A 55,823-nucleotide genomic window follows, 5' to 3' on the forward strand; every position below is an offset into this window, starting at 1 on the left:
CCGCCCCGCCGCGGCCCCGCCGCGCCCCGCCCCCGCCGCCGCCCCCCCCCCCCGGCGGCGGCCCCGGCCCCCCCCCCCCCCCCCCCCCCCCCCCCCCCCCCCCCCGCCGCCTGGTCAGTTCCTGCCGCAGGGGGCGGAGACGGGATCGGCCAGGCGGTGGTCCTGACCGGCCGCCCGCAGTCCGGCCCGATCGGCGGGACCGGCGAGGATGCCGTACGTCGTCGCGTGCAACCGGACGGCGAACGATCTCCTCGGGTCGGTCTCGCCGAAGCTGACCACCGCGATCACGTGCCACGGGTTGTGGCGCGGCGGCGCCGCCATGCGGCAGTCCCCCGCCCGCCCCGGGAAGCCCTTCTCCTCGACCCACCACACCGGCTCGGGCCGCGGCGGCGGCGGGCCCTTCGGGAACCGGGTGATCCACGGACCTCCGTCGTTGCCCCTGGCCACACCGCAGTTGCGGGTGGTCAGCAGGCTGTTGGAGTCGCGGTTGTTGTCGTCGAAGACGAGGGCGTCGCAGCGGTACAGAAGACCGCCGGTGTACGGCCCGCCGGCCGGGTAGCCCAGGTTGGTGACGGGCGGGAACCTCTCACCGGTACGGCTGAGGAACGGCGTGAACGCGCCCACGACGTCCTGGATCCGGTGCCCGTGCGAGTCGGGGGCGAGCGCGACCAGGCCGATGTCCTGGTTGAAGCCCGCGCCCGGCTCCAGGAAGCGGCGCGGCACGAACGCCTGCGTCGCCGCCCAGCGGCCCAGCGGCCGCTCGACCCGGCCGCCGGACTCGCGGAAGGCCGGAATGAACAGGATCCGGCTGTTCCACGTGCCCTGCCGGCTCACCAGGCAGTGCGCGGAGGTGAGGATCACGCTGCGGCTGTGCGAGCGCACCACGCTGGCGCTGCAGAACGCGTCGGCGTCGGTGGTCTCGTCGTGGAAGAACAGCTTGCCGGTGATTCGCGACCGCACCTCGGCCGAGTACGGCGTGGGCCAGCGGGCGTAGCCCCGGCTGTCGCCGCCCTTGGTGAGGACGCGGGTCTTGACCGGGTTCGGCGCGTGGGTCTCCCCGGCGACGAAGGCCCTGGGACGTGTTCCCCGAGTGGCCAGGACCTCTCTGGTCTTGCGCTCCTTCAGGCCTTGCACCCTGTCGAGCGCGCGGCGCACCTGCTGTGTCTCCCGCGGGTTGGCGCGGACCTGGCGCACGCCGTCCGGCCGGCCGTCCTCTCGTGCCTCGCGGCCCCGCTCGTCGGCCTGCTGCCGGTCCTCGTGCGTCCGGTTCGGCTCGTGCCTGACCGGCTCGTGCCGGACGGGCGCGTGCGGGCGCGGCACGCTGGTCCCGACCGCCGGGACCGGGTCGTTGTCGGCGGCCAGGCGCGCGTCGGTCCAGTAGGCCAGCGTCGCGGCCGGATCCTGTACCGGCGACGCGGCCACCTTGTGGCCGTCGGAGACCCGCGGGTCACGAGCCGCGCCCTCCGCCTGCACCGCTCCAACGACCACCATCGCGCCCGCAAGCGCGGTCGCGGCGATCGCTCGTATTTGTCCCATGGGCTGCTCCAGCGACTCGCTCAGTTAGCTCGTACTGGGACAGCCCACCACTCGTGGGGCACGCTGGACGTGACACCAGGCCCGCGCCATATCCGGCCCTTACCTAGTTTTTCGGCGGACATGGCAGACCAGGGTCATACCGCCCTGCGGGGTCAGCGGTGACGGAAGTAGACGAACAGCCTGCCGTGGTTCTTGGCGTCCTTGTCGATGCGGTGGTAGAGGGCCTTGATCTCCTTCTGGTCGAGGAAACGCAGGACCTTCTTCTTGAGCTGACCCGAGCCCTTGCCCGGGATGATCTCGACCTCGGTGGCCTTCTTCCGGATCGCCTCGTCGATGATCCCGCGCAGCGCCTTGTCGATCTCGCCGCCACGGTTGTAGATGGGATGCAGGTCCAGCTTCAGCTTCACGAGCAAGAGTCTACGGGGCAGCTTATTGCGAGCTATTTGCAACTACAAGAGATTCTCGTTAGGGTCCGGTCTGACCAGACCTCGGAGGGTTTCTGTAATGAAGCGGCTGATCGCACTGTCTGTCGCATTTGGCGTGCTAGCCACGGCTGCCTGCTCTGCGCCCCAGGGCCCCGCCGCGACGGCGGGCGGCACGGGCGGCGCCGACGACACGTTCGTCGTCGGGCTCAGCTCGGAGTTCGACAACCTCAGCCCGGTACTGGGCTTCTCCCCCGACGGCGGGTCGATGATATTCGACGGGCTGATGACCCGCTCCCCCGACCTCACGCTCAAGCCGTCGCTGGCCACCGCCGCCCCCGAGGTCTCCAAGGACGGCCGGACGGTCACCTTCACCCTCCGCCAGGACGTGAGGTTCCACGACGGAAAGCCGCTCACCAGCGAGGACGTCGAGTACACCTACGAGGCGCTGCTCGACCCCAAGAACAACTCCCCGATCCGCGGCGACTACAGCGCCATCGAGTCGGTCGAGGCCCCCGACCCCGCGAAGGTCGTCTTCCGGCTGAAGCACCCCTACGCGCCGCTCGCCCAGCGGGCCACGCTCGGCATCGTGCCCAAGGGAACGCTGGAGAAGACCAAGCCCGTGGGCAGCGGGCCGTACCGGTTCACGTCCTGGACGCCCGGCGACAAGATCGTGCTGGAGGCGAACAAGGACTACTGGGGCGGCCCCCCCGCGCTCACCCGGGTGGTCCTGGCCTTCGCCCCCGACGACAACGTGCGCGCCACGCGTCTGCGCGCCGGGGAGTTCGACGCGACCGTGCTGCCCCCCAGGGCCGCCGCCGGGTTCCGCGGGCAGGCGGGACTGTCGGTCTTCGACGTGCACAGCGCCGACTACCGGGGCATCTCCTGGCCGATGAACGAGCCGGTGACCGGCGACCGGGCGATCCGCCAGGCGATGAGCCTGGCCATCGACCGGCAGGCGATGGTGGACTCGATCCTGGTGGGCGCGGGCACCCCGGCGTACGGGCCGGTCTCCCCGGACACCACCTGGCACAACCCGGAAGTGACCGGCCGTACCGACGCGGAAGCCGCCAAGCGGCTGCTGGACTCCGCCGGGTGGAAGACCGGCAAGGACGGCATCAGGGAGAAGGGCGGCACCCGCGCCGCCTTCACCCTCATGTACCCGGCGGGCGACTCCCTGCGCAAGGAACTGGCGCTGGCCGTCGCCTCCGACGCCAAGCGGGTCGGCCTGGCCGTCGAACTGGCCGGGCTGGACTGGGACGCCATCGAGCCGAGGATGTCCAAGGACGCCCTGATGATGGGGTACGGCACCCCGTACGACCCGGACTACATCAACTACGAGATGTTCCACTCCGCCTTCGCGGGCAAGGGCTTCTTCAACCCGGGCCGCTACGACAACCCCGACGTGGACCGGCTGCTCGACGAGGGCAGGGAGTCGGCGGACCCGGCCGTGCGCGAGCGCGCCTACCGCGGCGTCCAGAAGATCCTGCACGACGACCAGCCCTGGACCTACCTCGTCTTCCTCAAGCACGTCTACGTGATCCGCGGCGATTACAGCGGGATCGTCCCCGGCGTGGACGCCCACGAGCACGCCACCGGCGGCCTGTTCGCCACGATCCACACCTGGAAGCCCACCGCGTGAGAGCCGTCCTGCGGATGGTGGCGTGGCGGATCGCGTTCGCCGTGCCGCTGCTGGTGATCGTCACCATCGTCATGTTCGCACTGGCCCAGGCGTCCCCGTTCGACCCGGTGCGCCAGTACCTGGGCGAGCGCGCGCTGGTCACCTCCCCCGAGATCGCCGAGCGGATCCGGGCCAACTGGGGTCTGGACCGCCCGGTGCTCGAACAGTTCGCCGCCTGGTTCGGCAACCTGGTCGGCGGCGACCTGGGCGAGTCGCGCTCCTTCCAGCGGCCGGTCGCCGAGATCATCGGCGAGCGGCTGGGCTGGACCCTGCTGGCCACCGGCTCCGCCCTGGTGCTCATGTTCGCCGGGAGCCTGGTGGTCGGCACCATCGCGGCCTGGCGGCGCGGCTCCTGGCTGGACCGGGTGATCGTCGGCGGCGCGTTCGCCAACGAGGCCGCACCGGTGTTCTGGCTCGGGCTGCTGGCCATCTCGGTGTTCGCGGTCACCCTGGGCTGGCTGCCCGCGGGCGGCCTCACCGACGCCGCCTCCACCACGGTCGCCTTCGGCGACGTTGCGGCGCACATGGTCCTGCCGGTGGCGGTGCTGGCCGTCTCCCAGTCCTCCTGGCTGGTCCTCTACGTGCGCGAGTCGGTGATCGGCACGCTGCGCGAGGACTTCGTGATCGGCGCGCGGGCCCGCGGGCTGCGCGAGCGGACCGTCCTGATCCGGCACGCGCTGCGCTCCGCGCTGCTGCCGTTCCTGACCCTGCTCGGCGCGCGCATGCCCGAGCTGGTGACCGGGGCCATCCTGGTGGAGACCGTGTTCTCCTGGCCGGGCGTGGCCGGGACGTCGGTGCAGGCCGCGCTGGCGGTGGACTTCCCGCTGCTGGCCGCGCTGACCCTGCTCGGCACCGTGGCGGTGCTGGCGGGCAACCTGCTGGCCGACATCGCCTACACCGTCGCGGACCCGCGCGTGCGCACCCTGGGGGTGGCGTAGATGGGGACGCGTCTGGCGGTCGCGGCGCTGGTCGTGCTCGGGCTGGCCGTCCTGCTCGTCCCGCCGATCGCGCAGCTCGACCAGAGCCTGGTGGACCTGCGCGCGGCCGGGCAGGCGCCCTCCCTGGCCCACCCGCTCGGCACCGACGAGGTCGGCAGGGATCTGCTGCTCAGGTCGATCTACGGGCTGCGCGTGTCCTTCCTGGTCGGCCTGGTCGCCGCGCTGGTCAGCCTGATCATCGGCGGCCTGGTGGGACTGGCCGCGGGCAGCCTGGGCGGGCTGGCCGACCGGCTGCTGATGCGCGTGGTGGACGGCTTCAACGCGCTGCCGCACCTGCTGTTCGGCATCTTCATCGTGGCGCTCTTCGCGCCGAGCCCCACGGCCGTGGTGGTCTCGGTGGGCGTGACGCACTGGACGACGGCGGCGCGCATCGTGCGCTCGGAGGTGCTGTCGCTGCGGTCGCGGCCGTTCGTGGAGGCCGCGGTGTCGGGCGGGGCGAGCCGTACGCGGGTGGTGCGCCGCCACCTGCTGCCACACCTGCTGCCCCACCTGCTGCTGGCCACGGTGCTGATGGTCCCGCACGCCATCTGGCACGAGACCGCGCTGAGCTTCCTCGGCCTGGGCCTGCCGCCGCACCTGGCGTCGCTGGGCAACATGATCAACGACGGCCAGCGGTCGCTGCTCACCGGCGCGTGGTGGCCGAGCCTGGTGCCCGGCCTGTTCATCCTGGTGCCGACCCTCGCCGTCGCGGTACTCGCGCAGCGGCTGCGGGACCGGCTCAACCCCCGCCGCCGATCGGAGCTGGAACTGTGAGCGGGCGACTGCTGCGGGCCGAGGACCTGACGGTGACCTTCCGGATCCCCGGCGGGACGGTGCGGGCCGTCAGCGACGCGAGCTTCGAGGTACGGCCAGGCCGCTGCCTCGCCCTGGTCGGCGAGTCCGGATGCGGCAAGTCGGTGCTCGCCCACGCGCTGCTCGGCCTGCTGCCGGGCAACGCGACCGTCTCCGGCCAGGTGTGGCTGGAGGACGACGGCGGGAGCCTCGAACTGCTCTCCGCCGCCCCGGACGTGCTGGCGCGGCGCGTCAGGGGCCGGGAGATCGGGCTGATCCCGCAGAGCCCGGCCACCCACCTCACCCCCGTCCGCACCGCCCGCGCCCAGCTCACCGAGGCGCTGCGCGAACTGGGCTCGGCGCGCGACGCCGACGACCTGGTCAGCGGGCACGGCCTGCGGCCCGCCGACCTGGACCGCTACCCGCACGAGCTGTCCGGCGGGATGGCCCAGCGGGTGGCCAACGCGATGGCCCTGGCCGGCGACCCGTGGCTGGTGCTGGCCGACGAGCCGACCAGCGGGCTGGACCGGCCGCTGGTCGAACGGGCGATGGCCACCCTGCGGGAGCTGTGCGACGAGGGCCGCGCGGTGCTGCTGATCACCCACGACCTGCGCGCCGCCGAGCGGGTCGCCGACGACATCGCGGTGATGTACGCGAGCCGCCTGGTGGAGATCGGCCCGGCGGCGCGGGTGCTGGCACGGCCCCGCCACCCGTACACCGCAGGCCTCGTCGCCGCACAGCCGGATCGGGAGTTCACGCCGGTGCCCGGCCTGCCGCCGGAGCTGACCGCGCTGCCGGACGGCTGCGCCTTCCGCCCCCGCTGCACCCGCGCCGACGACGCCTGCGCCGTGCGCCCGGCGCTTCCCGTGCTTCCGGCGCCTCCCGCGCTCATGGACGGCGCGGCCTGCCACCACCCGATGGAGACCGCCGATGCTTGAGGCCCGCGACGTCAGCGTCGCCTACCAGCGCAGGACCGCCCTGGCGGGCGCGTCCCTGGCCATCGAGCCGGGCACGGTGACGGGCCTGGGCGGGCCGAGCGGATGTGGCAAGTCCACCCTGGCCAGGGTGCTGTCGCTGATGCTGCGGCCGGACTCCGGAGAGGTCCTGATGGACGGCGCGCCCGTGCGCCGCTGGCGGCAGCGGGCCGACCGGCGGCTGCGCATCCGGGTGGCGCTGATCTACCAGTCGCCGCGCCAGGCCGTCGATCCGCGCCTGACGCTCACCGAGGTGATCGCCGAGCCGCTGGCCGCCAACGGCCGCCCGGACCCCGCGCGGGTGCGCGAGCTGGCCCGCGAGACCGGCCTGACCGCCGACCTGCTGACCCGCCGCCCGCACGAGGTCTCCGAGGGACAGCTTCAGCGGGCCTGCCTGGCCAGAGCGCTGACGCTGGAGCCGCGCTACCTGATCTGCGATGAGATGACCACGATGCTCGACGCCTCCACGCAGGCGCATCTGGTCGGCGTGGTGAACGACTACCGCCGCCGCGCCGGGGCGGGGGTGCTGGCGATCAGCCACGACGCGGTGCTGCTCGACCGGTGGGCCGACCGCAGGGTGGAAATGGGGGGTGCGCGGGACGCGGCGGACCGCTCTCCGGTGGGGGCTCAGCGCGGCGAGCCGTAGGCCGTCCACATGGTGGTGATGCGGTCCAGCGTGGCCCGGTAGGCGGCCTCCTCGGCGGGGGTCAGCACGACATCGGCGCCGGGACCGGCGGCCCCCAGCCGCTCACGCAGCAGCACCGACTCGGCGGTGTCGGCCAGGTCGAGCATCCCGCTGAACCGCGCGGCCACCGACGCAGGCCCGGACTCCTCCATTCCGCTTCGTTCATGACCGGCGCGGACGCTTTCCAGCGCCTCGCGCACGACGACCTCGCTCCTCCCGAGGACGGCGGCGGCCGCGGACAGGGTCACCACGTCCAGCGGGTCGATGTCCACCAGGCGCAGCGGCACGTGCTCGGCGGCGCGGCCGGGGGCGAACAGCCGTCCGGCAAGACGGGCGGCGTTCGCGCGGCGGCCCTGCGTGGGAGCGACGGACCGCCACAGGCGCCGCAGGGCTCCGAGGGCCACGCCGTCCGCCAGCGGGCCGGGCAGCCCGGCGCCCGCGCGCTCGGCGGCGCGCAGCGCGAGCAGTGACACCTCCAGCCCCCGCACCGCCGAGGCCAGTTCCTCGCCCAGGTCGGGAACCAGGACGACGTGGGGACCCAGGCCGCTCGGCGAATGCGTCACAACGCGACAGTACGCCGTTCGCCGACGCCAGGAGGGGTAAAACGCGTCCACTATGTCGGGATTATGACCATTTTGGGATGTGGACAGGTGATCAGGCCGCTCTTACCGTCCAGTCCACGACAGCGGGTGTTCCAGCCGGGAGGAGCAACGTGAGGTCAACAAGAAGACGGGCGGGCGCGGCGACGATCGCCGTGAGCGCCGCCATGAGCGTCGCGGTCACCGCCGTGCCGTCCGCGGCATGGGCCGGCGCGACCGCCGACGGGCCGGTGCGGATCACCGCCAGGGGATACCACAACGGCCAGGTCCAGATCGACATCTCCGAGTCCAACGGCAGCTACCGGATGGTGGACCCCACCCGCCCCGGTCTCCAGTGCGGCGGGGTCAACGGCCAGCCGCTGATCTTCGCCAAGCAGCCGTCGCCCTGGCCGGGCAACCCGTCCGCGGAGATGTTCGCCGCGTGCGTCGACATCATGTACGGCGCCCAGCGCAACTGGGACATGCAGCGCGACTGGATGAGCCGCTATGGTCACAACGGCAGCGGCAGGGCGATCCCCGCCCGCTACGACCCCAACCTGACGGGTCCCGGCGGCTACCTCGGCGGTTACATCGTCTTCGGACGCATACGCCAGGGCAGGCCGGCCACTCCGCTGGACCTGGTCGGGCGCGAGTACGGCCACGTCGTCTTCCAGAACTCGCCGGGCGGCGCCGGTTCCGGCAACGAGAACGGCGGGCTCAACGAGGGGACCGCCGACATCATCGGCACGCTCACCGAGCACTTCGCCGCCAATCCGAAGGACATCCCCGACTACACGATCGGCGAGAAGGTCGGCGACCTGGTCGGCGGCCCCTACCTGCGCTCCATGTACAACCCGTCCCTGCGCGGCGACCCCAACTGCTATTCCGCGTCGATTCCCAGCACCGAGGTGCACGCGGCCGCCGGCCCCCTCAACCACTGGTTCTACCTGCTCGCCGAGGGCAGCAACCCGGGCGGGGGCAAGCCGGACAGCCCGATCTGCATCGGCGACGTGCCACCGGTCCCCGGCATCGGCATCCGCAAGGCCGCGCTCGTCTACATGGGCGCCCTGATGCGCAAGACCCGCGGCTGGCGTTACACGGACGCCCGCAGCAGCGCCGCGCAATCCGTCCTCGCCCTCTACGGCGGTGGCGGCTCTGAGTGCCCGGCCGCCTCGGCCGCCTGGAACGCCGTCACGGTCCCGCGCGGCCCGGGCGACCCGGGTTGCATCACGCCTCCGACCCCTCCGCCGAGCCCGATCAGCGCCCCCTGACCCCGATCGAACAAGACGCGGGGCCCGGCCTGAGCCGGGCCCCGCGTCACTGTTCTGGGTGGCGGTGACGCTCAGAACAGCCAGTCGAGCAGGCCACCGCGCCGGTCAGGCTCCTGGGGAGGAGCCTGGGTCGGCGGCGCCTGCGACTTGCTCGGCGGCGGCAGCGGAACCGAGGTGGTCGTCTTCGGCTTGGGCCGCAGGCTCTCCCTCGGAGCCGGCTGCTCGTCCGGTCCCTGCTGGTCCTGCGGCTCCCGCGTGGGCTGCCTGCTCCTGGTCGGCGAGGGATGCGCCGCCGTGCGGGTGGGCGCGGAGGTGGGGTGCGTGGTCACCTGCTCCTGCGGCTCCATTTCCCGGGACGTCGCCGAGGAACCGGGCGTGGGCGTGCCGTCCGGCTCCAGCGCCGTCTCGCTCTCCTCCTCCGTCGGCGCGGTGGCCGGGGCGGTGGTGGGCGTGTCGGCACGCCCCACGGACGCGCAGGTGGCGGCCGTGGAGCACGGGTCGGAGGAGTCACCCAGCGAGGCGAACAGCATCCAGCCGCCTGCGGTGGCGGCCACGACGGTCACCGCCGCGACCATCAGCAGGCCCTTGCCTTTGCGCGGACGGTCCTCCTCGTCGTCCTCGACGTCGAGCACCGGCTCGGCGTTCCGGCTGTCGCGCCACCCGGCGCCGAGGAATCCCCGCCGTTCCTCGGTGCCCTGACCTTCCTCGGACTCGTCCCAACCGTCGGCGTGGTGGGTCTTGTCCCACTCGCCGCCGCGCTGCGACCGCTCCCACTCCTGGGACTCCTCGGAGCCTTCGTCCCAGCGTTCGCCCTCGGTCCACTCCCTGTCGTCGGACAGGAGCCTCGGATCGAGGGCCATGTGGACGCCGGTCTTGATGTGCAGGGAGTCGTCGGACCCCTCGGGAGGAGGCTGAGGCTCCTCGCCCTCCGGGTCCCAACCATCCGACAGCACGTCGCCGTCGCCGTGCTCCGTGGAGCCCGCGGCGTCGGCCGACCACTCGGGGTCGAGAGCCCCGGTCTGCTCCCAGATCTCCTCATGGTCAGGCTCGCGGTGACCGTCGTAGGACGGATCAGGCGATCCGCGGCTCATGATGACCCTCTCTGTCAGAAATCTTGGCCGCGTATCTTCATAGCAGTTTCCACACCGACATGTCGGGAAAATCGACAACCTTAACCACATAGATCACTACAGACCGGAAAACCCCGCAGTACAGGGGGATAGGGGACACGGCCCGCTTGCGTCGAGCGGGCCGAACCCCGCACCGGATCATCGCCCACCGGGGTAGAGACCATCCGAAAAGGCCCATCCGGGTGCAACGCAAACCATCAAGGCAGACTCGAAGGATCGGACATACCCGGAGGTATGGGCGGACCAAATCCGGCAAATGGGACAGAATCAGCGGTGGATGTACTCGACCAGGTGAGCCTTTTCGGTCTGCAGCTCCTCGATCGCGCTCTTCACGACATCGCCGATGCTCACCAGCCCGGCCAGCCGCCCGTCGCTCACGACGGGCACGTGGCGGATGCGGTGCGTGGTCATCGTCTGACGCAGCTCGTCCACGTTCGCGTCCGGCGCACAGGTGCGCACCTCGGTGGTCATGATCGACGAGACGGGGGCGCCGAGGATCTCCGCGCCGCGTTCGTTGAGGCGCCTGACCACATCGCGCTCTGACACGATCCCGACGATGGTCGAACCGTCCTCTGACACGACCACCGCACCGATGTTCCGCTCGGCCAGAACCTCCAGCAGATCGCGCACGGTCGCACCGGGTGGCACCGTGGCGACCTCGGTGCCCTTGCCTCGCAGGATCGAACCGATCAGCATCGACATCACCTCCGCAGGTAACGGACTCAATCCCCCGCGCCGGCTCTCCGCATGCGTCCCTCGCCACACGCGTCGCAGCCCACCGGTCGGCACTTTCAGGCAACAGGCCGTGACCGCATCACGTCAAGGGTTCCATCGCCGGGGATGCCGGGTTCACAGCAACCGTTGAGGCCCGCCAAGCTCTAGACTGATCGCACTGCAACGTGAAATACCACTTACCACGTGACATGCCACGCCATCGCGCTGCGAGGAGCCGATGACCGAGAACGCCGCCCTCAACACCGGCAGCCACGACCTGCCCGTGTCCGACGCGCTCGCCGCCTTCATGGCCGAAGAATGGGACGCCACGGCCATGGCCCCCGCCGCCCCGTCGGCCGCGCCCGCCGCCGCCTGGACGGCCAAGCGCCGCACGGCCCTGGCCGAACGCTTCCCCGGCGAGCGGCTGGTGATCCCGTCCGGGAACCTGAAGACCCGCAGCAACGACTGCGACTACCGGTTCCGCCCGCACAGCGCCTTCACCTACCTCACCGGCGACCAGGAGCCCGACGACGTCCTCGTGATCGACCGCGACGGCGCCTCGACGCTGTTCCTCCGCCCCCGCTCACCCCGTTCCGCCCCCGGCGCGGCCGGGCAGGAGTTCTACCGCGACCGGCGCTACGGGGAGTTCTGGGTGGGCCGCCGGCCCGACCTGGCCGAGGCCGAGGCCCGGTTCCAGGTCGAGTGCGCCCCGCTCGCCGAGCTGCCGCGCGCGCTGGCGGGCGACGGCGTGCCGTACCGGGTGCTGCGCGGCGTGGACACGTCGGTGGACGCCGCCACCTGGGCCCGCGACGAGGCCGACGCGGAGTTCGCCACCCACCTCGCCGAGATGCGCCTGGTCAAGGACGACTGGGAGATCGCCGAACTGCAGTTCGCCGTGGACGCCACGAGCAGAGGCTTCGAAGACGTCGTCCGCGCGCTGCCCGCCGCCCTCCGCCACGCGCGCGGCGAGCGCTACGTCGAAGGCGTCTTCGGCCTCCGCGCCCGCCTGGAAGGCAACGCCACCGGCTACGAGACCATCGCCGCCTCCGGGGCCCACGCGTGCGTCCTGCACTGGATCCGCAACGACGGCCGAATGTCGCCCGACGACCTGCTGCTCCTGGACGCCGGGGTGGAGACCGACCGCCTCTACACCGCCGACATCACCCGCACCCTCCCGCTCTCCGGCCGTTTCAGCCCGATCCAGCGGCAGGTGTACGAGCTCGTCTACGAGGCGCAGAACACGGCGATCGAGACGCTCCGCCCAGGAGCCCGGTTCCGCGACTTCCACCAGGCGGCCATGCGCGTCATCGCCGAGGGCCTGCGCGAGTGGGGCGTGCTGCGGATCGGCGCCGACGAGGCGATGGACCCGGAGAGCGGCGTCTACCGCCGCTACACCCTCTGCAGCAGCGGCCACATGCTCGGCCTCGACGTGCACGACTGCGCCAAGGCCCGCGCGAACACGTACCTCGACGGCGTTCTCGCCGAGGGCAACGTCCTCACCGTCGAGCCGGGCCTCTACCTCCAGCCCGACGACCTGACCCTCCCGCCCGAGTTCCGCGGCATCGGGGTGCGCATCGAGGACGACCTCGTCATCACCGCCTCCGGCGCGCGCCTGATGTCCGCCGCGCTCCCCCGCCACCCCGACGAACTGGAAGGCTGGATGTCCACCCTCCTCCACTCCTGAGATCGGGGAGCGCGCCGCCCTACGCGCCCCGCAGGGCGCTCCCGGCGAACCGGTGGGCCGGGTCGGCCAGCCGCTCGTGGAGCTCGAAGAAGATGTCGGCGGCGCGCACGCCGTTCCAGTCCGATGGGCCTGCTCGCTCCGGAACCACTTCCCGACAGGTAACACTTATGTATCTCTGAGGCTAGTATGCGCGCCTCCCCGTGGATCTCGATCATGAGTGCGATCACGGTCGATCCCACTCAAGGAGGCACAAACCATGAGAAAAGCTGCCATCGCCTTAGCCGCGGGCGCTTTCGTCACCGGCGCCCTGCTCACCGCCCCCGCGGCCTCGGCCACTACCGCCGCCTTGGGCTGCCAGTACAACTACGGCACCCCCAACCCCTCCGGCGGCACGAACGGCTTCGCCGCCAAGTGCGACACAGACGGCCCGGCCTACGAATTCCGTGCCTGGGTCCAGTGCGAGAACGGCCGCCGCGACGGAGGCTGGGTCCGCACCAACACCGGCCTGTGGTCCGCCGCCAACTGCGGTCCGTGGTACATCAGCCGCATCAGCTACGGCTTGGACAAGCGCCCCGTCAGCTAATCCCAGGCCCGCGGCCAGGTGGCCCGCCCCCACCTGGCCGACATCCTCCCCACCACCCGGGAGAACCACCCCGGCCTCATGCACCCGCCTACGCGCGCGGACGACTACTGCGATGTCCACGCCATCGTGCCCGGCCTTCAGAGCGCGGGCACGATCCGACCGCGCCGGATCGGCCACGCGCCTACTCGGAGTGGCCAACGAGATGAACCCGTCACCACCGGGTGGCGTCAGCGCGCCGACTGGACACACTCGGACACCTTGGGAGCAGAGGGGCCTACCCGTCAGGGCCTCCAGATCTGCAACTCGACCCAGCCTGAAAGCAGCAGAATGCACCTGTACCGGCCGCCCCACAGCTTGCCGTCGGCATGGCAGTCATCCCAGCCTTCGGGCGTGTTCGGATACTGCGCAATGTCATCCCAGTCCAGGATGGTCACTCCGCCCGAGGCGGGAGCGCGGGTCGGTGACACGCCCGCGGACGCCCCAGCCCCAAGGGGCAGTAGCGTGGCGAGGACGATCAGACCGACCACGGCGGCTCGTCTTGCCGTACGCATCATGGAACGCTCACCTCTCAGTGATTGGTAAGGACCGCTACTAAGATCCTGGTGAACGCCGACCGCTCGTCACAGACTCCGGGCTGCCAACAATCAACGGAAATCCGCCCCGGCATGGACCAGTCGGCATCAGCGCCACCGAACCCGGGCTGATACCCGCCCACGTCCTTCCGCGCAGCCGTGTTCCCGCTCCCGCCGGAGCGCGTGCCCGACCGCGCGCGTTTCCCGCCGAGACCCCGCGCCACGAAGCCCCCACGGTGGGCGTCATTCCGATACCCGCATCGATCCCCCGTAGACGCTCGCGACTACCGTCCAGCCCGTTTTATCGCCGCAGGTCAGGCAAAACCATTGGAAATTCCCCGGGACTACAGCGAGGCCGGTCGTCTCCGGCGACGCCGAGACGTACGGTCGGTCGATTGCCGGTCGATCATGGGCATCGGGGCGGCGACTCCCGCTCGCCACGAACGCGGTCCTCTTGGGGATGACCCCGATCGCGACCTCCGGAGGATCTCGTCGAGACCTGACGACGACGTCCAGCGCACCCCCGCGATGACAGATTGGCGGAACCGTAGAACGCAATACACCGAGGGAGCCGTAACGTGACCGATACGAAAGCGCCGTGGGGACGACGTGGAATCGCCGGAATGGCCGCCACGCTCGCGTTGATCACCGCAGCGGCGACGGCGTCCTTCGCCGAAACCGCGCCTTCCGCCGCTGGGCCACGGCTGTCCGGATCCGCGGGCGGCAAACTGACCAAGTCGTTCGGATCTTGGGCCGGGGACCCGGTGAAGTTCCAGATCGAGGCCCGTGGCGGACCCGGCACCACAAAGGGGACTTTCAAGGTGTTCCACGGGAAGGGCAGGACCGGTGGCGTCGTCGCCGAGTTCGAGGGGAAGATCACCTGTCTGCTGGTGGGCGGTGAGGTCGCCGTCGCCACCGGCGTTATCACCCGTGGCTACGCGAACCTTACGGGTGAGAAGAACGCGGACGTCACCGGCCAGAAGGTCTCGTTCACCGTGCACGACAACGGCCGTTCCGACAGGCTCTACTGGATGTGGGGGTTCATGAACGCGCCGATCAACGATTGCCAGGGCACGGCGCCGATTCTCAAGACGAGCCACGGGGACTTCAAGGTCCATGACTGACGGGGCAGGCGATCTGGCGCACGTCGGGCGAGCCGGCCCCTGCGCCGGCCGTTCCGGCGGCTCAACTACCACACCGCCTACCGGATGGCGCGCGACCCCGATGTGCCGCTCACCGACGGGCAGTGCGTTCCCGGCCACGCCCACCTCAGCACCACAGAGATCTATTTGACGCCGGTCCTCCAGGAGGTGATCGCAGATGTCCTCGCGCACTTCACCCGCCGACCGCTGGAGACGGCATCGCCGCGCTTACTCGACCCCGGCCCCTACCGGCCCGAAACACTGAACATCCTGTTCGGCGAAGGCACCGTGTGAACTCCGCTCCCTCCACCGCAGCCCGATCCCGCCGCGAGCGCCGTCCCCGCCCTGCGGTGGCATTCCTGCAACAGTTCTCGCCCCGACCGGCCGCGATCACCTGGCCGCTGGACAATTGCTTGTCATGATGGGGATCTCCGGCTACGAGCCGACTTTCTCGTCGGACTCGAAGCCATCCGCAAGGAACATGAACCGCGCCTGCCGACCTGAGTGGGCGGCGTCTGACCGGCTTCGCGATCGTGCGTTTCATCGAGGACGGGGACTGGTATGCCGACTGCCCCGTCGTCTTGGACTTCGACGGCGTCCAGATAGAGATCAGCCACTCGAAGCTGGACGAGCTGTCGATCGGCTGGAACACCATCGACACGGGCCGCTTCAACATCGCCAACGGCCTCGATGAGAACAATATCGAGGTCGGCGACGCCCATCCAGAATGGGTGCGGTACTCACTGGGCTGTGGCACGCAGCCCGATTAGGTCGACCTCCGGCTACCGGAAATCGCGGAATCCCCGTGACCAAGGCGATCTCGCGGACGACTTCGACCAGGACCACAACGTCAGAGGCTGAACATGGTCGCGGCGAGACTCCGCGCCCGGCTGGTCGGCGAACGTTGCCGCCCACCGGGGAGGACGGCGCCGCCGCAGACCGCGCTCAGCGTGCCGCGATTCGGCGGTTGCCATTGGCCGGGCGATCAAGGCGATCGAGTCGGTGGCGCGAGCGTGGGGCGAAGCCCGACATCGGGAAGAGCCTGCGGTGGTGGGGGTGAGGTTTGTCGCTTGGACGCGGGTCAGTGGGCGCGGCGGGTGGAGGGAGGTGGTGGGGTTGGGGTGCCGCGGCAGCGGCCTCGGGTGGAGGCGCCTCGGGCGCCCTGGGGGTCTTGGGGGTCTTGGGGGTCTTGGGGATCGTCCCAGCCGTTCATGACGGGCTTGCGGGACAGCCACAGAGCTCCAGCGAGGAAGGCCCCGGTGCCTGCCAGGGCGAGCATCACCAGGACCGGGGACAGGTCGGTGCCGTCGGTCTTGTCGCTGCTCGCGGTGTCGAAGCGGGGGTCGCCCGCGGCGCCGGGCGGGGAGGCGGGGGCGCCGTGAGGAAGGGGTGCTCCGCCCGAGCCCGCGCCATCGGGCTCTGGGCCTTGAGGCCCTGCAGGATCAGGCGCTGGGCCGTGGGGCCCCGTCCCGTCAGATGGCGGCCCTTGGAGCCCCGTCGCGTCGGACGGCGGGCCTTGAGGCCCTTTGCCGTCGGACGGCGGGCCGTGTGGGTCTCTGGTGTCGGCTTCCGGGCCGCCGGGGCCGGGGGTTCGTTCTGCCGAGGGGGACTTCGGGCGGCGGCTCGGGGTGCGGGTGCCGGGCTTCCTCTTCGTCCGGGACGTGCCGGCCTTACGACGGGATGTGCCGCTCGCCGTACGGGATGACGTGCCGCGCCGTGCCCGGGGGCGGTCGTCGTCATCGTCGTCGCCGTCGTCGTCGAGGGCGGCGGAGCCGGACGCCGCGACCTGCGGCACGGCCTGTGCCGAGGCGGGGGACGCGCGGACGGTGAGCCAGGGCGCGGCGGCCAGAACCAGCGCGAGCGTGACGGCCGGCAGGAGCCGCGGGGATGTCAGACGCATGCGTGCCTCCTGATCGTCCGAGTGCCGCGCGTCCGCGCCGACCGGTGCTCAGCCTCCGTGCCCGGCATTGGGCGATCGTGAGGATTCCATGAGAGAACCCTCACCATCGGCATGCCGTCGCATGGAACTTTACAAGAACACTCGACTCGAAAGACGAGATGTCAGTAAGGTTTGCTAGCCAACGACCGCTCACCGACCGCGAGGTGGTGATGACGCTGCGCAGCGTGCGGCACCTCAGGGATGCGCTCGGCGAGGTCGGCGACATGTCCGTGGTCGCGCTTGAGGGATTGCGCCGTTCCTGGGATGTCCGGGGCTGGTTCTGGGAGTTCGTCCGGCAGTGCTGGTTCCTGACGCGGGTGACGAGCCTGCCGGTGCTGCTGGTGGCGTTGCCGCTGGGCGCGACCGTGGCGCTCCAGGTGGGCGACCTCGCCCGGCAGCTCGGCGCCGCCGCCGTGACGGGCAGCGCCGTCTCGGTGAGCCTGGTCCGCGAGGTGGCCCCGCTGGCCTCGGCGCTGCTGATCGCGGGGGCCGGGGGGTCGGCGATGACCTCCGACATCGGGGCCCGCAACATCCGCGACGAGCTGGACGCGATGCGGGTCATGGCGGTGAATCCGATCCACCGCCTGGTCACTCCCCGGCTCTGGGCGGCGGCGACGGTGGCCGTGCTGCTGGTGCCGCTGGTCATCCTAGCCGGGGCGGCGGGCGGCTACTACTTCAACGTCGTCGTGCAGGGGGTGACCCCGGGCGCGTACTTCGACGGCGCGTTCTCGCTGCTGGTGCCCGCCGACCTGGCGGTGACGCTGCTGAAGGCCGCGGTCTTCGGGTTCGTCGCGGCGGTGGTGGCGTGCCATTTCGGGATGACGTGCCACAGCGGCCCGGCCGGGGTGGGCAGGGCGGTGACCCGTTCGACCGTCGTGACCTTCATGGTGGTGTTCACCGCCAACTACGTGATCTCCACGGTCTATTTCCTCGCCTATCCCCCGAGGGCGCTGTGATGGCGGCGGTCGAGGACGCGGGCCCGTTCCGCGTGCTCTCGGAGTGGCCGGTGTTCGCGGGGCGGGTGCTCTTCTGCTCGTTCCGCGACATCGTGCTGCGGATGCGCCACACCAGGGTCGTGTTGCGCCAGGTCAGCGATGTGGCCGTGGGGGTGGGGGCCACGGTGATCGGCGGCGGGCTGGTGTTCGTGGTGTTCACCATGGCGTTCTTCGTCGGCGCGACCGTCGGGCTGCAGGGCTACCAGGGGCTGTCGGCGATCGGCGCGCAGTCGTACGTGGGGCTGGTGGGCAGCTTCGCCAACGTCAGGGAGATCACCCCGATCATCGCCGCGACCGCGCTGGCCGCGCAGGTGGGCTCGGCGTTCACGGCGGAGCTGGGCGCGATGCGGGTGTCCGACGAGATCGACGCGCTGGAGGTGATGGGCGTGAACGCCTTCACCTACCTGGTGTGCACGCGGGTGGTCGCCGCGCTGGTGGCGCTGGTGCCGATCTACCTGATCGCGTTGTTCTCCAGTTTCTTCGCGACCCGCCTGATGTGCACGGAACTGTTCGGCATGGCCCCGGGCGACTACGACCACTATTTCTCCCTCTACCTCCCGGTGACCGATGTGATCTACAGCGTGACCAAGGTGGCCGTGTTCGCGTTCACCGTCGTCACCATCCACTGCTACTACGGGTTCAACGCCACGGGCGGGCCGGTGGGGGTCGGGGTGGCCGCCGGGCGGGCGATCCGGCTGTCGATCGTCGCCGTGGTGCTCCTCAATCTGCTGCTCTCGTACCTGTTCTGGGGGCAGGGCGGCACGATCAGGTTCACCGGGTGAGGCCGCGATGACGGGCCGTGAAGAACGCCGGAGGCCACGCCGGGTGCCGCGCCGGGCGTGGGCCGTCCCGATCGTGCTGGCCGCGCTGACCTCGGCGGTCGCCGTGGCGCTGCTCGTGCGCGAGACGTTCGTCCCGCGGGGCGTGCTGGTGACCGCCGCGTTCCCCCGCGCGGGCCAGGGCCTCGACACCTCCTCCCCCGTGAAGATCCGCGGGGTCACCGTGGGCAGGGTCGGCTCGATCGCCCTCGGCGGCGACGGCCGCGCCGTGATCGGCATGCGCCTGGCCCCGGGCGTGCGGGTGCCCCGGACGGCGTCCGCCGCCGTCGAACCGGCGTCGGTGTTCGGCCCGAAGTACATCGCCCTCACCCCGGGGCCGGGCGAGCGCGGCGGGCCGTACCTGGCCTCGGGCGAGCGGATCGCGCGGACGCTGGGGCCCAGGGATCTCTCGGAGACGCTGGCCGACGCCTACCGGGTGCTCGGCGCGGCCGACCCGCGCGAGGTCTCGGTCATCGTCCACACGCTCGGCAGGGGCCTGGACGGCCGGGGCGCCGAGCTCGGCGCGATCATCGACGACACCTCCGCGCTGGTCCGGGTGGCCCACCGCCGCAGGGCCGAGGCGCGGCGGTTCCTGGCCGACGCGGCCGCGCTGGCCGGCACCCTGTCGGACAAGGGCGACGAGGTGGTGGGCATCGCCGCCGACACCGGCGCGGTGCTGCCCGGCCTGGTCGCCCGCGCCGACGGCGTCCGCTCGATCCTCGCCTCGTGGGAGTCCACCGCGCGGCTCGCCGCGCACGGCCTGCGCGCCCGCCGCGCCGACCTCAAGGCGGCGGTGTCCTCGGGCGAGCGCGCCGTGGCGCTGGTCCGCTCGCTGCTCGGCGTGGCCGGCGACGGCGTGCGCACCACCAACCGGATCATCCCCGTGATCGGCGACCTGACCACCGGCGACGGCCCGGACGGCGCCGACCAGCTCAAGATCGCCTGGATCCTGGACACCGACCTGTGCGCGACCTTCCTGGGCCTGTGCGCCGGTCCCAGCCGGGCGGCGAGGTGACATGGCGAGGTCGTGGGCACGCATCGCGCGCGGGGGCCCGCTGGCCGGGTTCGCGCTGTTCCTCACGGTCACGGCCGGTCTCATCGCGGTCATCGGCGGACAGATCGCCCACGTCCCCATGGGCGGCCACTACACGGTGCGGGCCGCCTTCGACGACGTGTCGGGGCTGCGAGCGGGCGACCAGGTGAAGATCGCGGGCGTGCCGGTGGGGCAGGTCGAGGACATCGCGGTGGTGTCCGGCCGGGCGGAGGTCACCATGGCGGTCGGCGAGGACGTGCGGCTGCCCGCCGACAGCGCGGCGGCGATCCGCTGGCGCGACACCATCGGCCGGCGGGTGGTCTATCTGCTGCCCGGCAGGTCCGGTGACCACCTGCGCGACGGATCGCGGATCGGCTCGACCACCTCCGCAGTGGACATCGGCGAGCTGATCGGCGACCTCGGCCCGCTCACCCGCGGCCTGGACCCCGAGCAGATCAACCGGCTGCTGACCGCCGCCGCCGAGGCGCTCGACGGCAACCAGGCGAACATCCCGGCGCTGGTCGGTCACCTCGACGACCTGACCGGCACGGTGGCCTCCCGCCGGGAGCTGATCCGGGGGATGCTCAAGGACTACGCCTCGGTCGCCGGCGTGATCGCGGGCCGCGACCGGCAGATCGCCGGGCTGATCGACGACCTGGTGGTGCTGACCGGCGCGTTCGCCGACAACCGCGAGCTGGTGGACGACGCCCTGGTGGAGCTGTCGGCCACGGTCGGCGTCACCGGCCGGGTCGTCGGCGGCAACGCGCGCGAACTGGGCGCGGTGGTGGACCGCCTGGCGGGGCTGACCGGCGGCGTCCGGCGCGAGATCGGCCGGATCGAGAGAGTGGTGGCCGCGCTCCCGCCACCGCTGCGGCGCTCCTACGAGGTGACCGGCCGGGGCCGGTTCACGACCGCCGCCGTGCCGTGCCTGTCGCCGACTCCCGTGCCGTGCCCCTTTCCGATGCGGACCCCGCCGAGGCCGCGCCCGACCGCCCGGCTCGACGACGCGGCGGGGTTGCGCCGAGTGCTCGTGGGAGGTGGCTGAGTGGCGCTGAAGTCGTTCAGGGACCGCAACCGGGTCGCGGTCGGGGTGATCACCCTCGTCGTGCTCGCCGCCGTGGTGGCGGGCACCTTCCTGGCCGGGGCGCTCGGCCTGTTCGAGCGCGGCTACGCGGTGACGGCGGTCCTCGCCGACGCGGGCGGGCTGCGTGGCGGGGAGGACGTCCGGGTGGCGGGGGTGCGCTCGGGCGAGGTGACCGGGGTCCGGGCCGACTACGCGCGGGGCCGGGTGGTGATCTCCATGCGGGTGGACGAACAGGTCAGGCTCGGCCGTGGGGCCAGGGCCGAGGTCACGTTGTCCAACCTGCTGAGCGGGCGATACGTCCGGCTGAGCGGCCCGGCGGCGCCGCCGTACCTGGACGAGCTGCCCGAGGCGAGCCGGTCGATCCCCATCGCGCGCACCTCCACTCCGGTGCTGGTCAACGACGCCCTCGACGACACCACCCGGTTCGTCCGGGGGCTCGACGCGGGCGCCGTGGACCGTCTGCTCGGCGAGCTGGCGCGGGTCGAGCCGGTGGCGCGGGGCCGGATCGAGAGTCTGCTCGGCAATGTCGGGGAGCTGTCGGAGCTGATCGACGAGAGCGCCCCCGACCTGCGCGCGCTGCTCGCGGGCGGGGAGCGGATCGTGGACGTGCTGGACGCCAAGGACCGCGAGATCGGTCGTCTGGCCGCCGCCGTCCGGGCGGTGCTCGGCGAGCTGCGGCTGCGCCGCGACGAGTTGCGCGCGCTGCTCGGCGACGGCAGCGACCTGGTGGATCGCACGTCGGAGCTGATCAGGCGGCACGAGCGCGGCCTGGCCGCGGTCGTGGACGACGTGTCGGCCGTGGCCGGACGCCTGGAGAGTCAGCGGGAGCCGCTCAATTCGCTGCTCGCCTGGGCCGGGCCGACCTTCTCCGGCCTGGCCGCGACCGGCGGGCGGGGTGAGTGGCTCGACGCGATCGCCACCGGACTCGGGCCGCTGGACCCCGAACTGCTCGGGCTGCTGCGACCGCGAGGCGCTCGATGAGGGCGCGCGGAGCGGTGGTGGTCGCGGCGGTCCTGGCGCTCGGCGGATGTGCCCTGCCACCGGGCGGGAGCGGGCCTCCGGCGTACCGGCTGACCGCCTACTTCGCGGCCACCCCGGCGCTGTACGAGCAGGCGAAGGTCAAGGTCCTCGGGCTCGACGCCGGGAGCGTCGAGCGGATCAGGGCCGAGGGCGACCGCGTGCGCGTGGACATGACCATCCGCGGCGAGGTGCCGCTGCCCGCCGACGTCAGGGCCGTCGTCACGCCGAGGAGCATCCTCGGTGAGCGCGAGGTGGCGCTGCACCCGCCGTGGCGTCCCGGCCGTGCGGCGGTCGCGCCGGGGGCGGTCATCCCGCTGGAGCGAACCGCGCTGCCGGTGGAGATCGACGAGGCGCTGGAGGCGTTCACCCGGCTGGCCGAGGCGCTGGACGCCCGGCGGGTGAGCGGCGCGGGCGACGCCGTGGCCGAGGCCGTCGCGGGCCGTGGCGAGGCGCTCAACCGGGCGCTGGGCGGGGCGGCGCGGCTGGCGCGCACCCTGGCCGGGCAGGACGAGCGGCTCGTCGAGCTGGCCGGGAGCCTGCACCGGATCGCGTCCCGGGTGAACCGGCGCGAGCGGGAGGTGACCGAGGTCATCGACGCCGTGGCCGAGACCGCGGCCACGCTGGCCGACGAGCGAGCGCGCCTGCGCCGGTTCGTCTCCGGGCTCTCCCGCCTGGTGCGTTCCGGCGACGTGCTGATCGAGTCGTACCGGGAGCGGCTGCCCCGTGGCGTCACCGCGCTGGCCGAGCTGGTGCTCACGCTGCGGGCCAACAGCGCCTCGGCCGCCGCGGCCGTCGAAGGGGCCGGGAGATTCGCGGGCAACGTGATCGACTCGTGGGACAGAGACGATCACCTGATCAGGGTCCGGATCCCGCTGGGCCCGCTGACCCGGGCCTGGCTGACGCCGCTGTTCGAGACGCTGGGGCTGGGCGAGGTGCCGTGCCTGCCCGGCGGGCCGGGCGGCTGCCGGTGGGAGCGGAGCCGATGACCACGCCCAGAGGCGCCGCCGCGCTGGCCGTCGCCGTGGTCGTGTCGCTCGCCGCCTGCTCCGCCGACGCGCTCCGCACCTTGGGTGCGCCCACCGGCTCGCTCACCCTGCACGCCACCTTCGACGACGCGCAGAGCCTGGTCCCCGGTCACGGCGTGCAGATCGCCGACGTGCGGGTGGGCAGCGTCACGCGGATCGGCCTGAGCGGCCACCGGGCGCGGGTGACCATGTCCGTGCGGAACGGCCACCGCGTGCCGCTCGGCACCACCGCGAGCGTGGCGAAGACCTCGGTGCTCGGTGAGAACTACGTCAGGCTGATCCCGCCGCGCGGCGCGGACCTGGTGCGCGGCCCGTTCCTGGCGAACGGCGCGACCATCGGCAAGACCTCCGTCGAGCCCGGCATCGAGCAGGTCACCGAGCGGGCCGGGCCGCTGATCGACGCGCTCGGCGCGCAGGACGTCAACGCGATCCTCGACGCCACGGCGACCGGGCTCGGCGGCAGGGGCGGCGAGCTCAACCGGCTGATCGAGCGCACGGCCTCGGTGGGGGCCGCCTACGCGGCGGCGCGGGGCGACATCGCCCGCGCCGTGGACGGCCTGGCGGCGCTCGGTCACGACCTGGCCGGGGGCCGCGCGGAGCTGGACGGCCTGCCCGGCAGGCTGCGGCGGGCGACCCACCGGCTCGTCCACGGGCGGCGGCACGTGAAGACCTCGCTGGCGGCCCTGACCGCGCTGGCCCGCGAGGTGAACGCCACGATCCACCCCCGCCACGCCGAACGGCTGCGGCGGCTGCTGACCGACCTCGATGCCGTCGCGACCGCCGCGCTGCGCGGCAAGGAGGACCTCAAGGAGCTGGCCGCCCGCGTGCAGGTTTTCCTGGACCAGCCGCCGATCGTGGCCAACGGCCAGTTGCTGATCTACGTGTGGCTGCGCGGCCTGATCCTGCCCCTCGGCGGTGGCCGGCGCGGGGAGAAGCGCCGGGAGTCCTTCGCCGACGACTACCGGCTGATCGTGGAGCCGCCCGGATGAGGGCGCGGATCTGGGTCAACCTCGGGGTGTTCGCCGCGCTCGGCGTGGTGATGACGGTGTGGCTGTTCACCAGCGTCGTCACGCTGGGCTTCGTGGAACGCCCCTACCGGGTGTCGGCCGAGTTCGACTCCTCCCCCGGGCTGGTCACCGGGTTCGACGTGACCTACCTGGGCGTGCGGGTGGGCGCGATCGGCGACGTCCGGCTCGCTCCGGGGCTGGTCGTGGTGGGCATGGACCTCGACCGGGACGTGCGCCTGCCGGGGGCGGTGTCGGCAGGGATCCGGCGGCGGTCGGCGATCGGTGAGCCGTACATCGAGCTGTCGCCGCCGGGCGGGCCCGACGCGGGGCCGCCGCTGGCGGCGGGCGACGTGATCCCGCGCGCACGAACCTCGGCGCCGCTCGACTACCGCCGGTTGTTCGACGGCGTGGGCAGGCTGCTCGACGCCGTGCGCCCCGCCGACGCCCGCACGATCGTGCACGAGCTGGCCACGGGGCTCTCGGGCCGGTCCGCGACGCTGCGCGGCCTGGTCGGCGACGCCCATGACCTGACCGCGACGCTGGCGCGGGAGTCCGGGCTGCTGGACGACCTGGCGGTGGAGCTGACCAGGATGACCGCCACGCTGGCGGGCAGGCGGGAGCGGGCCGCCTCGGCGATCGGCGACCTCTCCGCCGTGGCCCGCACACTGCGCGAGTCCCGGGCCGACCTGATGTCGTTCATCGACCACGGGGCCGGGTTCTTCGGACGCCTGGACGCCCTGCTGGCCGAGGCGCGGCCGGGCCTGTCGTGCCTGCTGACGGCGGCCGGACGGCCGGGCGGCGCGCACCTGTTCGCCACGGCCACCCGCCGCGCGGCCGAGGAACTGATCACCGCCCTGCCGACGATCGAGGCGCTGCTGGCCGACACCGGCGAGCGCGATCCCCGGGGCGGCCTCTACACCAGGGCCACGTTCTCCTTCGGGCTGCCGGGCGGGCCGGGGGCCACCGGGGAGTATCGCCGTCCGCTGCCGCCGCCCCCGGTGCCCCGGCCGCGTTCGTGCCCTCCCCCTCCGGCCGAGACGCCCTCCACCACCCGGCCGCTGGACGGCAAGGCCGCGCAGGTGAGGGCCGCCCGCCCGGAATCCGACCCCGTCACCGTCCCGGTGGCGTTCTTCGCGGTCGCCGGGGCGGCCGGCGCCCTGCTGGGCCTGCTGACCGCGGGCCGTACGATCCGCCGACGCGAACAGGAGCGATCACCATGACCGGCACCGAAGCCGACGAACCCGAGCCGACTCAGGAGCCCGGGGCCCCGCCGAGCCGCCGGGCGCGGTGGCGCGGATACGCCTCCTGGACCGTCGCAGGAGCGTTGCTGACCGTGGGGGCCACGGCCGGGGTGATCCAGTGGACGCGGGCCGGACGGCTGGCCGAGGAGAAGGCCGACCGCGCGGCCGTGGCCACCGGCGCGGGCGAGTTCGCCGTGGCGTTGCTCAGCTACGACTACCGGAACCTGCAGGCGGCCAGGAACGGCGTGCTGAGCCGCGCGGCCGACGGCTTCGCCAGGACCTACGACGAGGCGTTCACCGGCGGCCTGGAGAGCGTGATCACCAAGTTGCGGGCCTCGGCCACCGCGACCGTCAGAGACGTCTACGTGGCCGACGTCGCCGAGGGCGGGGCGCGCGCCATCGCGGTGGCCGACGCCCAGATCAACGGCACCATGGGCACCCGCAGGGTGCTCGGCTCGCACCTGGAGATGCGACTGGTCCGGCTCGGCGGGAAGTGGCGGATAGACGAGGTGACCGCGATCGGCGCGGCCGACGAGAGCGTCACCCGTCCCGGTGGCGGTTCCGAGGAATCCGCGCGACCCGATACCCAAGAAAAGAGCGAAAAGTCCGGAAAGTAGTGATGGGCGGTGGATCGTCCGCTGATCGGCCCTAGGCTGGGGCGGTGACCGATCCGGTGGTGCTGGCCGGGGCGACCTCATCGCTCGGGTCCCTCGGCGACGAACGGCTGCTCACCGAGACCGAAAGGGGCCGAGCGGCGCGCATGAGACGTCCGGCCGACCGCGCCGACTACATCGCCGCCCATCTGCTGGCCCGGCACTGCGCCGCCGAGCTGCTCGGCCGTCCGCCCGGCACGCTGACGCTGGCGCAGCGCTGCGGCGACTGCGACGCCACCGGCCACGGCAGGCCGTACTTCGCCGAGGCCCCCGAGGTCGGCGTCAGCCTCACGCACACCCGGGGTTACGTGTGCGCGGCGGCCGGGCCCGGGAAGGTCGGCGTGGACGCGGAACGGGTGCCGGACGGCCCCTTCGACGACGCCGTGGCCGGGCAGTCGCTCGCCCCCGGCGAGGTCGCGGTGGTCACCGGGAACCGCGCCCTGATCCGCCAGTGGGTGCGCAAGGAGTCGCTGGTCAAGCGGGGTGAGCTGACGCTGGCGGGGTTGCGGTCGCTCGACCTGTCGGCGCTGCCGCTGGACGAGCCGGGAGTGGCCCGCGCGCTGCGCTGGCAGGGCAGGCATCTGCTCGAATGGGCGGAGGGCGACGTGCTGGTGACGGCGATCACCGATTCTCCCGCTCGGCGCTCCTTCGTGTTCACTCCGTGAACCCCCGCCGCACGGCCGTCCCCGCTGGCCCAGGAAGGTCATCAAGGCGGCCCTCCCCGGTGGTCACCTGCGTATAGATTGCATGTCATGAGCACCGACGAACCCCGCTGGCTTACCTCCATCGAGCAGCGGGCGTGGCGGTCCCATCTCAGCGCGCACAAGCTCCTGTCCCATCGTCTCGATCGCGAGCTGCACGAGTTCGGGCTGTCACTCAACGACTACGAGATCCTCGTCAACCTCTCCGAGAGCCCGAGACGGCGAATGCGCATGAGCGATCTCGCCGACGCGACGGTGCAGTCCCGCAGCCGCCTGTCGCACCAGATCTCGCGCATGGAGGCCGCGGGCCTGGTCACGCGGGAGAGTTGCGACGACGACCGGCGCGGCACGTTCGCGGTGCTCACCGACCACGGCTGGGAGACCATCCTGCGGGTGGCCCCGCACCACGTGGCGGGCGTGCGCCAGCACTTCATCGACCGGCTCACCGACGACCAGCTCCACGATCTGCAACGGGCCCTCGACCCGGTGATCGACCACCTCAAGAGCCTGCGGTGACGACCGGGAGCCCCCATCTGATTCCGCGAGCCGGTCGCGCCCCCACCGCCCGGGTGACTACGATCCCGGCCATGTGGCTTCGCCGTTCCGGGGGGATTCCGATGCGGGCCTTCGCGCTCTGCCTCGCGTTCATGTCGTCGCTGGCCGTACTCGCCGGCTGCACCGGCGGCGGGGCCGCCGGGTCCTCGGCCGCGCTGCCCTCGGGCGACGAGGTGCTGAAGAAGTCCTCGGCGGCGATGCGCACGGTCAAGAGCGCGGCGTTCGCCATCGAGACCGAGGGCAGGCCGCCGGTGCCGGTGCGCAAGGCCGACGGCAGGCTCACCGCCACCGGTGACGGCGACGGCACCGTCCAGGTCGAGGTACTCGGCAGCCTGCAGGAGCTGGCGTTCGTGCTGCTCGGCGACACCGTGCACTTCAAAGGCCCGACCGGCGGCTACCAGAAGATGACCAGGCAGCAGCTCGCCGCGTTCTACGACCCCTCGGCCATCCTCGATCCGGCCAAGGGCGTCCCGGCGCTGCTGGCCTCCTCCACCAAGGCCAGCACCCAGGCCGAGGAGACCGTGGGAGACGTCGCCGCCTACCGGGTCGCCGCGTCGCTGTCCAAGCAGGCGCTGTCGGCGTTCGTGCCGGGCATCGACCAGGGCTCCGACGCCACCCTGTGGGTCGACAAGGCCAGTGGCCGCCTGGTGAAGGCGAGCCTGCCGCTGGGCCAGGGCGAGAACGCGGGCAAGGTGATCGTGACCCTGCGCGACTACGACGTGCCCGTCCAGGTGACCCCGCCGAAGTGACCGTCCCTTCCGGCCCGCCCGGCTCCGAGACCATCCCGGCCGCCACGGGCGGTCCTCCGGTGCGTTCCCGCCGCGGCCTGGCGCTCGGCATGGGCGGCCTGGCCGTGCTGCTCGCCGCGCTCGACGCCTACGTGGTGGTCACCGTCCTGGTCGACATCGCCGCCGACGTCGGGGTGCCGCTGAACCGGCTGGAGCGGGCCACCCCGGTGGTCACCGGGTTCCTGCTCGGCTACGTGGCCGCGATGCCGCTGCTCGGCAGGCTCTCCGACCGCTACGGCAGGCGTCCGCTCATCCTGCTGTGCCTGGCCGGGTTCGCCGCCGGGTCGGCGCTGACGGCGCTGGCCACCTCGGTGCCGCCGCTGGTCGCGGGCCGCACGCTGCAGGGCGTCGCGGGCGGCGCGCTGCTGCCCATCACCATGGCCCTGGTCGCCGACCTGTGGGACGAGCACGCGCGGCCGGTGGCGCTCGGCGCGGTCGGCGCCGCCCAGGAGCTGGGCAGCGTCCTCGGGCCGCTGTACGGCGCGGGGCTGGCGTCGCTGATCGGCTGGCGGGGCATCTTCTGGGTGAACGTGCCGCTGTCGGCGGTCGCGGCGGTGGCCGTGTGGCTGGCCGTGCCGTCCGGTTCCGGCCGGCCCAAGCCAGGCCACGACGAGGCCCCGCCGCCGCGCACCGACGTCGTGGGCGGGCTGCTGCTGGCGCTGGCGCTGGGCCTGCTGGTCGCCGGGCTGTACAACCCCGAGCCCGAGCGGGCGGTGCTGCCGCCGTGGGGGCCGCCGCTGGTCATCGCGGGCGTGGCCGCCGGGGTGGCGTTCGTGGTGTGGGAGATCCGCGCCAGGACCCGCCTGATCGACCTCTCGCGGACGACCCGGCGGCCGTTCCTGATCTGGCTCGCGGTGAGCTTCCTGACCGGCGCGGCACTGCTGGTCACCCTGGTCGACGTGCAGCTCACCGCGCAGACGCTGCTGCGCCTCGACGCCGTCGGCGGCGCGCTGGTGCTGTCCAGGTTCCTGGTGGCGCTGGCGGTCACCGCGCTGCTCGGCGGGCTCCTGGCCAGGTGGCTGGGCGAACGGCTGGTCGCGGCGGGCGGGCTGGCCCTGGCCGCCGCCGGATATCTCCGGATCGGGCAGTGGCCGCTCGACCTGGCCGCCGCCGCGACCCGGATGGACCTCGACCTGATCCTGGCCGGGGCCGGGCTGGGGCTGGTGATCGCCCCCGCCTCCTCGGCCATCCTGCGGGCGTGCCCGGCGGCCGAGCACGGCGTCGCCTCGGCGGCGGTGGTCGTCGCCCGGATGATGGGCATGCTGCTCGGCATCGCCGGGCTCTCCGCGTGGGGTTTCTACCGCTTCAGGTCGCTTACCGCGACGCTGGACACGCCGCTGCCGTTCGGCGTCGACCCGGACGAGTACAAGCGCCTGGTGCTGGAGTACGAGGCGCAGGTGCGGGCGGCGCTGCACACCGAGTACACCGAGATCTTCATGCTCACCGCCGTGCTGTGCGCCGTGGCCGCGGTGCTGGCGCTGCTGGCGCCGCGCGGCGATCGGCGTCCGCACCAGTCGTAGACAAGAGAGTTCCAAGTCGCGGACGTCATCGTGAACGAGCACATTTCGAGAACCGTGCTCGTTAGGAGCCCGTCCATGCGCAAGGCCTTCCTGGCTCTGGCCACCCTTCAGCTCGTCGCGGTCATCGCGCAGTTCTACTTCGCCACCTTCGGCGCGTTCCAGCGTCCCATTCCCGCCGGGGGCTCGATGGGCGCGCTGGAGCCGCACGTGATCAACGGCACGATGATCATCCCTCTGCTCGGCCTGGTCGTCACCGTCGTCGCGGCGATCGCCAGGGCGGGCGGGCGGATGATCTGGTGGAGCGTCACCCCCGTCCTGGTCGTGATCGCGCAGCTCTTCGTGGTCTTCCCGGTGGCCGAGCTGTTCGGCTTCACCGCCGAGCAGACCACCACCGGCGCCCACGTCGCGATGGGCTTCCACGCCATCCTCGGGCTGGTGCTGCTGCTGGCGTCCGTGCGGGCGTTCCAGGGCGCCAGGGCGCTGGCCTCGGGCGCCGCCCAGGCCCCGGCGGCGACCGCCCCGCAGGCCCACGCCGAGACGCACTGACCGGCCGATGAGCACAGGCAGCCTGCTCGCCCTGGACCATCTGGCGCTCGCGCTGGCCGCCCTGCTGTGGCCGGCGGCGGCCACGTTCACCGTGTCGGCGGCGCGGGCCACCGGAGCGGAGACGCGCGGGCACGCGAGGGCGGCGGCCGGGCTGCTGATCGGCGCACTGCTGGCCACGGCGCTGCGCGGGGCGCTGATCGCCGCGCTCGCCGGGTCGGGCTGGTGGTTCGTGGCCGAGAAGGCGACGCTCGCCCTCCCGCTCGTGGCGGGGCCGGCGCTGTTCGCCGCCGTCCTGACCCTCCCCCGCCTGATCGGCCCGGCCCTGGGCCGGGAGGCCGGTCCGCGCCGCCCTGCGCCGCTGCCCGTGGTGGCCGCCGCGTACGGCGCGCCCGCCGGGGTCGTGGTGGCGCTCACCATGTCCTATCCCGTCGAACCGCTTGCGGCGACCGTGATCGCCGCCCTGGTGGCCGCCGCGACCGGGCTGACCTGGCGCACGCTCACCGTCCCCGCGCGCACGCCCCGGCGGTGGAGCGTGGCGGGCGGGGTGGCCGTGCTGTGCTTCGCGCTGGTGTGGGGCGCCGGGGCGGCCTGGTCGAGCCGGGTGCCCGCCGGCTTCAACCTCGGCTCGCACCATCCGAGGACGGCCCAGACCGCTCCGGCCGTCCCGGCACCGAGAACAGTGCCGGAAACCGTGCCGATCACCGATCTGCGCGGCCCCTCCGGGAAAGCGGATCGCCGGTTCACGCTGACCGCGGCCGAGACCCGGATCGGCCTGCCGTCCGGACGGCGGGTCGCCGCGTGGGCCTTCAACGGCCGCAGCCCGGGGCCCCTGTTGCGGGTCCGCCAGGGCGACCTGGTCGAGGTGCGGCTGCGCAACCGCGTCCCCGGGATCGGTGTGACCCTGCACTGGCACGGCTACCCCGTGCCCGCCGGTGAGGACGGCGTGGCCGGGGTGACGCAGGACGCCGTGCCGTACGGCGGGGAGTTCGTCTACCGCTTCCGCGCCGGACAGGCGGGCACCTACTGGTACCACAGTCACGACCTCTCCGACCCCGCCGTGCGGATGGGGCTGTTCGGCGCGCTGGTGGTCACCCCGCGCGACGCCCGGCCGGCCGCCGGGGACCACACGGTGATGCTGCACACCTATGGCGGCGCGCTCACGGTCGCGGTGGACGAGCAGCCGCCCGTGGACGGGCAGGCCAGGCTCACGGCGGCGGCGGGCACTCCGGTGCGGCTGCGGGTCGTGGCGACGGACAACGTGCCGAGGGTGATCGGAGTCGGCGGCGGCGTGCCGTACCGGCTGGCGGCGGTGGACGGACGCGACCTGAACGAGCCCGGCGAACTGCGGGACCAGCGGCTCCCGCTGGCCGCGGGCGGTCGCTACGACGTGACCTTCACCATGCCCCGGACCCCCGTCTCGATCTCCGTGGACGGCCGCGCCGACGCGGGGCTGATCGTCACGCCGGGCCCCGGCTCGGGCCCGGATCCGGCCCCCGCGCGCGGGCCGCTGCTCGACATCACCGCCTACGGCCGCCCCGGCCCGGACGGCCCGCCGTCACGGTTCGACCGGGAGCTGACCTGGGTCCTGGACCGGGGCCTGGCCATGCTCGACGGCGTCCCCGCCTACGCGCACACGGTCAACGGGCGGGTGTGGCCGGACATCGACGCGCCGCTGGTGGACGAGGGGGAGCTGCTGCGGATCACCGTGGTGAACCGGAGCAGGGACACCCATCCGATGCACCCGCACGGCCACCAGGTGCTGGTGCTGTCCAGGAACGGCGTGCCCGCGACCGGCTCGCCGCTGTGGATGGACACCTTCGACGTGGCGCCGGGAGAGGTGTGGGTGGTGGCGCTGCGCGCCGACAATCCGGGCATCTGGATGTCGCACTGCCACGACCTCGGCCATGCCAAGCTCGGTATGACCTTCCACTTCGGCTACCGGGGCGTCACGACGCCGTTCGACGCGGGCCACGCGTCGGGCAACCACCCGGAGTGAGGCTCAGGGCCAGGGGCCCAGGCCGGCGTCGGCGTGCAGGCACACCAGCGGCCGGTGCGCGCGCACGGCCAGCTCCAGGCCCTCCTCGAAGGTCGCACCCAGCTCCCAGATCCAGCCGAGCCCGCAGGCGACCATCCGGCCGCCCGCCTCCAGGAACACGGTGGAGTAGCTCAGCCACTCGCCGACGGGGCAGAAGCTTCCGCCGAGCAGGGTCTCCAGCTCCTCGCCCATCTTGCGCCCCGACGAACCCGCCGACAGCGGATCGACGTTGAACGGCTCGGGGTTGACGAACCTGCCGCCGCCCACCGGCTCGATCACCAGCCCGCCCAGCGCCGCGAGCACCTCGCGCGCGAGCGGGCTGACCGGGTGGCCGCCGACGGCCAGCGGGTCGATCCAGACGGCCGCGTCGGTGCGTCTGCCGGGGCGCCACCCGGCCGCGGCGAGCGCTCCGCGCACGTCGGCGTGCATCGCCCCGAACTCCGGCATCGTCCCTCGACCGCTCGTCACCCGCTGGGCCGTCCATTCTCGCAGGTCGAAACGGGGCGGGCGGCCGACAGGCGGCACGGCGGGTCAGATTTCGTCGACGCTCCCGCAGTCGCCGGCGGCTTCGGAGTCGTCGTTGTAGGCGTCCTGCACCAGACCGGATCCTCCGCCCTCATTGGCATAGGCCGGGTGCAGGAAGCGGTCGTCGGTGCATTTCACGCCCGCGTACCAGGATTGGTCGGAACCCATGATCCAGTGCCGCAGCGGACCTCCGGGGGTGTCCCGCCAGAAATCCACCATGCCCTTGTCGTAGGCCATCACACGGACGATCTGATCGGTGCCGGGTTTGCGGACCGCGTACACGAAACGGTAGGCGTAGGTCACCCGGAGTTCGGGCAGGCCGTCCTCATCTTTTCTCGGCGCGGCCGACATCTTCCCCTCGACCTTTATGACGTCGCCGACGAGCTCGGCCTCGCCCTTGCCGAAGGTCAGCACCGAGCTGCGCGTGTCCTTCTTCACGTCCTTGTGGTCGAGGAACTTCAGGAAGTCCTTGCGCTGCTCGGGCATCAGGGCCATTGCGTAGGCGCTCGGCTTGCCGCCGAGCAGCGTGGCCCGGTCGAGGTAGGCGCCCACCAGGACCTTCTTCGTCGTCTGGTAGGCGGCGGCGACGTCTTTCCTGGAGAAGACGCCGGTCTTCGCGGCCTTCGGCGGCACGATCGCCGCCGCGCCGTCGCCGAACTTCTCCGCCTTGGAACCGGCGAACGGCGCCTCCGCGCGGATCCGGCCGGGATCCGCCCTCAAGTCCAGTGACCGCCGGAGGTCTTCCCCGCTGACGCCGCACGCCGCGGCGGCGAGCGATGTTCCGGTGGCGGCCACCGAAGCGGCGACCCGTAACGACGTTCTCATGAAAACCCCCGGGCGGAACTCATTCCCGGCCACCGTGCCAGGCCCAGAGGAAAGTACACCTGCGGCCACTTCAGCCGCAAATATAATATCGCACCACAGAATTCCGGGAGTTAATTCACCGCTTTTTGGCGAAGCGCTTTTCGCGGATCTTCATGCTGATGTCGATCGGGGAACCGGCGAAACCGAACTCTTCCCGCAGGCGGCGCTCGATGAACCGGCGATAGGTCTCCTCAAGGAAGCCCGAGGTGAACAGCACGAACTTCGGCGGGTCGACCGACGCCTGGGTGGCGAAGAGGATCTTCGGCTGCTTGCCGCCCCGGACCGGCGGCGGGGTGGCCTGGACGAGCTCGGTGAGGAAGGCGTTGAGCCTGCTCGTGGGGACCCGGGTGGACCAGGATTCGAGGGCTCGCTCGATGGCCGGGACCAGGCGGTCGACGTGGCGGCCGGTCTTGGCGGAGATGTTGACCCGCAGCGCCCACGGAATGCGGACGAGCTGGCGGTCGATCTCCCGCTCCAGGTAGTAGCGGCGATCCTCGTCGACGAGGTCCCACTTGTTGAACGCCACGACCACGCACCGGCCGGTCTCGATGACCAGGGAGATGATCCGGAGGTCCTGCTCGGTCAGCGGGTCGGAGGCGTCGATCAGGACGACCGCGACCTCGGAGCGTTCGAGCGCGGCGCGGGTGCGCAGGCTGGCGTAGAAGTCGGCGCCCTGCAGCTCGCGGTCGCGGCGGCGGATGCCCGCGGTGTCGATGAAGCGCCAGGTCTTCCCGCCCAGCTCGACCAGCTCGTCGACCGGGTCGCGGGTGGTGCCCGCCATCGGGTCGACCAGCGCGCGCTCCTCGCCCGCCAGCTTGTTCAGCAGCGAGGACTTGCCCACGTTGGGCTTGCCCACCAGGGCGATCCTGCGGGGGCCGCGCTCGGCGCCGAAACGCTGCGCCGGGGCCTCTGGCAGAGCGTCGAGGATGGAGTCGAGGAGGTCGCCGCTGGCGCGCCCGTGCAGCGCGGAGACCGGCTGCGGGGCGCCGATGCCGAGCGACCAAAGCGCCCCGGCCTCAAGCTCCATGCGCTGGTCGTCGACCTTGTTGGCGGCCAGGACCACGGGCTTGCCGGAGCGCCGCAGCACGCGGGCGACGGCCTCGTCGGCGTCGGTGATGCCGACGGTGGCGTCGGTGACGAACAGGATCACGTCGGCCAGCTCGACCGCCACCTGGGCCTGGTCGGCGATGCGCAGCGCCATGCCGGTGGCGTCGGGGTCCCAGCCGCCGGTATCGACGACGGTGAACCTGCGGCCACGCCAGGTGGCCTCGTAGGTGACCCGGTCACGGGTCACTCCCGGCACGTCTTCCACGACCGCCTCCCGGCGGCCGATGATGCGGTTGACCAGGGTGGACTTGCCGACGTTCGGACGGCCGACCACGGCCACCACCGGCAGCGGGCCCGAGGCGGCCTCTTCCTCCGCGGCGTCCCGCTCGGTGGTCTCGTCAGGCTCGTCGCCGAGGTCGAACTCCACCCAGCCCTCGTCGAACTGCTCCCCCGTCACGTTCTTTCCTTTACCAGTCGCAGGACCTCGGCGATCACTTCGTCGAGGGTGAGGGCCGTGGTGTCGAGCTCGACCGCGTCACCGGCCTTCGCCAGGGGGTCGGCCTTGCGGGTGGAGTCGAGCGCGTCACGCGTGGCCATGGCGGCCCGCTGGGCCTCCACGGTGGTGCCGCTCAGCTCCGCCGTACGGCGGAGGGCCCGGGCCTCGGCGCTGGCCGTCAGGTAGATCTTGACCTGCGCGGCAGGGGCCACCACGGTGCCGATGTCGCGGCCTTCGACCACGATGTCGCCAGAGCCGATGACGGCCCGCTGCTCGGCGACCAGCCGGGCGCGGATCTCGGGTACGGCGCTGACCGCCGAGACGGCGGCGGTGACCTTCGCCTCGCGGATCGGGGCGGCGACGTCGGTTCCGTCCACGTGGACGGTGGGCGCGTCGGGGTCGGTGCCGATGGCGAGCACCGGGTCGGCGGCGCGGGCGGCGATCGCCGCCGGGTCGGTGAGGTCGGCGTCGTGCCGGAGCATCCACCAGGTGACCGCGCGGTACATCGCCCCCGTGTCGAGGTAGCGAAGCCCCAGCGCCCTGGCGACGCCTCGGGAAGCGCTGGACTTGCCCGATCCGGAAGGACCGTCCATGGCGACGACGAGTCCGGTCACGGCCTCTCCTTGCGCTCAGCGATGTGTTCGCAGACGAGGCTACCGGTCTTTCGGAGCGTTCGAGGTTTCGGCGGCGGGCTGGTCGGTGACGGGGTAGCAGACGAGGGCGACCCGGAACGTGGAGCCCTCCGCTCCGCCGTACTTCTCGAACAGGCCGCGCATGGCCTCGCCCAGATCGGCCAGGAACTCCGGGCGGCGCTCCTCCGCCAGGCAGACCTCGCCGGAGATGCCCAGTGAGGGCAGGTCGGTGGCGGTGCGGTCGATCCTGGCGATGTCGGCCTGGACCTCCTCGACCAGGCTCAGCACGTATCCCAGGCTGAGCCGGTCCTCGGAGCGGCGCGGGCCGATCCGGCCGACGAGCGCGGGCGACAACCAGTAGGAGCGGGCCACCGCCTGGTAGACGCCCTCACTGATGCCGCGCACCCGGCGTTCGCCGACCTGCTCGGCCAGGCCGACCGCGACGAGCTGCTTGACGTGGTAGTAGACCCGCTGCGGAGTCTGGCCGAGTTCCCTGGCCACCTCGGTGCAGGAGCGCGGCTCGGCGAGCCGGCGGAGCACCTCCACGCGCACGGGTTTGAGCAGCGCCTCGGCCTGCTCCAGCCGGTCCAGGTAGATGACGTCCTTCATTACAAGAGCAAGCTTTTACGTAAAAGCCTGTTTTGTCAATCCTGTTTCGCTCAGTGCGTGTCGGGAATGAATCCGCCGTGAAAGCCCAGCGGCACCCGTGCCGGGAGGTGCACCGTGGCGACCGGGTCGCCCTCGAAGTCCTGGGCGGAGAGAATGACCAGGTCGGCGGCCCCACGATCGGGGTTATGGACGTAGGTCATGACATATCCGTCGTCTTCTACGCCTTCCTCGCTTGAGCTGGGATCTGCGGGCACGAAGACCGGCTCCCCCGCGTACGCGTCGCGCGGGAATCGGTGCGCCTCGTGGCCGCCCGTCCGCAGGTCGTGCTTGAGCAGCGCCGCGCCGAACGCCTCCGGCGGCAGGTCTTCGAGATCATCGGCGCCGCGCGGCAGTTGCGCCCGCAGCTCCTCGGTGACCACGGTGTAGCCGTACCGGTGCTGCCGGGCCGTCCTGCGGTCGTCGATCCGCGGGAACTCCTGGTTGCGGTCGTCCAGGCGGGTTCGTACCGCCTTACCGGTGGCGGTGTCGAGCACCCAGCGGTCCAGGGCCGGAGGGCCGCCCGCGTCGAGCCTGGCGTCCACGAACAGCCGGTCGTAGGCCACCACGTCGACCACCACGCGATCGCCGTCCTCGTAGGCGTTGAGCGTGTGGAAGACCCAGCAGGGATCGACCTCGAACCAGCGCACCCGCGCCCCGTCGCCGTCACGGGGCAGCAGCCCGACCCGCGCCGGGTGCCGGTCGTCCCAGGCGTACGGCATGCGGATCCCCGCCTCCAGGGCCGCCACGCTGAACGTGACCGGCAGGTCGTACAGCACCACGTACCGGTCGGTGAGCCCGAAGTCGTGCATCATCGGCCCGTCCTCGACGGCGACGTCCACCGCCCGCACGACCCGCCCCGCCGCGTCCGCCACCACGTGCTGGACGACGTCGGGACGCCCGAAGTAGTAGCAGACCGCGTGCAGCTCACCGGTGCGCGGATCGAGCTTGGAGTGCGCGGTGAAGCCGCCCGGCAGCGAGCCCCCGAAGTCGCACCGGCCGACCGTGTCCAGCTCGTACGTCAGTTCCACCGCGGGGAACCCGGCCTCCACCAGGGCCAGGGTGCGGCCCGCGTGGCCGATCACGTGGGTGTTGGCCGCGAAGTCCATGCCCTCGAAGCGGGGGCCGGGGCGCGGGGTCTCCCCCAGGCTCAGCGCCACGGCGTCGGAGCGTACCCAGCGGTTGCGGTACCACTCGGCCCTGCCGTCGCGCAGGCGCACGCCGTGCACCATGCCCTCGCCGGTGAACAGGTGCTGGTTCGGCTCTTCGAGGTTCAGCGGATTGGGGCCGTTGCGCAGGAAGCGCCCGTTCAGCCGGTCGGGCAGGGTGCCCGTGACCGGCAGGTCGAACGCGGTGATCTCCTCGGTGACGGGGACGTACCCGCCTCGGAAAGGGGTCTGGACGGCACTCGGCACGAGGACCTCCGAAAGGTAACGTCGTTGTTCTTTGGTAACAACGTTACCACCTCGGCGCGCGAAAAGCCCGGGCGATCGGCGCCCGGGCTCAAAACGGTCCGTCAGGGCAGGTGCCAGCCGTTCGCGCGCAACGCCTCGGCCAGCGCGGCCGCCGCCTGCGGCTGCACGAACAGCTCGGCGGCGCCCAGCGGCAGCCCGGGGGCGTGCTCCAGCCGGACGTCCTCGATGTTGACCCCGGCCTCCTCGGCCGCCTGGAACAGCCGGGCCAGCTCGCCCGGACGGTCTCCGATGATCACCTGAATGACGGTGTAGACGCTCGCCGGGCCACCGTGCTTGCCGGGAATCCGGTCGGTGCCGGCCACGCCGCGTTCCAGCAGCGCGGTCACCCAGGGCATTCCCATGGGATCCGCGCCCTCCTCCGCTCGCCGGCCGGGCTCGGCCGCCTCGCGGAGCGCCGCCGCCGCCGCGGCGAGGTCGGCCGCCACGGCCTCCAGCACGTTCGCCACCGGAAGCGCGTTGCCGGACAGAATGCCCGTCCACAGCGCCGGATCGCCCGCGGCGATGCGGGTGACGTCGCGGACCCCCTGACCGGCCAGGCCGAGCGCGGTCTCCGGCGCCTCGGCCAGCCGGGCGGCCACCGCCGCCGCCGTGACGTGGGGCGCGTGCGACACGACCGCGACGGCACGGTCGTGCTCCTCCGCGCCGACCCTGACCGCCTCGGCCCCGCAGAGCTTGATCAGCGCGAGGAGCGTGTCGACGGCCGCGGGAGAGGTCTCGTCGGTCGGGCAGTACGCCCAGGGCCGCCCGAGGAACAGATCGGCCCTGGCCGCCGCCGGACCCGACCTCTCACGGCCCGCGAGCGGATGCCCGGCCACGTAGTCGCCGAGGTCGCACCCGAGCCGCTCCGCCTCCGCCAGCGGCAGCGCCTTCACGCTGGCCACGTCGGTGTAGTAGCGGGCGGCACCGCGCCGCTGCAGCGCGAGCAGCTCGGCCGCCACGTACTGCGGCGGGACCGCGATCACCGCGAGGTCGGCGGCGGGCGCGCCCTCCTGCGCGGACCACTCCAGGCCCGCGCCCAGCTCGCTGGCCAGGCGCGCGGCACGCGGATCGAGGTCGGCGAGATGGACCTCGACCCCGTGCTCGCGCAGCGCGAGGGCGATGGAGGTGCCGATCAGCCCGGTGCCGACCACCAGCACCCGCTCCAGGCCGCTCATCGGGCCGCCCGCCGGGCGAGGATCCGCGAGGAACGGCATGTCGTGCTCATCATGATCTGTTCGCTGCTCTACTGGATGTACTGGATTTACTGGAATCTACTGAGCGATCTGTTGGGCGATCTACTGGGCGATGTCCACGCGGAGCGCGACCGCGCCCCGCAGGTAGACGTGATGGATCTGCTGGCGCGGCCGGTCGCTCTCCACGTGGGCCATCAGCCGCACCACGCGGGGCAGCGCGCCGGGGACGTCGATCTCCGACGCGCAGATCAGCGGTACGTCGTGGAAGCCCAGCTTGCGCGCGGCCAGCGCGGGGAACTCCGAGGTGAGGTCGGGCGTCGAGGTGAAGATCACACTGATCACGTCGTCGGTGGTCAGCTCGTTGCGCGACATCACCTCGGAGACCAGTTCGGTGACCGCTGACAGGATCGCCTCCCGGTCGTCGGAATCGATCTGTGTCGCACCGCGGATCGCCCGCACCATCGTTCATCCCCTTCTCGAAGCGCCCCGATTCGGCAGCGCACGGGCCGTGCCGGGAAGGCTACAGCCCGACAGCAGCATACAGTTCGCCGATCTCCGTCAGCGTGAGGGCACGCAGCGTCCCGCTCTTCAGACGGCCCATCTTGACCGGTCCGAACTCGATCCTCGCCAGGTCGATGACCGAGTGGCCGACCTCGGCGAGCATGCGCCGCACGATGTGCTTGCGGCCCTCGTGCAGCACGATCTCCACGAGCGCCTGCTGGCCGTGCTCCTGGACGATCTTGAAGTCGTCGGCCTTGGCGATGCCGTCCTCCAGCTCGACGCCGTCGCGCAGGATGCGGCCCAGGCCGCGCTCGATGGTGCCGTTCACCTTGGCCCAGTACTTCTTCCGCACGCCGTAGCTGGGGTGGGTGAGCCGGTTGGCCAGCTCGCCGTCGTTGGTGAGCAGGATCAGGCCCTCGGTCTCGGTGTCGAGACGGCCGACGTGGAACAGCCGCTCCTGGCGGTCGACCACGTAGTCGGCCAGGGACGGGCGTCCCTCGGGGTCGGACATGGTGCTGACCACGCCGATCGGCTTGTTGATCGCGAAGTAGACGAGGTCGGGGGCGGTGGGGACGCGCTTGCCGTCCACGTGGATGATCTGCTTCGCGGGATCGACCCTGGCGCCGAACCTGCGGACCACCTGGCCGTCCACGGTGACCCGGCCCTCGCCGATCATCTCCTCGCAGGCCCGCCTGCTGGCCACGCCCGCCTGGGCGAGGACCTTCTGCAGCCGGGTGCCGTCGGGGACCTCGGTGGTGTCGCGCTCGTCGGTGTAGCCGTCGGGGAACAGGGCGCGGTCGCGGATCGGCTGCTGGGCGCTCTTGAAGCCCTCGCCGGAGGCCCGCTCGGGCCTGCGATCGGAAGGTCGCTCATAGGAGCGCTGGGCCGGCCGCTCGGGACGCCCGCGCCGGTCGGCGCGCGCCGCCGAGTCGGGACGGCCGGACCGCTCGCCGCGCACGGGCCGCTCGCGGCCCTCGCCGCCGGGACGCCCGAACCGGGAGCGGGAGCCCTCGGGCCTGCCCCCGATCGTGCGCACCTCGTCTCGCGACCCCCACCCGCCACGCGGCCGGTCGTCACGAGAGCCATAGCCACCGGAGGAACGCCGGTCGTCGCGCTGCCGGTGGTCGTCACGGGGACGGTAGTCGTCGCGCGGGCCGGAGGAACGGGCCGGACGGCGGTCGTCACGAGAGCCATAGCCACCCGACGACCGCTGGTCGTCACGGGAACCGTAACCACCGGAGGAACGCCGGTCGTCACGGGAACCGTAACCGCCCGAGGAACGCCGGTCGTCACGCGGGCGGAAGTCGTCACGCGGGCCGGAGGAACGGGCGGGGCGGCGGTCATCATGGGAGCCATAACCACCCGAGGAACGCCGATCGTCACGGGAACCGTACCCACCGGACGAACGCCGGTCGTCGCTCGGACGCCGATCGTCGCGCGAACCGTAGCCGCCCTGGGAGCGGCGGTCGTCGCGCGGGGTGTCTCTGGGGTCCTGACGGGGGCCTCTGGGGCCCGAGGACCTGGTGCCGCGGTCGGACTCCCGCCTGCCGGAGTACGGCGTGCCGTATCCGTCTCTGGAGCCGCCGCGGGACGCGCGGAAGGATCCGCGCCCGGCGTCGCCGCCGCTGCCGGGGCCGCCACGGGCCCCTGAACGCCGACCGCGTCCATCACCGGACGGGGTGCGTCTGTCGTTCACTTGCTCTCCTCCAGGTTCTCCACGTCCTCCGGCAGGAAGGGCGCCAGCTCGGGAAGTTCGCCGAGGTCGCGCAGGCCCAGCCGTTCGAGGAAGTAGGAAGTGGTCCGGTAGAGCACGGCTTGGCTCTCCGGATCGGTGCCGGCCTCTTCGACCAGCCCTCTGGCGACGAGGGTCCGCATGACCCCGTCGCTGTTCACGCCGCGGATGGCCGAGATCCTGGCCCGGCTCACCGGCTGGCGGTAGGCCACCACGGACAGGGTCTCCAGCGCCGCCTGGGTGAGGCGGGTCTGCTGGCCGTCGCGGACGAAACGCTCCACGACGGGGGCGCACTCGGCCCGCGTGTAGTAACGCCAGCCGCCCGCGACCTCTCGCAGATCGAAACCCCGTCCGGCCGCCGAGTATTCCGCCGCGAGCCCGCGCAGGGCCTCGGCGATCTCGTGGGTGGGGCGTTCCAGGACCTGGGCCAGCGTGATCTCGGGCACCGGCTCGTCCACGACGAGCAGGATCGCTTCAAGGGCCGCGGCGAGCGGAGGCTCGCCAGGCGCGGCGCCGTCGTCGTGCTCGGCCGGCGCCGCGTCGTTGATCGGCTCACTCATCGGGCTTCTTCTCGGCGCTCTCGTCGTAGTCGTCGGCCACGGCGACGTCTCCGTCGTCGGTGCCCGTCCATTGCACGTGCAGTTCGCCCAGCGGCTCGACCTGCTCGAAGGTGACGGCCGCCTCGCGATAGAGCTCCAGGACCGCGAGGAAACGCGCGACGATCTCGAAGGTGCCCGCGCAGTCGGAGGTCAGGACCCGGAACGTGGCCCGGCGAACGCGCCGCAGCCGCCGCACAAGGATAGCCGCCTGCTCGCGCACGCTGGCCAGCGGTTGATAGATGTGGGCCACCGAGACCGACGGCGGCGCCTTCGGCCGCATCGCCTTCGCGGCGATCCTCGCGAGCTGTTCGGGGCCGATGCCGAGCACCAGTTCGGGCAGCAGACCGGCGAATTCGGGCTCCATCGGGACCAGGCGGGGGAAGCGCAGCGCCTCGGCGGCCATCCGCCCGGAGAAGACCTTGGCGACCTCCTTGTATGCGCGGTACTGCAGCAGCCGGGCGAACAGCAGGTCGCGCGCCTCCAGCAGGGCGAGGTCCTCTTCGTCCTCGACCTCGCCGGACGGCAGCAGCCGCGCCGCCTTCAGGTCGAGCAGGGTGGCGGCGACCAGCAGGAAGTGGCTGGTCTGGTCGAGGTCCCACTCCGGGCCCCTGGAGCGGATGTAGGAGATGAACTCGTCGGTGACCTTGTGCAGGGACACCTCGGTGATGTCGAGCTTGTGCTTGGCGATCAGCCCCAGGAGCAGGTCGAAGGGGCCCTCGAAGACGTCCAGATGAACCTGGAAGGCGTCGGGCCTGGTGGTCTGCTCCTCGGTCACCCCGTCATTGTCCCCCCGACCGTCGATCCCGGCGGCCGCGCCGCGCGCGGGCGTCAGGCGGCGGGCTCCGGCCAGCGGGCGAGGACTTCACGGGCCAGCTCGCGGTAGGCGCTGGCGCCCAGGGAGGAGGAGTCGAAGATCGTGATGGGCTCGCCGGCGACCGTGGCGTCGGGGAAGCGCACGGTGCGGTTGATGACCGTGTGGAAGACCTTCTCGTCGAACGCCTCGACCACCCGCGCCAGCACCTCGCGGCCGTGCAGGGTGCGCGCGTCGTACATGGTGGCGAGCAGGCCCTCGATCTCCAGGTCGGCGTTGAGCCGCTCCTGCACCTTGGTGATCGTGTCCATCAGCAGCGCGACGCCGCGCAGCGCGAAGAACTCGCACTCAAGCGGCACGATGACGCCGTGGGCGCAGGTCAGCGCGTTGATGGTGAGCAGGCCCAGGGACGGCTGGCAGTCGATCAGGCAGACGTCGTAGTCGGGCAGCAGCGGCTTGATCACGCGGCCGAGCACCTGCTCGCGGGCGACCTCGGTGACGAGCTGGACCTCGGCCGCCGACAGGTCGATGTTGCTGGGTAGCAGGTCCATGCCGTCGACGGAGGTCTTCAGCAGGACCTCCTCGGGATCGACGCCGCGCTCCATGAGCAGGTTGTAGATCGTCATGTCGAGCTGGAGCGGGTTGATGCCGAGCCCGACGGAGAGCGCGCCCTGGGGGTCGAAGTCGACCAGCAGGACCCGCAGCCCGCACTCGGCCAGCGCCGCGCCGAGGTTGATGGTCGTGGTGGTCTTGCCCACCCCGCCCTTCTGGTTGACCATCGCGACCACCCTGGCGGGCCCGTGGGTGGTACGCACCGGCGGCGCGGGGAACACCGGCCTCGGCCGACCGGTCGGGCCGAGGATCCCGCCCGCCGCCGTGGACGCGGCGGTCTTGGAATCGCCCCACGGGTTGTCGGGGCTGGCGCCGGGGGTCGCCCTCCGGCTGGAACCGTCGGTGGTCACAGTCACCAGTTGAACCTCCCTGACGGCCTCGAACCGGACCGTCCGGACGGACACTATGGCGTCAGCACGTATGCGGCAAGGCGGCACGCCCGGCTACGCCCGATTGGCAAGCGTCTCAAACGTCTCGATAACGATCTAGCGCCGGGCGCGGGGGTGCGCGGCGGCGTAGACCTCCCGGAGCTTGTCGACCGTGACCAAGGTGTAGACCTGGGTGGTCGTGACCGAGGCGTGGCCGAGCAGCTCCTGGACAACCCTAACGTCCGCGCCGCCGTCGAGGAGGTGCGTTGCGAACGAATGTCGCAACATATGCGGAGACACCCCGGCAAGACCGGCGCGTTCGGCCGCCGCCTGGAGCACCTCCCACGCCCCCTGGCGGGTCAGCCTGCCGCCGCGCGCGTTGAGGAACAGCGCCGAGGTGCCCCGGCCGTGCGAGGAGAGGATGGGGCGGGCCCGCACGAGGTAGGCGTCGAGCGCCTGCCTGGCGTAGCGGCCGAGCGGCACGACGCGGGTGCGCCCGCCCTTGCCGCGCAGGCGCACCTGGTCGGGCTCCGCGTCGTCCACGGCCAGGCCGACCGCCTCGGAGATGCGCGCGCCGGTGCCGTAGAGCAGTTCGAGCAGCGCGCGGTTGCGCAGGGTCAGCGGCTGGCCGTCGGGGCCGGCGGCGGCGATCAGCCGCTCGACCTCCTGCACGGAGATGGCCTTGGGCAGCCTGCGGAGCTGGCGCGGCGGGCGCACCTCGTGCGCCGGGTCGTGCCCGGCGACGCCCTCGCGCAGCGCGAAGCGGTGCAGGCCCCGCACCGCCGACACTGCGCGCGCGGTCGAGCTGGCCACCAGCGCCCGGTGCCGCTCGTCGCCCTCGCGCAGCGCGGCCAGGAACGCCACGACGTCGGACTCGGCGACGTCGCGGAACCGGGTACGGCCGCGCGTCTTCAGATGCTCGACGTATCGCTGCAGGTCACGGCGATAGGAGGCGAGCGTGTTGGCGGCCAGTCCGCGCTCGACCGCCAGATGGTCGAGGTAGCTGGAGAGAACAGTCTCCGTATCGCTCAGGGCGCCCGGCCCCCCTCCGTGCTCTCAGGCCTCCGGGGCGTCGGCGGGCCGCAGAGAGGCGAACCCGTCGGCGGAGGCCGCGTACGCGGCGAGAATACCGGCCACGGCCGAGGAATTGTGGATCATTCCCGATAGGACCTTTCCCGCCGCCTCGGCGAGCGGCACGGCCGCGAGCCGGATGTCGGCCTCCTCGTGGCGGCGTACGTAGTCGAGTTCGCCCTCGGGGATCGGCATGAGCCCGCGCGCCAGGAAGATGCGGATGCGCTCGTCGGACGCGCCCGGCGAGACGAGCAGGTCGAGCAGCAGGTGCCAGGTGTCGGCGCGGTGCCCGGTCTCCTCGGCGAGTTCGCGCCGGGCGCAGTCGAGCAGCGGCTCGCCGGGGATGTCGCGCAGCCCCGCCGGGATCTCCCACAGCAGCGACCTGACCGGGTGGCGGTACTGCCGGATCAGCAGGACCCGCTGGTCGTCGTCGATGGCCAGGACGCCGACCGAGCCGGGGTGGCGGACGTAGTCGCGCCTCGCGGTGTCGCCCTCGGGCATCCGCACCTCGTCGGTGCGCAGCGTGAGGATGTTCAGGCGGACGGGCTCCGCGGAGGCGACGACCTCCCACGCCTCCGGCCGGTCACGCACGTCCTCCGCGGCGGTGTCGCCGCGTGTGACCGTGGCCCGCGCGGACGCCGTTCGCTGCCGTGACATGTCGCCTTCCCCCATTCGACCAGCTTAGCGTGATAGATCACGAACCCAGCCGCGAGCCCAGGACCTCGGTCACGATGTCGACGTCCTCCTGGTAGAGCGCGGCGATGTAGACGTCGCGCAGCGCGTCGGCGACCGTGCCGTCGTCCTCCTCTGAGAGAAAGCCGAGCATGCCGTCGATCATCGGGCCGACCACCTCCGCGGTGTCGGCGCCGCCCTGGCCGGTGCCGAGCAGCGGGAAGATCACGCTCTCCACCCCGCCGCCCCCGGCCGCCGCCAGGCGCTCCTGGTCGGCCCGCTGGTCGGTGCCGTCGGGTGAGATCACACAGGAGGTGCGGATCAGGTCGCCCATCGCGGCCAGGACCGACCGCACCGACGACTCGATCTGGCGGGGGTGCTTGTAGGGGATCACCCGGCTCTCCGCCGCCACCGCCTGGACGGCGGCGACGTGCAGGATGACCCGGCCCCTGTTGATCCTGGCCAGGTCGCTGCGCGGCCCGCCCGCGCTGGTGGGGAACACCTCCGACGCCTGCACCGGCCGGGACCGGTCGCGCAACTGCCAGTCGAGTTCCTGCTGGATGGTGTCGTGGTAGCCCTGACGGCGGTCGGCCTGCCCGCGCCTGCGCAGGATGGAGGAGATGGTGCGGCTCTCGAAGAAGCGCGCCATCTGCATGTAATCGTTCTCCGGGTTGACGAAGACGTCGACGTTGCGGACCTTCTCGATGTCTCCCGCCGCGACGTGCAGGCGCATCCCGGTGGCCGGGTACAGGTCGAAGGAGGCCGCCCGCTGCCGGTCGAGCGCGGGCGTGCGGACCGCGCGCTGACGCGCCAAGAGCGGCGCGAGCGTGAGCCGCTGCTGCTCGACGGTGGCCGCCGCCGCCCGCGCCAGCGGGTCGCGCAGCTCGGCCAGCAGCGGCTGGGCGCGGGCCGGGGAGATGTCGCGCAGCAGCACCCACTGCAGGTGGCCGATGTTCAGCGCGGTGGTCTCGTCGGCCATCTGCCGGTCGGTCATGTCGAAGCCGACGGGGACGATCGACAGGCCGAGCGCGGTGGCCATGGCCACTTCCCTGCGCACCCACTCGGACTCGGCGGTGCCCCGGCCGATCAGGACGAGCAGGACGTCGCTGGACAGGATGCGCTGGTAGATCTCGGTCTCCCAGGCCATGCCCGGGACGATTCTGGCGTTGTCCACCCACGGGTCGTAGCCCGGGTCCTGGGCGAGTACGAAATGCAGGGTCTCGGCGGCGGTGTTCTTCTGCACGACGCGCTGCCCCGACTCCTCGTAGGCGAGCAGCTTCTTGTAGCAGATGAAAACACGCGTCGCACCGGCCATCGGCTCGCCTTCGAGTGCAGTCGGGGGGTTACTCGGAGCATGCTGCCAGATACGGCGGACAACGGCCACGCGGCGGGGAATCGGTCCGTCCGATTCCCCGCCGCGCGGCGTGACGGGTCAGGCGCCGCTGCCCGCCTTGGCCGCGGCGCTACGCTCGTCGGCGAAGTCCAGCGCGGCGGCGATCAGGCCCTTGAACAGCGGGTGCGGGCGGGTCGGGCGGGAGCGGAACTCGGGGTGGGCCTGGGTTCCGACGAAGAAGGGGTGCGTGCCGGGGGGCAGCTCGGCGTACTCCACCAGGCGGCCGTCGGGGGACAGCCCGGAGAAGACCATGCCGACCTTCTCCAGCCGGTCGCGGTAGGCGTTGGCCACCTCGTAGCGGTGCCGGTGGCGCTCCTCGACGCGGGCCTTGCCGTACAGCTTGCGGGCCAGCGTGCCCTCCTCCAGGTTGGCCGGGTAGAGGCCGAGGCGCATCGTGCCGCCCATGTCGCGCTCGCCCGCGACCACGTCCTCCTGGTCGGCCATGGTGGAGACGACCGAGTGCACGGTGTCGGGCACGAACTCGGCGCTGTTGGCGCCGGGCAGCCCGGCCAGCGAACGGGCCACCTCGATGATCATGCACTGCATGCCCAGGCAGATGCCGAGCAGCGGGATCATGTTCTCCCGGGCGTGGCGCACCGCGCCCACCTTGCCTTCGATGCCGCGCACCCCGAACCCGCCGGGGATGAGCACGCCGTCCACGCCGTCGAGCTCGCGGGCCGCGCCCTCGTCCGTCTCGCAGTCATCGCTTTTGACCCAGCGGATGTTGACCCTGGCGTCGTTGGCGAAGCCGCCCGCGCGCAGCGCCTCGGTGACGCTCAGGTAGGCGTCGGGCAGGTCGATGTACTTGCCGACCAGCGCGATCGTGACCTCCTTGGCCGGACGGTGCACCCGGCGCAGGAGCTGGTCCCACTCCTTCCAGTCGACGTCGCGGAACGGCAGGCCGAGACGGCGCACCACGTACGCGTCGAGCCCCTCGGCGTGCAGCACCTTCGGGATGTCGTAGATGCTCGCGGCGTCGACCGCGCTCACCACGGCGTCCTCGTCGACGTCGCACATCAGGCTGATCTTGCGCTTGAGGCTGGTGGTGATCGGGCGGTCGGAGCGGCACACGATGGCGTCCGGCTGGATGCCGATGCTGCGCAGGGCGGCCACGCTGTGCTGGGTCGGCTTGGTCTTCAGCTCGCCGCTGGGCCCGATGTAGGGCAGCAGCGAGACGTGCAGGAAGAAGCAGTTGTCCCTGCCGACCTCGTGGCGCACCTGGCGGACGGCCTCCAGGAACGGCAGTGACTCGATGTCGCCGACCGTGCCGCCGACCTCGGTGATGACGACATCGACGTCGGGGCCCGCCATGCCCCGGATCCGGTCCTTGATCTCGTTGGTGATGTGCGGAATCACCTGCACGGTGTCGCCGAGGTACTCGCCCCGGCGCTCCTTGGCGATGACGTTGGAATAGACCTGCCCGGTGGTCACGTTGGCCGAGCCGTGCAGCTCGGTGTCGAGGAACCGCTCGTAGTGGCCCACGTCGAGGTCGGTCTCCGCGCCGTCGTCGGTGACGAAGACCTCTCCGTGCTGGAAGGGGTTCATCGTGCCGGGGTCGACGTTGAGGTAGGGGTCGAGTTTCTGCATGGTCACCCGCAGCCCGCGGAGCTTCAGTAGGCGCCCGAGGCTGGAGGCGGTGAGCCCCTTGCCGAGACTGGAGGCGACGCCGCCGGTGACGAACAGATGCTTGGTGTGTGCGGCGCTGCGCAAGAAGGGCTCCCGTGGTCGTCTGGATCGTCGGCCGTTGGATGGGCGGCCTCCCGTACCCACGGGCTCTCAGGTTATCAAACGCCCCGCCACAGGTGTGCTCGACCTGCTGTTTCGTTATCTGGTAGGCAAGCAGTAGCTTGAACCGTTATGTCACTCCGCGATGCCGTACGGCGCGCCGCCGGCACGGTGATCCACCGTGGGTGGTCCGCGATCAGGCGAGCCGGAACGATCACCCCCAAGAGCCCCGCCGGATACCGCTTCAGAAAACTGGGCGAGGGCGCCTGCCTGGCGTTCCCCACCGGGGCGATCTTCGGTGAGGAGTGGATCGAGATCGGCGAGGGCACCCTTGTCGGCGAGCGCGTCTCGATCAGCGCGGGCATGAATCCAGGGCTTGACCTCGGCCCGTCGGCCATCGTGCGGATCGGCCACTCGTGCTCCATCGGCAGGGGCACGCACATCGTGGGCCACCGGCTCATCGAGGTCGGCGACCACGTCTTCACCGGGCCGTACGTCTACATCACCGACCAGAACCACGTCTACGACGACCCCGAGACCCCGATCGGCCGCCAGTGGCCGCGCGACAATCCGGTGACCATCGGGCCGGGCTCCTGGCTGGGGGCCGGGGCGATCATCCTGCCTGGAACGCGTCTGGGGCGCCAGACGGTCGTGGCGGGCGGCGCGGTGGTGCGCGGGGAGTTCCCCGACCACTGTGTCCTGGCGGGTGTACCCGCCCGGGTGGTGCGGCGCTACACCCCCGAGGAGGGCTGGCACCTGCCCTTCCTGCCCGCCGGGCGCACCGCCCCCGATGACGGGAACGAGTCTCCGCCGCTGGACCCGGCCGCGATCCGGGGGTTACCTTCGCCGCATGCGGACCGCGATCTGTGAACGACTCGGCGTGGAGCACCCGCTCCTCGCGTTCAGCCCCTCAAGGGAAGTGGTCGCGGCCGTCACCCGCGCGGGCGGGTTCGGCGTGCTCGGCGCGTCCGGCCACTCGCCCGACCGGCTCGACTCCGAGCTGAGCAGGCTGGACGAGGAGTGCGGCGGCCGGCCGTACGGGGTGGCCGTGGTCGTGCCGGAGGCGATCGACCCGGGCGCGGCGGCGGCGCTGGCGTCCGTCGCGGGCGACCCGTTCGCCCGCGTCGCCGACCTGATCCCCGAGCGGCACCGCGACTTCGTGGCGCACCTGCTGGCCAAGTACGGCGTGAGCACCCTGGAGCCGCTGCCCGGGCACCTGACCTCGCTGGCGGGCGAGTCCGGGCGTAGGTTGACCAACACCGGGGCCACGACGCTCGCCGAGGTGGCGCTGAAACACCCCATCGGCCTGATCGCCTGCCTGGTGGGCGGGCCGCCGCCCGACCTGGTCACGCGGGCTCGCGCCGCCGGGGTGCCGGTGGCCGCCTTCGCCCACCGCCCCGAGCACGCCCTGCCGCGCGTGGCGGCGGGGGCCGACCTGATCGTGGCCCAGGGCACCGAGGCGGGCGGGCACACCGGGGAGATCACCACCATGGTGCTGGTCCCCCAGGTGGTGGACGCCGTGGACGTGCCGGTGCTGGCGGCGGGCGGCATCGCCTCCGGGCGTCAGATGGCCGCCGCGCTCGCCCTTGGGGCGGAGGGCGTGTGGTGCGGCTCGGTGTGGCTGGGCACCGAGGAGGCGTGCGTGCCGCCCGCCGTCCGGCGGAAGATCCTCGCCGCCACGTCGGCGGACACCGTGCGGTCCACCTCACGCACCGGGGAGCCCGCGCGCCAGCTCAGGTCCTCCTGGACCGACGAGTGGGACGAGGCCACCGAAAGCCCCGGCGCGCTGCCCATGCCGCTGCAGGCGCTCGTCGCCGAGGGCGCGATGGCCCGGATCGGGCGCGCCGCCGAGGCGGGCAGTCCGGGCGCGGAACGGCTCGCCAACGACTTCGCGGGCCAGGCGATCGGCCAGCTCGACCGGGTCAGGCCCGCGCGGGAGGTGTTCGCCGAGATGATCGAGGAGTACGGCGCGGCCGTCCGGCGCCTGCGCCGCGTCACCGGTCCGTGATGTGGGATCTCCTCGCGCGCGGGAAGCGTTGTCAACGTTGACCGCCCCGACCGACGCGCCCGTGGAGGACGCATGCTGGCGACCCTGACCGGCCTCGGACTGTCCACCGCGGCCGGGCTCAACGCCTACATCCCGCTGCTGGCGGTCGGGCTCGCCGCCCGCCTGACCGACGCGGTGCGGCTGCCCGCCGGGTACGAGTGGCTGGCCGACGGCCGGGTGCTCGCGGTGCTGGCCGTGCTGCTGCTCGCCGAGCTGGTGCTGGACAAGGTCCCCGTGGTGGACCACGTGAACGACATGATCCAGACCGCGGTACGGCCCGCGGCGGGCGGCGTGGTGTTCGCCGCGACCTCCGCCGCCGCCGAGGTGGACGGCTCGGCCTGGATGGCCGCGAACCCGTGGGCGGGCTGGCTGCTCGGCATCGCGCTGGCCCTGGTCGTGCACCTGATGAAGGCGACCGCGCGGCCGGTCGTGAACGCCACGACGGCGGGCGTCGGCGCCCCGGTGATCAGCACCGTGGAGGACGCGGGCTCGGTCGGCATCAGCCTGGTCGCGATCTTCCTGCCGGTGCTGGTGCTCCTGGTGCTGGCCGCCCTGGGCGTGTTCGCGTGGCTGGTGTTCAGAACGGTCCGCCGCCGCACTACCAGGGACGGCGTCCCACGGTCTGCGGGCGGCCACTGATCCCGGGCGCGATCCTGTGCGTGATCTCAGGCGGGATCGATTCGTCCACACCCGCACCCTGTCAGGGTGGATATGCTCAATGGCAGCTGGATATTCGGGGCTGCCCGGCCCCCCGGCGAAGGGGGTGTCTGCGATCAGCACGATCATCACGATCCTTCTGGTGGTCTTCCTGCTCTTCCTGATCGTCGGTGGAGTGGGGCTGTACTTCGCGGTCAAGCTCGGCAAGGCCGCCACCAAGAAGGCCAGGGCGGCCAGTACCCGCCTCGCCGCGCACGTCGGGGCGATGGGCACCGGAGAGGCGGCCGACGCCGAACGGCTGCGGGTCGATCTGCGCCGTGAGGTGTCGCTCACCCGCCAGGCCCTCGACCACGCCGCCCGCCAGGGCTGGAGCCTGGGCGACCTGCCGGTCCTGGTCCGCGAGGTCGGCGAGCACGCCGAGGTCCTCGACACCCAGCTCGGCCTGTACGCCCAGCAGCGCCGCTCCACCGGCTACATCGACCACGTCACCCTCGACCGGCTGCGTGAGCAGCACGTCAAGCTGTCCACCACCTGCGCCCGCATCCGCGCCGACCTGATGGACAACCAGGTCAACCATGCCTCGAGCGCCATCAACGACGTGCACGACCGCGCCGAGCTGGAGCTTGAGGCCCGCCGGAGCACGAGCGTCCGCGATCCCCTCGACGAGATCGACGAGCTGTACCGCCGCTCCCTGCAGCACCCCGCGCGTCCCCCGGAGGACGGTCGCCCCTGACGCCTGATCGCCACCCGCGCCGGAGCGGGCGATCATCCCTGGCGGAAACGGCCGGTGACGGCGAGCAGCACCGGCCCCCCGCGCGCGTCTCTGTGACATGGAAGTCCAACTGCTCTCCGCGGGAGGGCCGGCGATCGGACAGGAAACCGACGTCACGGCGCTCTATGCCGCGCATCGGCTCGGACTCGTCCGACTAGCGTTGATCATGGTCGGCGACCTCGGCACGGCCGAGGACGTCGTGCAGGAGGCTTTCGCGCGCACGCACGCGGCGCGGGGACGGCTGCGCGACCCCGGCAAGGCGCTCGCCTACATCCGGTCGGCCGTGCTCAACCGCTCCCGGTCGGTGCTGCGGCGGCGGGCGACGGCAGCGCGTCGCGGCGTGCCGTACGAACCGCCCATCTGGTCGGCCGAGAGCGCGGTGCTGCTGCGCGAGGAGCGCCGTGCCGTACTGACCGCGCTGGGCCGCCTGCCGCACCGTCAGCGCGAAGCGCTCACGCTGCGCTACTACCTCGACCTCTCCGACTTGGAGATCGCCCGGACCATGGGGATCCGCGCGAGCACCGCCCGGTCCACCATCGCCCGCGGCCTGGCCGCGCTCGGCCAGGAACTCAAGGAGACCCGATGAACATCGAGCAACGACTGCGCGCGGCCCTCGGGGAGGCGGGCGCGACCGTCACCGCCGAGGATCTGCGCCCCGCCGCCCCACCCGGCCGCCCGGCCGCCCGCCGGGTGAGTCCCCTGCTGCTGGCGGCCGCGGCGGCCGTACTGCTGGCGGGCGTCGCGGGGGTGACCATGCTGCGCGACATCCCCGAGCCGCGGCCGGTCGTCCTGGCGGGGATGCTCATGGGCACGGCCTCCTACGCTCCGGGCGGCGCCGAGGTCCGCGTCTTCGTGTGTGAGAACGAGTCGCCGTATCGTTCGTGCGACGGGGAGGGAGCCACCCCCGAGGAGGTGGAGGCCCTGGAGGCGGCTCTGCGGGCCCTCCCGCAGGTACGTGAGGTCGCGTACCAGAGCAAGGAGGAGGCCTACGCGCAGTTCCGCGCGGTGTACTCGGGCGAGCCGGACTTGGCCGACGCCGTGCGGGTCTCCGACATGCCGCGCTCCTTCAACGTCTGGATGCGGCCCGGCGTCGACTGGGGCACCGCGATGCGGTCGGCCATGTCGGCCCCTGGAGTCGCGGTCGTCTCCGACCTGGTCTGCCTGGATGAGACCCCGCCTCCCCAGAAGTCGGCCGAATGCCTGCTCGGCGACCGGTGACCGCTCCGCCCGTTCACGCTCGCGGGCTCTCACCTGCGGGCTGCGGGGCCCCCTCCGTGACCCGTGCGGGGGACGTGCGCAGGACGATCACGCCGACCGCGAACGCCGCCACCAGCAGGCCGGCCGCGATGCCGAACGCCAGCCGGTAGCCGCCGGTCAGCGCCTCGGGCCTGCTCGCGCCCTCCGCGAGCAGGCCGGCGGTGCGCGAGGCCGCCATGGTGGACAGGACCGCGACGCCGATGGCCATGCCGACCTGCTGGGTGGTGTTGAAGAGACCGGAGGCCAGCCCCGCGTCCCCCTCCCGCGCGCCGGACATGCCGAGCGTGGCCAGCGCCGGGAGCACCAGGCCGCCGCCCGAGATCAGCAGCATCACGGGGAGCAGGTGGGCGGCGTAGTCGGCCTGCACCGGGATCCGGGTGAGCAGCGTCATCGCGCCGATGAGGAGCGCCAGCCCGGCCAGCAGGACGGCCCGAGCGCCGAACCGCGCGCTGAGCCGGGCGGAGACGAACAGCGAGATCGAGCCGATGCCGACGGCCGCCGGGAGCATCGCCAGGCCGGTCTGGAGTGCGCCGTAGCCGAGGACCTGCTGCATGTAGAGGGCGACGAGCACCTGGAAGGCGAACATCCCGGACAGCGCCAGCATCTGGGCCAGGTTGGCCCCGGCGACGTTGCGGGACCGCAGCACGCGCGGCGGCATGAGCGGGGCGGCGGCGGTTGCCTGCCGTACGGCGAAGGCGGCCAGCAACACCACCGAGACCGCGCCCAGGCCGAGGGTGTGAACGGACGCCCAGCCGTACCGCTCGACGCCGACCACGGTGTAGATGCCGAGCATCAGGCCGGAGGTGACCAGCAGCGCGCCGGCGACGTCGGCGCCCGCCCTCCACCCGGCTCCCCGGTCGGCGGGCAGCACGCGGAACGCCAGTGCGATGACGACGAGGCCGATCGGCACGTTGACGAAGAAGATCCACGGCCAGCTCAGGCCGTCGGTGAGAACACCGCCGAGCACCTGGCCGATGGACGCGCCCGCCGCGCCGGTGAAGCTGAAGATCGCGATGGCCTTGCCGCGCTCGCGGGGTTCGGCGAACAGCGTGACCAGGATCCCCAGGACCACGGCGGAGGCCATCGCGCTGCCGACCCCCTGGAGGAAGCGGGCGGCGATGAGCATGCCCGGGCCGGTGGCCGCGCCCGCCAGCAGCGAGGCGGCCGTGAAGACCGCGTTCCCGGCCAGGAACATGGTCCGGCGTCCGGCCAGGTCGCCGAGCCGTCCGGCGAGGAGCAGCAGGCCGCCGAAGGGGATCAGGTAGGCGTTGACCATCCAGCTCAGCTCGGCGGGCGCGAAGCCCAGGTCACTCTGGATGACGGGCAGCGCGACGGTCACGATGCTGCCGTCCAGGATGGTCATCAACCCGGTGGCGGACAGGACGCCGAGCGCGGCCCAGCGTGAGTTCAGCGAAGACGAAGACGAAGACGGCATGGTCTCTCCCGTTCGAGGTTCAACAGGAGAGACCGTAGCAGATAGTTCCGTTGCAGACGATCTGCATTCGATCTGCATTCGTCCTAGCGGGCGCGCTCCCGTGCCCGGCGCACCTGCTGGGGGCCCTCGGCGGGGGTCGCGAGATGGCCGCCGACCAGGCGGTTCAGCGCGCGGACCAGGACCTCGCGCTCGTCGTCGGGCAGGGAGGTCAGGGCGGCGCGGTGCACGCCGTCCACGATCTCCTGGCTGCGCCGGGCGACGGCCGCGCCCGTCTCGGTGACCGCGATGATCCGTGCCCGCCGGTCGGTGCCCGACGGGCGCCGCTCCGCGTAACCGGCCTTCTCCAGCGCGTCCACGGTCACCACCATCGTGGTCTTGTCCATGTCGCCGATCTCGGCGAGCTGGATCTGGGTGCGCTCCTCCTCCAGGGCGTGGACCAGCACGCAGTGCATGCGCGGGGTCAGGCCGATCTCCGCCAGCGCGGCGGTCATCTGGGAACGCAGCACGAGACCGGTGTGGTCGAGCAGGAAGGAAAGGTCGGTCTCGGTGCGGGCGGGCGACATCGCGGTCATGCCACCAGTCTACGTAAGCCGGTTTCGCGGCAGATTATCTGCGAACGGATCAAATGCGCGGGTCAGGCGCGGCGCACGGCCCGCAGGACCGCGTCGTGCATGGTGATCTCACGCCGGTCGTGGCCGATGACGGTGCGGGTCCGCGCCTCGGCGGTGACGACGTCCCACCGGGCCGGGTCCAGGACGGCGGCGATCTCATCGGCCGTCACGTGCACCTCGGGCTCGTCGTGCGGCTGGTGGTCGTCATGCGACTGGTGCCCGTCGTGGGGCTGGTGGTCGACTATGAGCAGGGTGCCGCCCGGCGCGACCGCCCCCGCGAGGCGGCCGAACAGGTCGTAGCGCCCGCTCTGCGGGTGCACGTAGTGGGCCGACACCAGGTCGAAGCGGCCCTCAGGGAGCGTCCAGCCGGTCAGGTCCGCGCGTATCCACTCGATCCGGTCCGCGACGGCCGGGCCGAGGGCCTCGGCGCGCTCGCGGGCGTGCTCCAGCGCCGGGGCGGCGATGTCCACCGCCGTCACCCGCCAGCCGCGCGAGGCGAGCCAGATCGCGTCGGCCCCCCGCCCGCAGCCCGCGTCCAGCGCCTCGCCGGGCGCGAGGTCCCCGGCCTCCGCCGGCAGTTGCCGGTTGGGCTCGGCGCCGTGCGACCCGGCGTGGTCGCGGTAGCGGTCCTCCCAATAGGCCCTGCCGAACTTCGTGGACTCCATGCGCCCCTCCCTCTCTCGCTGATCGTGGCCGCTCATCCGCGCACCGGCACACGCTCGGCCTCTTCCGGCGACCGGGCCCGCCACGCGGCGACCGCCTGGGCGGTCTCCTCGGCGACCAGGTCGGCGTTGATCTGCGCCGCGGCGAAGGCGCCCGCCGAGGCGGAGGCCCCGACCTGCGCCGACGGGTCGGTGATGTTCCCTGCGGCCCAGACCCCCGGCACTCCGGTACGGCCCGTCGCGTCCACGGGGATGTACTCCCCCGCGCCGCCCGGGTGCTCGGCCGGTCGCAGCCCGATGTCCGCGAGGAATCCGGCCCGCGCCACCAGGCGCGGAGCCGC

At 72.4% G+C, this 55,823-nt stretch carries 59 protein-coding genes (1 of these 59 running past the window's edge); 32 read left to right on the forward strand and 27 right to left on the reverse strand.

The genetic code is table 11. The features are described from left to right. Window positions 1–114: 114 nt before the first annotated feature. Both P3X83_RS25080 and P3X83_RS25085 read right to left on the reverse strand, forming a co-directional pair. Complete coding sequence (locus P3X83_RS25080; RefSeq protein ID WP_277307654.1) at window positions 115–1,536, reverse strand: hypothetical protein; 1,422 nt, start codon at window positions 1,534–1,536, stop codon at window positions 115–117. A gap of 152 nt (window positions 1,537–1,688) precedes the next feature. Beyond that, window positions 1,689–1,943 (reverse strand): Smr/MutS family protein, encoded by a 255-nt coding sequence (locus tag P3X83_RS25085; RefSeq protein WP_277307655.1) that lies wholly within the window; start codon window positions 1,941–1,943, stop codon window positions 1,689–1,691. A 133-nt stretch (window positions 1,944–2,076) separates the two neighbouring features. Here P3X83_RS25085 and P3X83_RS25090 point away from each other — a divergent pair, with 133 nt between their 5' ends. From P3X83_RS25090 to P3X83_RS25110, 5 genes are read left to right on the forward strand one after another with little or no spacing between them, the layout of a single operon-like run. After that, a complete protein-coding gene (locus tag P3X83_RS25090; RefSeq protein ID WP_277307656.1) occupies window positions 2,077–3,600 on the forward strand; it encodes an ABC transporter substrate-binding protein in 1,524 nt (507 codons plus the stop codon). After that, window positions 3,597–4,577, forward strand: a complete 981-nt coding sequence (locus P3X83_RS25095; protein WP_277307657.1) for an ABC transporter permease — start codon at window positions 3,597–3,599, stop codon at window positions 4,575–4,577. The genes P3X83_RS25090 and P3X83_RS25095 overlap by 4 nt, the downstream gene beginning before the upstream one ends. Then, entirely contained in the window at window positions 4,578–5,390 is an 813-nt protein-coding gene (locus P3X83_RS25100) for an ABC transporter permease (protein ID WP_277307658.1), read from the forward strand. Next, on the forward strand, window positions 5,387–6,346 hold the full coding sequence (locus tag P3X83_RS25105) for an ABC transporter ATP-binding protein (protein WP_277307659.1): 960 nt from the start codon (window positions 5,387–5,389) through the stop codon (window positions 6,344–6,346). The genes P3X83_RS25100 and P3X83_RS25105 overlap by 4 nt, the downstream gene beginning before the upstream one ends. Continuing rightward, a complete protein-coding gene (locus tag P3X83_RS25110; RefSeq protein WP_277307660.1) occupies window positions 6,339–7,028 on the forward strand; it encodes an ATP-binding cassette domain-containing protein in 690 nt (229 codons plus the stop codon). Before P3X83_RS25105 ends, P3X83_RS25110 begins: the two co-directional genes overlap by 8 nt. Here P3X83_RS25110 and P3X83_RS25115 read toward each other — a convergent pair. Then, the gene (locus P3X83_RS25115) at window positions 7,010–7,630 is read right to left on the reverse strand and encodes a hypothetical protein (RefSeq protein WP_277307661.1); all 621 of its coding nucleotides are present in this window, start codon (window positions 7,628–7,630) and stop codon (window positions 7,010–7,012) included. The two genes, P3X83_RS25110 and P3X83_RS25115, sit on opposite strands and share 19 nt — an antisense overlap. 149 nt (window positions 7,631–7,779) lie before the next feature. Here P3X83_RS25115 and P3X83_RS25120 point away from each other — a divergent pair, with 149 nt between their 5' ends. Then, window positions 7,780–8,916, forward strand: a complete 1,137-nt coding sequence (locus P3X83_RS25120) for a M4 family metallopeptidase (protein ID WP_277307662.1) — start codon at window positions 7,780–7,782, stop codon at window positions 8,914–8,916. Window positions 8,917–8,987: 71 nt separating this feature from the next. Here P3X83_RS25120 and P3X83_RS25125 read toward each other — a convergent pair whose 3' ends face one another. Continuing rightward, window positions 8,988–10,007, reverse strand: a complete 1,020-nt coding sequence (locus P3X83_RS25125) for a hypothetical protein (RefSeq protein WP_277307663.1) — start codon at window positions 10,005–10,007, stop codon at window positions 8,988–8,990. Between the two features lie 306 nt (window positions 10,008–10,313). After that, window positions 10,314–10,742 carry a CBS domain-containing protein gene (locus P3X83_RS25130; RefSeq protein ID WP_277307664.1) on the reverse strand — a complete coding sequence of 143 codons (429 nt, stop codon included), beginning with the start codon at window positions 10,740–10,742 and terminating at the stop codon, window positions 10,314–10,316. Window positions 10,743–10,998: 256 nt separating this feature from the next. Between P3X83_RS25130 and P3X83_RS25135 the strand changes: the two genes are divergently transcribed. Both P3X83_RS25135 and P3X83_RS25140 read left to right on the forward strand, forming a co-directional pair. After that, window positions 10,999–12,444: an aminopeptidase P family protein gene (locus tag P3X83_RS25135; RefSeq protein ID WP_277307665.1), complete on the forward strand. Its 1,446-nt coding sequence runs from the start codon at window positions 10,999–11,001 to the stop codon at window positions 12,442–12,444. A 256-nt stretch (window positions 12,445–12,700) separates the two neighbouring features. Beyond that, complete coding sequence (locus P3X83_RS25140) at window positions 12,701–13,027, forward strand: hypothetical protein (protein WP_277307666.1); 327 nt, start codon at window positions 12,701–12,703, stop codon at window positions 13,025–13,027. A gap of 281 nt (window positions 13,028–13,308) precedes the next feature. On the opposite strand, the gene P3X83_RS25145 is transcribed toward P3X83_RS25140, so the two are convergent. Continuing rightward, window positions 13,309–13,554: a hypothetical protein gene (locus P3X83_RS25145; RefSeq protein ID WP_277307667.1), complete on the reverse strand. Its 246-nt coding sequence runs from the start codon at window positions 13,552–13,554 to the stop codon at window positions 13,309–13,311. 623 nt (window positions 13,555–14,177) lie between these two features. Between P3X83_RS25145 and P3X83_RS25150 the strand changes: the two genes are divergently transcribed. From P3X83_RS25150 to P3X83_RS25160, 3 genes are all read left to right on the forward strand, one after another. Continuing rightward, complete coding sequence (locus P3X83_RS25150; protein ID WP_277307668.1) at window positions 14,178–14,723, forward strand: hypothetical protein; 546 nt, start codon at window positions 14,178–14,180, stop codon at window positions 14,721–14,723. Between the two features lie 84 nt (window positions 14,724–14,807). After that, window positions 14,808–15,035 carry a hypothetical protein gene (locus tag P3X83_RS25155; protein WP_277307669.1) on the forward strand — a complete coding sequence of 76 codons (228 nt, stop codon included), beginning with the start codon at window positions 14,808–14,810 and terminating at the stop codon, window positions 15,033–15,035. Window positions 15,036–15,274: 239 nt separating this feature from the next. Beyond that, a complete protein-coding gene (locus tag P3X83_RS25160) occupies window positions 15,275–15,511 on the forward strand; it encodes a hypothetical protein (protein ID WP_277307670.1) in 237 nt (78 codons plus the stop codon). Between the two features lie 311 nt (window positions 15,512–15,822). On the opposite strand, the gene P3X83_RS25165 is transcribed toward P3X83_RS25160, so the two are convergent. After that, window positions 15,823–16,641 (reverse strand): hypothetical protein, encoded by an 819-nt coding sequence (locus P3X83_RS25165; RefSeq protein WP_277307671.1) that lies wholly within the window; start codon window positions 16,639–16,641, stop codon window positions 15,823–15,825. Between the two features lie 209 nt (window positions 16,642–16,850). On the opposite strand from P3X83_RS25165, the gene P3X83_RS25170 reads away from it, so the two are divergent. The 15 genes from P3X83_RS25170 (at window position 16,851) to P3X83_RS25240 (ending at window position 31,662) form a co-directional block, all read left to right on the forward strand. Continuing rightward, the gene (locus tag P3X83_RS25170) at window positions 16,851–17,636 is read left to right on the forward strand and encodes an ABC transporter permease (protein WP_277307672.1); all 786 of its coding nucleotides are present in this window, start codon (window positions 16,851–16,853) and stop codon (window positions 17,634–17,636) included. Continuing rightward, window positions 17,636–18,457, forward strand: a complete 822-nt coding sequence (locus tag P3X83_RS25175) for an ABC transporter permease (protein ID WP_277307673.1) — start codon at window positions 17,636–17,638, stop codon at window positions 18,455–18,457. Before P3X83_RS25170 ends, P3X83_RS25175 begins: the two co-directional genes overlap by 1 nt. Before the next feature lie 7 nt (window positions 18,458–18,464). Then, window positions 18,465–19,508: an MCE family protein gene (locus tag P3X83_RS25180; protein WP_277307674.1), complete on the forward strand. Its 1,044-nt coding sequence runs from the start codon at window positions 18,465–18,467 to the stop codon at window positions 19,506–19,508. 1 nt (window position 19,509) lies between these two features. Further along, window positions 19,510–20,571, forward strand: coding sequence for an MCE family protein (locus P3X83_RS25185; protein WP_277307675.1), 1,062 nt, complete (start codon window positions 19,510–19,512; stop codon window positions 20,569–20,571). After that, window positions 20,572–21,591 (forward strand): MlaD family protein, encoded by a 1,020-nt coding sequence (locus tag P3X83_RS25190; RefSeq protein WP_277307676.1) that lies wholly within the window; start codon window positions 20,572–20,574, stop codon window positions 21,589–21,591. Further along, the gene (locus P3X83_RS25195; RefSeq protein WP_277307677.1) at window positions 21,588–22,616 is read left to right on the forward strand and encodes an MCE family protein; all 1,029 of its coding nucleotides are present in this window, start codon (window positions 21,588–21,590) and stop codon (window positions 22,614–22,616) included. Before P3X83_RS25190 ends, P3X83_RS25195 begins: the two co-directional genes overlap by 4 nt. Further along, window positions 22,613–23,644, forward strand: coding sequence for an MCE family protein (locus P3X83_RS25200; protein ID WP_277307678.1), 1,032 nt, complete (start codon window positions 22,613–22,615; stop codon window positions 23,642–23,644). The genes P3X83_RS25195 and P3X83_RS25200 overlap by 4 nt, the downstream gene beginning before the upstream one ends. Then, a complete protein-coding gene (locus P3X83_RS25205; protein ID WP_277307679.1) occupies window positions 23,641–24,882 on the forward strand; it encodes an MCE family protein in 1,242 nt (413 codons plus the stop codon). Before P3X83_RS25200 ends, P3X83_RS25205 begins: the two co-directional genes overlap by 4 nt. After that, window positions 24,879–25,520 carry a hypothetical protein gene (locus P3X83_RS25210; protein WP_277307680.1) on the forward strand — a complete coding sequence of 214 codons (642 nt, stop codon included), beginning with the start codon at window positions 24,879–24,881 and terminating at the stop codon, window positions 25,518–25,520. The genes P3X83_RS25205 and P3X83_RS25210 overlap by 4 nt, the downstream gene beginning before the upstream one ends. Before the next feature lie 44 nt (window positions 25,521–25,564). Continuing rightward, window positions 25,565–26,221 (forward strand): phosphopantetheinyl transferase-like protein, encoded by a 657-nt coding sequence (locus P3X83_RS25215; protein WP_277307681.1) that lies wholly within the window; start codon window positions 25,565–25,567, stop codon window positions 26,219–26,221. 87 nt (window positions 26,222–26,308) lie between these two features. After that, window positions 26,309–26,773, forward strand: coding sequence for a MarR family transcriptional regulator (locus P3X83_RS25220; protein WP_277307682.1), 465 nt, complete (start codon window positions 26,309–26,311; stop codon window positions 26,771–26,773). Between the two features lie 71 nt (window positions 26,774–26,844). Next, on the forward strand, window positions 26,845–27,561 hold the full coding sequence (locus tag P3X83_RS25225; RefSeq protein ID WP_277307683.1) for an LppX_LprAFG lipoprotein: 717 nt from the start codon (window positions 26,845–26,847) through the stop codon (window positions 27,559–27,561). Beyond that, window positions 27,558–29,120: an MFS transporter gene (locus P3X83_RS25230; protein WP_346742746.1), complete on the forward strand. Its 1,563-nt coding sequence runs from the start codon at window positions 27,558–27,560 to the stop codon at window positions 29,118–29,120. The genes P3X83_RS25225 and P3X83_RS25230 overlap by 4 nt, the downstream gene beginning before the upstream one ends. A 75-nt stretch (window positions 29,121–29,195) precedes the next feature. Beyond that, complete coding sequence (locus tag P3X83_RS25235) at window positions 29,196–29,666, forward strand: DUF6220 domain-containing protein (RefSeq protein ID WP_277307684.1); 471 nt, start codon at window positions 29,196–29,198, stop codon at window positions 29,664–29,666. 7 nt (window positions 29,667–29,673) lie between these two features. Further along, window positions 29,674–31,662 (forward strand): multicopper oxidase family protein, encoded by a 1,989-nt coding sequence (locus P3X83_RS25240; RefSeq protein WP_277307685.1) that lies wholly within the window; start codon window positions 29,674–29,676, stop codon window positions 31,660–31,662. A 3-nt stretch (window positions 31,663–31,665) separates the two neighbouring features. Here the strand turns inward: P3X83_RS25240 and P3X83_RS25245 are convergent, their stop codons facing one another. From P3X83_RS25245 to P3X83_RS25320, 16 genes are all read right to left on the reverse strand, one after another. Further along, window positions 31,666–32,148, reverse strand: coding sequence for an SUKH-3 domain-containing protein (locus P3X83_RS25245; protein WP_277307686.1), 483 nt, complete (start codon window positions 32,146–32,148; stop codon window positions 31,666–31,668). An 84-nt stretch (window positions 32,149–32,232) separates the two neighbouring features. Next, window positions 32,233–33,051, reverse strand: coding sequence for a hypothetical protein (locus P3X83_RS25250; protein ID WP_277307687.1), 819 nt, complete (start codon window positions 33,049–33,051; stop codon window positions 32,233–32,235). A 115-nt stretch (window positions 33,052–33,166) separates the two neighbouring features. Continuing rightward, complete coding sequence (gene der / locus P3X83_RS25255) at window positions 33,167–34,594, reverse strand: ribosome biogenesis GTPase Der (RefSeq protein WP_277307688.1); 1,428 nt, start codon at window positions 34,592–34,594, stop codon at window positions 33,167–33,169. Further along, on the reverse strand, window positions 34,591–35,226 hold the full coding sequence (gene cmk, locus P3X83_RS25260; RefSeq protein ID WP_346742747.1) for a (d)CMP kinase: 636 nt from the start codon (window positions 35,224–35,226) through the stop codon (window positions 34,591–34,593). Before cmk ends, der begins: the two co-directional genes overlap by 4 nt. A gap of 60 nt (window positions 35,227–35,286) precedes the next feature. After that, entirely contained in the window at window positions 35,287–35,874 is a 588-nt protein-coding gene (locus P3X83_RS25265) for a helix-turn-helix domain-containing protein (RefSeq protein WP_277307690.1), read from the reverse strand. A 50-nt stretch (window positions 35,875–35,924) separates the two neighbouring features. Then, window positions 35,925–37,325, reverse strand: a complete 1,401-nt coding sequence (locus P3X83_RS25270; RefSeq protein ID WP_277307691.1) for a carotenoid oxygenase family protein — start codon at window positions 37,323–37,325, stop codon at window positions 35,925–35,927. A 101-nt stretch (window positions 37,326–37,426) separates the two neighbouring features. After that, complete coding sequence (locus tag P3X83_RS25275; protein ID WP_277307692.1) at window positions 37,427–38,578, reverse strand: prephenate dehydrogenase; 1,152 nt, start codon at window positions 38,576–38,578, stop codon at window positions 37,427–37,429. A gap of 81 nt (window positions 38,579–38,659) precedes the next feature. Continuing rightward, on the reverse strand, window positions 38,660–39,019 hold the full coding sequence (gene aroH / locus P3X83_RS25280) for a chorismate mutase (protein WP_277307693.1): 360 nt from the start codon (window positions 39,017–39,019) through the stop codon (window positions 38,660–38,662). A gap of 58 nt (window positions 39,020–39,077) precedes the next feature. Further along, window positions 39,078–40,754, reverse strand: a complete 1,677-nt coding sequence (locus tag P3X83_RS25285) for a pseudouridine synthase (RefSeq protein ID WP_277307694.1) — start codon at window positions 40,752–40,754, stop codon at window positions 39,078–39,080. After that, window positions 40,751–41,350, reverse strand: coding sequence for an SMC-Scp complex subunit ScpB (gene scpB, locus P3X83_RS25290; RefSeq protein WP_277307695.1), 600 nt, complete (start codon window positions 41,348–41,350; stop codon window positions 40,751–40,753). Before scpB ends, P3X83_RS25285 begins: the two co-directional genes overlap by 4 nt. Continuing rightward, window positions 41,343–42,164 (reverse strand): segregation/condensation protein A, encoded by an 822-nt coding sequence (locus P3X83_RS25295; protein WP_277307696.1) that lies wholly within the window; start codon window positions 42,162–42,164, stop codon window positions 41,343–41,345. The genes scpB and P3X83_RS25295 overlap by 8 nt, the downstream gene beginning before the upstream one ends. Before the next feature lie 53 nt (window positions 42,165–42,217). Next, a complete protein-coding gene (locus P3X83_RS25300; RefSeq protein WP_277307712.1) occupies window positions 42,218–43,063 on the reverse strand; it encodes a ParA family protein in 846 nt (281 codons plus the stop codon). Window positions 43,064–43,297: 234 nt separating this feature from the next. Next, window positions 43,298–44,212: a site-specific tyrosine recombinase XerD gene (gene xerD / locus P3X83_RS25305; protein ID WP_277307713.1), complete on the reverse strand. Its 915-nt coding sequence runs from the start codon at window positions 44,210–44,212 to the stop codon at window positions 43,298–43,300. 24 nt (window positions 44,213–44,236) lie between these two features. After that, entirely contained in the window at window positions 44,237–44,908 is a 672-nt protein-coding gene (locus P3X83_RS25310) for an NUDIX hydrolase (RefSeq protein WP_277307697.1), read from the reverse strand. Window positions 44,909–44,945: 37 nt separating this feature from the next. Further along, window positions 44,946–46,238, reverse strand: coding sequence for a TIR domain-containing protein (locus P3X83_RS25315; protein ID WP_277307698.1), 1,293 nt, complete (start codon window positions 46,236–46,238; stop codon window positions 44,946–44,948). A gap of 117 nt (window positions 46,239–46,355) precedes the next feature. After that, complete coding sequence (locus P3X83_RS25320) at window positions 46,356–48,026, reverse strand: CTP synthase (RefSeq protein ID WP_277307699.1); 1,671 nt, start codon at window positions 48,024–48,026, stop codon at window positions 46,356–46,358. Window positions 48,027–48,173: 147 nt separating this feature from the next. On the opposite strand from P3X83_RS25320, the gene P3X83_RS25325 reads away from it, so the two are divergent. The 6 genes from P3X83_RS25325 (at window position 48,174) to P3X83_RS25350 (ending at window position 52,735) form a co-directional block, all read left to right on the forward strand. After that, a complete protein-coding gene (locus tag P3X83_RS25325; RefSeq protein WP_277307700.1) occupies window positions 48,174–48,911 on the forward strand; it encodes an acyltransferase in 738 nt (245 codons plus the stop codon). Further along, entirely contained in the window at window positions 48,892–50,049 is a 1,158-nt protein-coding gene (locus P3X83_RS25330) for a nitronate monooxygenase family protein (RefSeq protein WP_277307701.1), read from the forward strand. Before P3X83_RS25325 ends, P3X83_RS25330 begins: the two co-directional genes overlap by 20 nt. Before the next feature lie 72 nt (window positions 50,050–50,121). Next, window positions 50,122–50,727: a DUF4126 domain-containing protein gene (locus tag P3X83_RS25335; protein WP_277307702.1), complete on the forward strand. Its 606-nt coding sequence runs from the start codon at window positions 50,122–50,124 to the stop codon at window positions 50,725–50,727. 79 nt (window positions 50,728–50,806) lie between these two features. Next, window positions 50,807–51,478 (forward strand): hypothetical protein, encoded by a 672-nt coding sequence (locus P3X83_RS25340; RefSeq protein WP_277307703.1) that lies wholly within the window; start codon window positions 50,807–50,809, stop codon window positions 51,476–51,478. Window positions 51,479–51,575: 97 nt separating this feature from the next. After that, the gene (locus P3X83_RS25345) at window positions 51,576–52,103 is read left to right on the forward strand and encodes a SigE family RNA polymerase sigma factor (RefSeq protein WP_277307704.1); all 528 of its coding nucleotides are present in this window, start codon (window positions 51,576–51,578) and stop codon (window positions 52,101–52,103) included. Further along, on the forward strand, window positions 52,100–52,735 hold the full coding sequence (locus tag P3X83_RS25350) for a permease-like cell division protein FtsX (protein ID WP_277307705.1): 636 nt from the start codon (window positions 52,100–52,102) through the stop codon (window positions 52,733–52,735). Before P3X83_RS25345 ends, P3X83_RS25350 begins: the two co-directional genes overlap by 4 nt. Before the next feature lie 13 nt (window positions 52,736–52,748). Here the strand turns inward: P3X83_RS25350 and P3X83_RS25355 are convergent, their stop codons facing one another. From P3X83_RS25355 to P3X83_RS25370, 4 genes are all read right to left on the reverse strand, one after another. Further along, entirely contained in the window at window positions 52,749–54,209 is a 1,461-nt protein-coding gene (locus P3X83_RS25355) for an MFS transporter (protein WP_277307706.1), read from the reverse strand. 83 nt (window positions 54,210–54,292) lie between these two features. Further along, window positions 54,293–54,781, reverse strand: a complete 489-nt coding sequence (locus P3X83_RS25360; RefSeq protein ID WP_277307707.1) for a MarR family winged helix-turn-helix transcriptional regulator — start codon at window positions 54,779–54,781, stop codon at window positions 54,293–54,295. A gap of 62 nt (window positions 54,782–54,843) precedes the next feature. Beyond that, a complete protein-coding gene (locus P3X83_RS25365; RefSeq protein WP_277307708.1) occupies window positions 54,844–55,485 on the reverse strand; it encodes a class I SAM-dependent methyltransferase in 642 nt (213 codons plus the stop codon). Window positions 55,486–55,517: 32 nt separating this feature from the next. Then, window positions 55,518–55,823: the 3' end of an NAD(P)/FAD-dependent oxidoreductase gene (locus tag P3X83_RS25370; RefSeq protein ID WP_277307709.1), read on the reverse strand. The gene runs 681 nt beyond the window's last position; 306 of the gene's 987 nt are visible here — the last part of the coding sequence; the start codon falls outside the window, past its right edge; the stop codon is at window positions 55,518–55,520.

Origin of the sequence: Spongiactinospora sp. TRM90649, assembly GCF_029382225.1 — a bacterium.
GTDB lineage: Bacteria > Actinomycetota > Actinomycetes > Streptosporangiales > Streptosporangiaceae > Spongiactinospora.

Bases quoted from the DNA above. Each gene is read 5' to 3' on its own strand.
- P3X83_RS25195 (WP_277307677.1), top strand. From the start codon at position 21,588: ATGAGGGCGCGCGGAGCGGTGGTGGTCGCGGCGGTCCTGGCGCTCGGC.
- P3X83_RS25345 (WP_277307704.1), top strand. From the start codon at position 51,576: ATGGAAGTCCAACTGCTCTCCGCGGGAGGGCCGGCGATCGGACAGGAA.
- P3X83_RS25135 (WP_277307665.1), top strand. From the start codon at position 10,999: ATGACCGAGAACGCCGCCCTCAACACCGGCAGCCACGACCTGCCCGTG.
- P3X83_RS25310 (WP_277307697.1), bottom strand. From the start codon at position 44,908: ATGTCACGGCAGCGAACGGCGTCCGCGCGGGCCACGGTCACACGCGGC.
- P3X83_RS25250 (WP_277307687.1), bottom strand. From the start codon at position 33,051: ATGAGAACGTCGTTACGGGTCGCCGCTTCGGTGGCCGCCACCGGAACA.
- P3X83_RS25220 (WP_277307682.1), top strand. From the start codon at position 26,309: ATGAGCACCGACGAACCCCGCTGGCTTACCTCCATCGAGCAGCGGGCG.
- P3X83_RS25165 (WP_277307671.1), bottom strand. From the start codon at position 16,641: ATGCGTCTGACATCCCCGCGGCTCCTGCCGGCCGTCACGCTCGCGCTG.
- cmk (WP_346742747.1), bottom strand. From the start codon at position 35,226: ATGGACGGTCCTTCCGGATCGGGCAAGTCCAGCGCTTCCCGAGGCGTC.
- P3X83_RS25325 (WP_277307700.1), top strand. From the start codon at position 48,174: ATGTCACTCCGCGATGCCGTACGGCGCGCCGCCGGCACGGTGATCCAC.
- aroH (WP_277307693.1), bottom strand. From the start codon at position 39,019: ATGGTGCGGGCGATCCGCGGTGCGACACAGATCGATTCCGACGACCGG.
- P3X83_RS25125 (WP_277307663.1), bottom strand. From the start codon at position 10,007: ATGAGCCGCGGATCGCCTGATCCGTCCTACGACGGTCACCGCGAGCCT.
- P3X83_RS25185 (WP_277307675.1), top strand. From the start codon at position 19,510: ATGGCGAGGTCGTGGGCACGCATCGCGCGCGGGGGCCCGCTGGCCGGG.
- P3X83_RS25265 (WP_277307690.1), bottom strand. From the start codon at position 35,874: ATGAAGGACGTCATCTACCTGGACCGGCTGGAGCAGGCCGAGGCGCTG.
- P3X83_RS25205 (WP_277307679.1), top strand. From the start codon at position 23,641: ATGAGGGCGCGGATCTGGGTCAACCTCGGGGTGTTCGCCGCGCTCGGC.
- scpB (WP_277307695.1), bottom strand. From the start codon at position 41,350: ATGAGTGAGCCGATCAACGACGCGGCGCCGGCCGAGCACGACGACGGC.
- P3X83_RS25080 (WP_277307654.1), bottom strand. From the start codon at position 1,536: ATGGGACAAATACGAGCGATCGCCGCGACCGCGCTTGCGGGCGCGATG.
- P3X83_RS25180 (WP_277307674.1), top strand. From the start codon at position 18,465: ATGACGGGCCGTGAAGAACGCCGGAGGCCACGCCGGGTGCCGCGCCGG.
- P3X83_RS25360 (WP_277307707.1), bottom strand. From the start codon at position 54,781: ATGACCGCGATGTCGCCCGCCCGCACCGAGACCGACCTTTCCTTCCTG.
- P3X83_RS25335 (WP_277307702.1), top strand. From the start codon at position 50,122: ATGCTGGCGACCCTGACCGGCCTCGGACTGTCCACCGCGGCCGGGCTC.
- P3X83_RS25130 (WP_277307664.1), bottom strand. From the start codon at position 10,742: ATGCTGATCGGTTCGATCCTGCGAGGCAAGGGCACCGAGGTCGCCACG.
- P3X83_RS25110 (WP_277307660.1), top strand. From the start codon at position 6,339: ATGCTTGAGGCCCGCGACGTCAGCGTCGCCTACCAGCGCAGGACCGCC.
- P3X83_RS25210 (WP_277307680.1), top strand. From the start codon at position 24,879: ATGACCGGCACCGAAGCCGACGAACCCGAGCCGACTCAGGAGCCCGGG.
- P3X83_RS25365 (WP_277307708.1), bottom strand. From the start codon at position 55,485: ATGGAGTCCACGAAGTTCGGCAGGGCCTATTGGGAGGACCGCTACCGC.
- P3X83_RS25350 (WP_277307705.1), top strand. From the start codon at position 52,100: ATGAACATCGAGCAACGACTGCGCGCGGCCCTCGGGGAGGCGGGCGCG.
- P3X83_RS25240 (WP_277307685.1), top strand. From the start codon at position 29,674: ATGAGCACAGGCAGCCTGCTCGCCCTGGACCATCTGGCGCTCGCGCTG.
- P3X83_RS25155 (WP_277307669.1), top strand. From the start codon at position 14,808: ATGGCGCGCGACCCCGATGTGCCGCTCACCGACGGGCAGTGCGTTCCC.
- P3X83_RS25315 (WP_277307698.1), bottom strand. From the start codon at position 46,238: ATGGCCGGTGCGACGCGTGTTTTCATCTGCTACAAGAAGCTGCTCGCC.
- P3X83_RS25100 (WP_277307658.1), top strand. From the start codon at position 4,578: ATGGGGACGCGTCTGGCGGTCGCGGCGCTGGTCGTGCTCGGGCTGGCC.
- P3X83_RS25245 (WP_277307686.1), bottom strand. From the start codon at position 32,148: ATGCCGGAGTTCGGGGCGATGCACGCCGACGTGCGCGGAGCGCTCGCC.
- P3X83_RS25330 (WP_277307701.1), top strand. From the start codon at position 48,892: ATGCGGACCGCGATCTGTGAACGACTCGGCGTGGAGCACCCGCTCCTC.
- P3X83_RS25340 (WP_277307703.1), top strand. From the start codon at position 50,807: ATGGCAGCTGGATATTCGGGGCTGCCCGGCCCCCCGGCGAAGGGGGTG.
- P3X83_RS25355 (WP_277307706.1), bottom strand. From the start codon at position 54,209: ATGCCGTCTTCGTCTTCGTCTTCGCTGAACTCACGCTGGGCCGCGCTC.
- P3X83_RS25225 (WP_277307683.1), top strand. From the start codon at position 26,845: ATGTGGCTTCGCCGTTCCGGGGGGATTCCGATGCGGGCCTTCGCGCTC.
- P3X83_RS25140 (WP_277307666.1), top strand. From the start codon at position 12,701: ATGAGAAAAGCTGCCATCGCCTTAGCCGCGGGCGCTTTCGTCACCGGC.
- P3X83_RS25235 (WP_277307684.1), top strand. From the start codon at position 29,196: ATGCGCAAGGCCTTCCTGGCTCTGGCCACCCTTCAGCTCGTCGCGGTC.
- P3X83_RS25200 (WP_277307678.1), top strand. From the start codon at position 22,613: ATGACCACGCCCAGAGGCGCCGCCGCGCTGGCCGTCGCCGTGGTCGTG.
- P3X83_RS25170 (WP_277307672.1), top strand. From the start codon at position 16,851: ATGACGCTGCGCAGCGTGCGGCACCTCAGGGATGCGCTCGGCGAGGTC.
- P3X83_RS25275 (WP_277307692.1), bottom strand. From the start codon at position 38,578: ATGCCGTTCCTCGCGGATCCTCGCCCGGCGGGCGGCCCGATGAGCGGC.
- P3X83_RS25175 (WP_277307673.1), top strand. From the start codon at position 17,636: ATGGCGGCGGTCGAGGACGCGGGCCCGTTCCGCGTGCTCTCGGAGTGG.